The 56,112-nt window shown below is 54.6% G+C and carries 62 protein-coding genes (2 of these 62 cut by a window edge); 35 read left to right on the top strand and 27 right to left on the bottom strand.

Going from position 1 to position 56,112, the window contains the following annotated elements:
• Positions 1 to 726: the final stretch of a helicase HerA-like domain-containing protein gene (locus OS190_RS09440; protein ID WP_416237395.1), read on the top strand. The gene continues 852 nt to the left of window position 1, outside the view; the window shows 726 of its 1,578 coding nt (coding positions 853–1,578); its start codon lies off the left edge, out of view; its stop codon occupies positions 724 to 726.
• 103 nt (positions 727 to 829) lie between these two features.
• On the opposite strand, the gene OS190_RS09435 is transcribed toward OS190_RS09440, so the two are convergent.
• From OS190_RS09435 to OS190_RS09410, 6 genes are all read right to left on the bottom strand, one after another.
• Complete coding sequence (locus tag OS190_RS09435; protein ID WP_267158445.1) at positions 830 to 2,134, bottom strand: ABC transporter permease subunit; 1,305 nt, start codon at positions 2,132 to 2,134, stop codon at positions 830 to 832.
• Entirely contained in the window at positions 2,131 to 3,141 is a 1,011-nt protein-coding gene (locus OS190_RS09430; RefSeq protein WP_267158444.1) for a branched-chain amino acid ABC transporter permease, read from the bottom strand. The genes OS190_RS09435 and OS190_RS09430 overlap by 4 nt, the downstream gene beginning before the upstream one ends.
• A gap of 3 nt (positions 3,142 to 3,144) precedes the next feature.
• Positions 3,145 to 3,963, bottom strand: coding sequence for an ABC transporter ATP-binding protein (locus OS190_RS09425; protein ID WP_267158443.1), 819 nt, complete (start codon positions 3,961 to 3,963; stop codon positions 3,145 to 3,147).
• Positions 3,964 to 4,012: 49 nt separating this feature from the next.
• Positions 4,013 to 4,795, bottom strand: coding sequence for an ABC transporter ATP-binding protein (locus OS190_RS09420; protein WP_267158442.1), 783 nt, complete (start codon positions 4,793 to 4,795; stop codon positions 4,013 to 4,015).
• A gap of 128 nt (positions 4,796 to 4,923) precedes the next feature.
• A complete protein-coding gene (locus OS190_RS09415; RefSeq protein WP_267158441.1) occupies positions 4,924 to 6,114 on the bottom strand; it encodes an ABC transporter substrate-binding protein in 1,191 nt (396 codons plus the stop codon).
• A 511-nt stretch (positions 6,115 to 6,625) separates the two neighbouring features.
• Positions 6,626 to 7,630 carry a GlxA family transcriptional regulator gene (locus tag OS190_RS09410; RefSeq protein ID WP_267158440.1) on the bottom strand — a complete coding sequence of 335 codons (1,005 nt, stop codon included), beginning with the start codon at positions 7,628 to 7,630 and terminating at the stop codon, positions 6,626 to 6,628.
• Between the two features lie 196 nt (positions 7,631 to 7,826).
• Between OS190_RS09410 and OS190_RS09405 the strand changes: the two genes are divergently transcribed.
• On the top strand, positions 7,827 to 9,197 hold the full coding sequence (locus OS190_RS09405; protein WP_267158439.1) for a class II 3-deoxy-7-phosphoheptulonate synthase: 1,371 nt from the start codon (positions 7,827 to 7,829) through the stop codon (positions 9,195 to 9,197).
• Between the two features lie 121 nt (positions 9,198 to 9,318).
• Here the strand turns inward: OS190_RS09405 and OS190_RS09400 are convergent, their stop codons facing one another.
• Positions 9,319 to 10,032 (bottom strand): PAS domain-containing protein, encoded by a 714-nt coding sequence (locus tag OS190_RS09400; RefSeq protein WP_267158438.1) that lies wholly within the window; start codon positions 10,030 to 10,032, stop codon positions 9,319 to 9,321.
• A gap of 290 nt (positions 10,033 to 10,322) precedes the next feature.
• Here OS190_RS09400 and OS190_RS09395 point away from each other — a divergent pair, with 290 nt between their 5' ends.
• The 8 genes from OS190_RS09395 (at position 10,323) to OS190_RS09360 (ending at position 16,157) form a co-directional block, all read left to right on the top strand.
• A complete protein-coding gene (locus OS190_RS09395; RefSeq protein WP_267158804.1) occupies positions 10,323 to 11,201 on the top strand; it encodes a YicC/YloC family endoribonuclease in 879 nt (292 codons plus the stop codon).
• Positions 11,202 to 11,204: 3 nt separating this feature from the next.
• The gene (gene gmk, locus OS190_RS09390; RefSeq protein ID WP_267158437.1) at positions 11,205 to 11,858 is read left to right on the top strand and encodes a guanylate kinase; all 654 of its coding nucleotides are present in this window, start codon (positions 11,205 to 11,207) and stop codon (positions 11,856 to 11,858) included.
• Entirely contained in the window at positions 11,855 to 12,376 is a 522-nt protein-coding gene (locus tag OS190_RS09385) for a gamma carbonic anhydrase family protein (protein ID WP_267158436.1), read from the top strand. The genes gmk and OS190_RS09385 overlap by 4 nt, the downstream gene beginning before the upstream one ends.
• Before the next feature lie 3 nt (positions 12,377 to 12,379).
• Positions 12,380 to 13,468, top strand: a complete 1,089-nt coding sequence (locus OS190_RS09380; protein WP_267158435.1) for an ATP-binding protein — start codon at positions 12,380 to 12,382, stop codon at positions 13,466 to 13,468.
• 258 nt (positions 13,469 to 13,726) lie between these two features.
• A complete protein-coding gene (gene phoU, locus OS190_RS09375) occupies positions 13,727 to 14,434 on the top strand; it encodes a phosphate signaling complex protein PhoU (RefSeq protein ID WP_267158434.1) in 708 nt (235 codons plus the stop codon).
• A gap of 4 nt (positions 14,435 to 14,438) precedes the next feature.
• The gene (phoB, locus tag OS190_RS09370) at positions 14,439 to 15,128 is read left to right on the top strand and encodes a phosphate regulon transcriptional regulator PhoB (RefSeq protein WP_267158433.1); all 690 of its coding nucleotides are present in this window, start codon (positions 14,439 to 14,441) and stop codon (positions 15,126 to 15,128) included.
• A gap of 262 nt (positions 15,129 to 15,390) precedes the next feature.
• The gene (locus tag OS190_RS09365) at positions 15,391 to 15,654 is read left to right on the top strand and encodes a hypothetical protein (RefSeq protein ID WP_267158432.1); all 264 of its coding nucleotides are present in this window, start codon (positions 15,391 to 15,393) and stop codon (positions 15,652 to 15,654) included.
• Positions 15,651 to 16,157 (top strand): chemotaxis protein CheD, encoded by a 507-nt coding sequence (locus OS190_RS09360; RefSeq protein WP_267158431.1) that lies wholly within the window; start codon positions 15,651 to 15,653, stop codon positions 16,155 to 16,157. The genes OS190_RS09365 and OS190_RS09360 overlap by 4 nt, the downstream gene beginning before the upstream one ends.
• A 227-nt stretch (positions 16,158 to 16,384) precedes the next feature.
• Here the strand turns inward: OS190_RS09360 and OS190_RS09355 are convergent, their stop codons facing one another.
• From OS190_RS09355 to OS190_RS09315, 9 genes are all read right to left on the bottom strand, one after another.
• Positions 16,385 to 16,750, bottom strand: coding sequence for a DUF8776 family protein (locus tag OS190_RS09355; RefSeq protein ID WP_502212094.1), 366 nt, complete (start codon positions 16,748 to 16,750; stop codon positions 16,385 to 16,387).
• A gap of 116 nt (positions 16,751 to 16,866) precedes the next feature.
• Positions 16,867 to 17,718 (bottom strand): CheR family methyltransferase, encoded by an 852-nt coding sequence (locus OS190_RS09350; protein WP_267158429.1) that lies wholly within the window; start codon positions 17,716 to 17,718, stop codon positions 16,867 to 16,869.
• Positions 17,715 to 18,173, bottom strand: a complete 459-nt coding sequence (locus OS190_RS09345; protein WP_267158428.1) for a chemotaxis protein CheW — start codon at positions 18,171 to 18,173, stop codon at positions 17,715 to 17,717. Before OS190_RS09345 ends, OS190_RS09350 begins: the two co-directional genes overlap by 4 nt.
• Positions 18,170 to 20,392 (bottom strand): chemotaxis protein CheA, encoded by a 2,223-nt coding sequence (locus tag OS190_RS09340; protein WP_267158427.1) that lies wholly within the window; start codon positions 20,390 to 20,392, stop codon positions 18,170 to 18,172. The genes OS190_RS09345 and OS190_RS09340 overlap by 4 nt, the downstream gene beginning before the upstream one ends.
• An 11-nt stretch (positions 20,393 to 20,403) precedes the next feature.
• A complete protein-coding gene (locus OS190_RS09335) occupies positions 20,404 to 20,769 on the bottom strand; it encodes a response regulator (protein WP_267158426.1) in 366 nt (121 codons plus the stop codon).
• Positions 20,766 to 21,041: an STAS domain-containing protein gene (locus OS190_RS09330; protein WP_267158425.1), complete on the bottom strand. Its 276-nt coding sequence runs from the start codon at positions 21,039 to 21,041 to the stop codon at positions 20,766 to 20,768. The genes OS190_RS09335 and OS190_RS09330 overlap by 4 nt, the downstream gene beginning before the upstream one ends.
• 213 nt (positions 21,042 to 21,254) lie before the next feature.
• The gene (locus OS190_RS09325; protein WP_267158424.1) at positions 21,255 to 22,334 is read right to left on the bottom strand and encodes a methyltetrahydrofolate cobalamin methyltransferase; all 1,080 of its coding nucleotides are present in this window, start codon (positions 22,332 to 22,334) and stop codon (positions 21,255 to 21,257) included.
• A gap of 10 nt (positions 22,335 to 22,344) precedes the next feature.
• Positions 22,345 to 23,274 (bottom strand): methylenetetrahydrofolate reductase, encoded by a 930-nt coding sequence (locus OS190_RS09320; protein WP_267158423.1) that lies wholly within the window; start codon positions 23,272 to 23,274, stop codon positions 22,345 to 22,347.
• A 31-nt stretch (positions 23,275 to 23,305) separates the two neighbouring features.
• A complete protein-coding gene (locus tag OS190_RS09315) occupies positions 23,306 to 23,626 on the bottom strand; it encodes a virulence factor (RefSeq protein WP_267158422.1) in 321 nt (106 codons plus the stop codon).
• A gap of 230 nt (positions 23,627 to 23,856) precedes the next feature.
• Between OS190_RS09315 and OS190_RS09310 the strand changes: the two genes are divergently transcribed.
• From OS190_RS09310 to OS190_RS09295, 4 genes are all read left to right on the top strand, one after another.
• Positions 23,857 to 24,621, top strand: coding sequence for a Stf0 family sulfotransferase (locus OS190_RS09310; protein WP_267158421.1), 765 nt, complete (start codon positions 23,857 to 23,859; stop codon positions 24,619 to 24,621).
• An 89-nt stretch (positions 24,622 to 24,710) separates the two neighbouring features.
• Positions 24,711 to 25,832 carry a Ppx/GppA phosphatase family protein gene (locus OS190_RS09305; protein ID WP_267158420.1) on the top strand — a complete coding sequence of 374 codons (1,122 nt, stop codon included), beginning with the start codon at positions 24,711 to 24,713 and terminating at the stop codon, positions 25,830 to 25,832.
• A gap of 1 nt (position 25,833) precedes the next feature.
• Positions 25,834 to 26,574: an RlmE family RNA methyltransferase gene (locus OS190_RS09300; RefSeq protein ID WP_267158419.1), complete on the top strand. Its 741-nt coding sequence runs from the start codon at positions 25,834 to 25,836 to the stop codon at positions 26,572 to 26,574.
• Between the two features lie 252 nt (positions 26,575 to 26,826).
• Positions 26,827 to 27,396 carry a hypothetical protein gene (locus OS190_RS09295; RefSeq protein ID WP_267158418.1) on the top strand — a complete coding sequence of 190 codons (570 nt, stop codon included), beginning with the start codon at positions 26,827 to 26,829 and terminating at the stop codon, positions 27,394 to 27,396.
• Between the two features lie 24 nt (positions 27,397 to 27,420).
• On the opposite strand, the gene OS190_RS09290 is transcribed toward OS190_RS09295, so the two are convergent.
• The 6 genes from OS190_RS09290 to OS190_RS09265 all read right to left on the bottom strand — a co-directional run bounded on the left by OS190_RS09290 (position 27,421) and on the right by OS190_RS09265 (position 33,978).
• Entirely contained in the window at positions 27,421 to 27,642 is a 222-nt protein-coding gene (locus OS190_RS09290) for a hypothetical protein (protein ID WP_267158417.1), read from the bottom strand.
• Between the two features lie 83 nt (positions 27,643 to 27,725).
• Entirely contained in the window at positions 27,726 to 28,139 is a 414-nt protein-coding gene (locus tag OS190_RS09285; protein WP_267158416.1) for a DUF6691 family protein, read from the bottom strand.
• Positions 28,140 to 28,150: 11 nt separating this feature from the next.
• Positions 28,151 to 28,603 carry a YeeE/YedE family protein gene (locus OS190_RS09280; RefSeq protein WP_267158415.1) on the bottom strand — a complete coding sequence of 151 codons (453 nt, stop codon included), beginning with the start codon at positions 28,601 to 28,603 and terminating at the stop codon, positions 28,151 to 28,153.
• 92 nt (positions 28,604 to 28,695) lie between these two features.
• Positions 28,696 to 29,637, bottom strand: coding sequence for an MYG1 family protein (locus OS190_RS09275; protein WP_267158414.1), 942 nt, complete (start codon positions 29,635 to 29,637; stop codon positions 28,696 to 28,698).
• Positions 29,638 to 29,867: 230 nt separating this feature from the next.
• Entirely contained in the window at positions 29,868 to 30,434 is a 567-nt protein-coding gene (locus tag OS190_RS09270) for a hypothetical protein (RefSeq protein WP_267158413.1), read from the bottom strand.
• A gap of 25 nt (positions 30,435 to 30,459) precedes the next feature.
• Positions 30,460 to 33,978 carry a YbbN family protein gene (locus OS190_RS09265; protein WP_267158412.1) on the bottom strand — a complete coding sequence of 1,173 codons (3,519 nt, stop codon included), beginning with the start codon at positions 33,976 to 33,978 and terminating at the stop codon, positions 30,460 to 30,462.
• A gap of 166 nt (positions 33,979 to 34,144) precedes the next feature.
• Here OS190_RS09265 and OS190_RS09260 point away from each other — a divergent pair, with 166 nt between their 5' ends.
• From OS190_RS09260 to OS190_RS09210, 11 genes are all read left to right on the top strand, one after another.
• Positions 34,145 to 34,363 carry a hypothetical protein gene (locus OS190_RS09260; RefSeq protein WP_267158411.1) on the top strand — a complete coding sequence of 73 codons (219 nt, stop codon included), beginning with the start codon at positions 34,145 to 34,147 and terminating at the stop codon, positions 34,361 to 34,363.
• 123 nt (positions 34,364 to 34,486) lie between these two features.
• On the top strand, positions 34,487 to 35,332 hold the full coding sequence (locus tag OS190_RS09255; RefSeq protein ID WP_267158410.1) for a DUF2059 domain-containing protein: 846 nt from the start codon (positions 34,487 to 34,489) through the stop codon (positions 35,330 to 35,332).
• On the top strand, positions 35,332 to 36,147 hold the full coding sequence (locus OS190_RS09250) for a DUF2059 domain-containing protein (protein ID WP_267158409.1): 816 nt from the start codon (positions 35,332 to 35,334) through the stop codon (positions 36,145 to 36,147). Before OS190_RS09255 ends, OS190_RS09250 begins: the two co-directional genes overlap by 1 nt.
• 455 nt (positions 36,148 to 36,602) lie before the next feature.
• Positions 36,603 to 37,337: a 50S ribosomal protein L21 gene (locus OS190_RS09245; RefSeq protein WP_267158408.1), complete on the top strand. Its 735-nt coding sequence runs from the start codon at positions 36,603 to 36,605 to the stop codon at positions 37,335 to 37,337.
• Positions 37,338 to 37,348: 11 nt separating this feature from the next.
• Positions 37,349 to 37,618, top strand: coding sequence for a 50S ribosomal protein L27 (gene rpmA, locus OS190_RS09240; RefSeq protein WP_267158407.1), 270 nt, complete (start codon positions 37,349 to 37,351; stop codon positions 37,616 to 37,618).
• A 106-nt stretch (positions 37,619 to 37,724) separates the two neighbouring features.
• Positions 37,725 to 38,255 carry a GNAT family N-acetyltransferase gene (locus OS190_RS09235; RefSeq protein ID WP_267158406.1) on the top strand — a complete coding sequence of 177 codons (531 nt, stop codon included), beginning with the start codon at positions 37,725 to 37,727 and terminating at the stop codon, positions 38,253 to 38,255.
• Positions 38,252 to 38,851 (top strand): LysE family translocator, encoded by a 600-nt coding sequence (locus OS190_RS09230; RefSeq protein ID WP_267158405.1) that lies wholly within the window; start codon positions 38,252 to 38,254, stop codon positions 38,849 to 38,851. Before OS190_RS09235 ends, OS190_RS09230 begins: the two co-directional genes overlap by 4 nt.
• A 3-nt stretch (positions 38,852 to 38,854) precedes the next feature.
• Complete coding sequence (locus OS190_RS09225; protein ID WP_267158404.1) at positions 38,855 to 39,391, top strand: GNAT family N-acetyltransferase; 537 nt, start codon at positions 38,855 to 38,857, stop codon at positions 39,389 to 39,391.
• 22 nt (positions 39,392 to 39,413) lie between these two features.
• On the top strand, positions 39,414 to 40,448 hold the full coding sequence (obgE, locus tag OS190_RS09220; protein ID WP_267158403.1) for a GTPase ObgE: 1,035 nt from the start codon (positions 39,414 to 39,416) through the stop codon (positions 40,446 to 40,448).
• On the top strand, positions 40,436 to 41,542 hold the full coding sequence (gene proB, locus OS190_RS09215; RefSeq protein ID WP_267158402.1) for a glutamate 5-kinase: 1,107 nt from the start codon (positions 40,436 to 40,438) through the stop codon (positions 41,540 to 41,542). Before obgE ends, proB begins: the two co-directional genes overlap by 13 nt.
• A 31-nt stretch (positions 41,543 to 41,573) precedes the next feature.
• Positions 41,574 to 42,836 (top strand): glutamate-5-semialdehyde dehydrogenase, encoded by a 1,263-nt coding sequence (locus tag OS190_RS09210; RefSeq protein WP_267158401.1) that lies wholly within the window; start codon positions 41,574 to 41,576, stop codon positions 42,834 to 42,836.
• A 13-nt stretch (positions 42,837 to 42,849) separates the two neighbouring features.
• Here the strand turns inward: OS190_RS09210 and OS190_RS09205 are convergent, their stop codons facing one another.
• Positions 42,850 to 43,446 (bottom strand): histidine phosphotransferase family protein, encoded by a 597-nt coding sequence (locus OS190_RS09205; RefSeq protein ID WP_267158400.1) that lies wholly within the window; start codon positions 43,444 to 43,446, stop codon positions 42,850 to 42,852.
• Positions 43,447 to 43,476: 30 nt separating this feature from the next.
• On the opposite strand from OS190_RS09205, the gene OS190_RS09200 reads away from it, so the two are divergent.
• The 3 genes from OS190_RS09200 (at position 43,477) to olsA (ending at position 45,443) form a co-directional block, all read left to right on the top strand.
• Positions 43,477 to 43,659, top strand: a complete 183-nt coding sequence (locus tag OS190_RS09200; protein WP_267158399.1) for a DUF3553 domain-containing protein — start codon at positions 43,477 to 43,479, stop codon at positions 43,657 to 43,659.
• A 177-nt stretch (positions 43,660 to 43,836) separates the two neighbouring features.
• Positions 43,837 to 44,619, top strand: a complete 783-nt coding sequence (gene olsB, locus OS190_RS09195) for an L-ornithine N(alpha)-acyltransferase (protein WP_267158398.1) — start codon at positions 43,837 to 43,839, stop codon at positions 44,617 to 44,619.
• Positions 44,616 to 45,443: a lyso-ornithine lipid O-acyltransferase gene (gene olsA / locus OS190_RS09190; RefSeq protein ID WP_267158397.1), complete on the top strand. Its 828-nt coding sequence runs from the start codon at positions 44,616 to 44,618 to the stop codon at positions 45,441 to 45,443. Before olsB ends, olsA begins: the two co-directional genes overlap by 4 nt.
• Here the strand turns inward: olsA and OS190_RS09185 are convergent.
• On the bottom strand, positions 45,440 to 46,009 hold the full coding sequence (locus OS190_RS09185; protein ID WP_267158396.1) for a hypothetical protein: 570 nt from the start codon (positions 46,007 to 46,009) through the stop codon (positions 45,440 to 45,442). The two genes, olsA and OS190_RS09185, sit on opposite strands and share 4 nt — an antisense overlap.
• A gap of 262 nt (positions 46,010 to 46,271) precedes the next feature.
• On the opposite strand from OS190_RS09185, the gene rpsB reads away from it, so the two are divergent.
• The 3 genes from rpsB to OS190_RS09170 all read left to right on the top strand — a co-directional run bounded on the left by rpsB (position 46,272) and on the right by OS190_RS09170 (position 49,109).
• Entirely contained in the window at positions 46,272 to 47,138 is an 867-nt protein-coding gene (gene rpsB / locus OS190_RS09180; protein ID WP_267158395.1) for a 30S ribosomal protein S2, read from the top strand.
• A gap of 73 nt (positions 47,139 to 47,211) precedes the next feature.
• Complete coding sequence (tsf, locus tag OS190_RS09175; RefSeq protein ID WP_267158394.1) at positions 47,212 to 48,087, top strand: translation elongation factor Ts; 876 nt, start codon at positions 47,212 to 47,214, stop codon at positions 48,085 to 48,087.
• Between the two features lie 110 nt (positions 48,088 to 48,197).
• Positions 48,198 to 49,109 (top strand): sulfotransferase domain-containing protein, encoded by a 912-nt coding sequence (locus OS190_RS09170; protein WP_267158393.1) that lies wholly within the window; start codon positions 48,198 to 48,200, stop codon positions 49,107 to 49,109.
• A gap of 183 nt (positions 49,110 to 49,292) precedes the next feature.
• Here the strand turns inward: OS190_RS09170 and OS190_RS09165 are convergent, their stop codons facing one another.
• From OS190_RS09165 to OS190_RS09155, 3 genes are all read right to left on the bottom strand, one after another.
• A complete protein-coding gene (locus tag OS190_RS09165) occupies positions 49,293 to 50,048 on the bottom strand; it encodes a LuxR family transcriptional regulator (RefSeq protein ID WP_267158392.1) in 756 nt (251 codons plus the stop codon).
• The gene (gene aroQ / locus OS190_RS09160) at positions 50,045 to 50,485 is read right to left on the bottom strand and encodes a type II 3-dehydroquinate dehydratase (protein ID WP_267158391.1); all 441 of its coding nucleotides are present in this window, start codon (positions 50,483 to 50,485) and stop codon (positions 50,045 to 50,047) included. The genes OS190_RS09165 and aroQ overlap by 4 nt, the downstream gene beginning before the upstream one ends.
• A gap of 181 nt (positions 50,486 to 50,666) precedes the next feature.
• Positions 50,667 to 51,425, bottom strand: a complete 759-nt coding sequence (locus tag OS190_RS09155) for a copper chaperone PCu(A)C domain-containing protein (RefSeq protein ID WP_267158390.1) — start codon at positions 51,423 to 51,425, stop codon at positions 50,667 to 50,669.
• Positions 51,426 to 51,466: 41 nt separating this feature from the next.
• Between OS190_RS09155 and OS190_RS09150 the strand changes: the two genes are divergently transcribed.
• The 4 genes from OS190_RS09150 to OS190_RS09135 all read left to right on the top strand — a co-directional run.
• Positions 51,467 to 52,879 (top strand): hypothetical protein, encoded by a 1,413-nt coding sequence (locus OS190_RS09150; protein WP_267158389.1) that lies wholly within the window; start codon positions 51,467 to 51,469, stop codon positions 52,877 to 52,879.
• A gap of 93 nt (positions 52,880 to 52,972) precedes the next feature.
• Complete coding sequence (locus OS190_RS09145; protein ID WP_267158388.1) at positions 52,973 to 54,259, top strand: ABC transporter substrate-binding protein; 1,287 nt, start codon at positions 52,973 to 52,975, stop codon at positions 54,257 to 54,259.
• A gap of 15 nt (positions 54,260 to 54,274) precedes the next feature.
• Positions 54,275 to 55,201, top strand: coding sequence for a branched-chain amino acid ABC transporter permease (locus OS190_RS09140; RefSeq protein ID WP_267158387.1), 927 nt, complete (start codon positions 54,275 to 54,277; stop codon positions 55,199 to 55,201).
• Positions 55,198 to 56,112: the 5' portion of a branched-chain amino acid ABC transporter permease gene (locus tag OS190_RS09135; protein WP_267158386.1), read on the top strand. It continues 30 nt past the right edge of the window; 915 of the gene's 945 nt are visible here — the first part of the coding sequence; its start codon is at positions 55,198 to 55,200; the stop codon falls past the right edge of the window. Before OS190_RS09140 ends, OS190_RS09135 begins: the two co-directional genes overlap by 4 nt.

Below are 56,112 nucleotides of genomic sequence, written 5' to 3'. Positions count from 1 at the left end.
CATTTGCTGTTTGATGATGCGCCGAAGGCGCTAGTTGACAAAGTTGAACAGGTCGCACGTCTGATCCGTTCCAAAGGTGTCGGAGTCTATTTTATCACCCAGAACCCGGCGGACGTACCTGAAGACATCCTCGGTCAGCTGGGCAACCGTGTCCAACATGCCTTGCGGGCCTTCACAGCAAGAGACCGCCGGGAGTTGCGCATGGCTGCCGAAACCTACCGCGAAAATCCGCGTTTTGACACCGAGGAGGCCATCCGCGAAGTTGGCGTCGGCGAAGCGGTCACTTCGTTTCTGCAAAAAAAGGGGGTCCCCGGTATCGTCGAACGAACATTGATCCGTCCTCCCTCTTCGCAACTTGGCCCGATCAGCGCGGGCGAACGCGCCGCACTGATGGCGCAATCCGCGATGGCGGGGAAATATGACCAGCGCCTTGACCGGAATTCTGCCTTTGAAATTCTGCGCGCGCGTGCGGAGAAAGCCGCAATCGAAGCTGCCAAGGCCGAAGAAGAAGCCGAGCAGACCTCAACCCCGGCCCTGCGCGAGTTCAGCAATGCGCGACGCTATGCAGGCAAGGGCGTCAGCCGATCCACCTCTCGCGCGCCGCGCCGCAAGGCCCAGGAAGGGTTCGGTGCCGCCGTTGCCAATGTTGTGATCAAGGAGCTGAAAGGCACCACAGGGCGGCGGATTGTACGTGGTATCCTTGGAGGGCTGTTCAAAGGCCGCTGACACGTCGAAATCGAAAAAGGGGGCGGCCTCTCGGCGCTCCCCCTTCATTTCATTTGTCCAGTTCCGCATTCCCCGGCGGGCGGCTGACCTTCTGAGGCTGCGCTTACCTCTCGGGTATCAATCCGCGCGGACTGAAGCGCAGAACAGCCAGCAACACGATGCCCATCGTCAACAGCCGCATATGGGCGGCTGATTCAATCAAATGTACCTTCAAGGCCGAGCCGTCTTCCATCCCGGAGGTGACAACATTCATCAACCACAGGCCCATTGGCTCCACCTGAACCCAAAGGAACCAGATCAGGAAACCGCCCAGCACCGCACCAAGGTTATTTCCAGATCCACCTACGATGACCATGACCCAGACAAGAAAGGTAAAGCGCAGCGGCTGGTAGGTGCCCGGCGTCAATTGTCCATCAAGTGTCGTCATCATCGCCCCCGCGATACCACAGACCGCGGAGCCGAGAATGAAAACCTGTAGATGCCGCGCGGTAACATCCTTACCCATGGCTTCGGCGGCAACCTCGTTGTCACGGATTGCCCGCAACATTCGGCCCCAAGGGCTGTGCAATGCACGTTGCGACATCCACATCAACAACAACAGCACCGCAGCGAAGAGAAGAATATACAGAACCTTTACATACAAGGTCGACCCTTCAACCGGGTCCATGCCAAAAGCCGCTGCACGTTCCACAAAAGCGGGATCGTTCTGCAGATCAATCTCGAATGGTACCGGACGAGGAACGCCAATCACATTCTTGACACCCCGTGTCAGCCAGTCTTCGTTTTTCAAGATCGCGATAATGATTTCGGCAATTCCGAGCGTCGCAATGGCAAGGTAATCCGAACGCAACCCGAGTGCGGTCTTGCCAATGAGCCATGCCGCAGCCGCCGCAAAAAGCCCACCAACAGGCCAGGCAATAAGCACAGGCAGGCCAAGCCCGCCAAGATACCCTGTCTCTGCCGAATTGATTTCTTCGATCCGCGCAACGGCAGGGTCAAGCAATGCACGAAACAGAAAGAAGCCAGCAACCAGGACGGCGATAACGATCAGATTTCGCAAAGGACCTGCCGCCATCCGGCGCATGACCTGGATGGCCGCGACAATCGTGCCCGCCCCCAATAGAAGTGCGCCGATAATCCCTAGACCACCTGCGGCAAAGCCGCCTTCTGTGGGCGGCATACCGATCAAAACCGCCGCCAGACCACCGAGTGCAACAAACCCCATGATACCGACATTGAACAATCCGGCAAACCCCCATTGCAGGTTCACACCCAGGGCCATGATGCTTGAAATCAGTCCCATCGCAATGATCAACAGGGCGGAGTTCCAGCTTTGCTGAAACCCGACAAAGGCGATTACCAGTGCGATTGCACCAAACAATAACGTATTCTTAAGTGTCTCGGTCATACCGACTGCCCCTTGAATAGACCCGTGGGTTTGAACAACAACACGATTAACAAGATTACAAAGCTGACTGCGAACTTATAGTCCGTACTGAGAAGCTGGACGAGGCCGCTCGGCTCCAAACTTTCGGGCATCAGATAGACCAGGATTTTTTTCCAGGCATAGGTGATCGTCACCTCGGAAAACGCAATCACAAAGCCTCCTGCAATGGCCCCGATGGGATTTCCCAGGCCACCGACGATCGCACTGGCGAAGATTGGCAGCAGCAATTGGAAATAAGTGAAGGGTTTGAAAGATTTATCAAGCCCGTACAGTACCCCGGCGATGGTCGTCAAAAAGGCGACGATGATCCAGGTAATCATGACCACACGTTCCGGATTAATGCCCGAAAGCAAGGCCAGATCCTCGTTATCGGAATAAGCGCGCATCGACTTGCCCGCCCGTGTCTTGTTCAGGAACCAGAACAGGGCAACAACCACGATAACGGCTGTCACGATCGTAATGCCCTGGGTGGTCTTGAACGACAATCCTTCTGCCAACCCGGTCGCTTTCTTGAACTCCCGCGCCGAAATGATAAAGCGCTCCCCGTCAAAAAAGTTCTGATCATCCGGGCCGATAATAAACCGCGTCACGCCGTTGTAGATAAAGGTAATTCCCAGACTGACAATCACAAGGATCACCGGCTTGGCCTTTTTAACACGATAGAACTTATAGACGGCACGGTCGGTAAACAGCAGTAGTCCGATGGTAAACAGGATACCAAAGGGCAGGGCGAGCAGGGCAGTCGGCAACGGCCCCAGCGAAATGCCCCAGCTTTGGAAAAGCCAAGTCATCAAAACCGTCGCCATCGACCCAAGCGCCATGGTGTCACCATGGGCAAAGTTGGAAAACCGCAAGATGCCATAGACCAGCGTGACACCAAGCGCGCCAAGCGCCAGTTGTGAGCCATACGCCACGCCGGGGATAAAGACGTAGTTCAGAAAGGCGATAATTGCATTGAGAAAATCCATCGATCAGCCCCCCAAAAACGATTTGCGCACTTCGGGATCGGCCAGCAGTTCCTTGCCCGTCCCCGAATAGGCATTCGCTCCTTGCACCAGTACATAGCCCTTGTCGGCAATCTCCAGCGCCTGCCGCGCATTCTGTTCCACCATCAGGATCGGGATGCCCGTGCGGGCGACCTCGATGATACGATCAAACAACTCATCCATCACAATCGGAGATACGCCTGCCGTGGGTTCGTCCAGCATCAGCACCTTGGGTTGCGTCATCAACGCACGCCCCACCGCGACTTGTTGGCGCTGGCCGCCTGAAAGTTCACCCGCCGCCTGCAGGCGTTTGTCCTTGAGGATCGGAAACAGGTCATAAACCTGCGCCATGGTGTCTGAGAAATCGTCCGTGCGGATGAAGGCACCCATTTCCAGATTTTCTTCCACAGTCATCGAGGTAAATATGTTTGATGTTTGCGGCACAAATCCCATACCCTTGGCCACTCTGTCTTGTGGTGACAAATCGGTAATGTCCTCGCCGTCCAGCCGCACATGACCCTTACGCATATCGAGCATGCCGAACACGGCCTTCATACCCGTTGATTTGCCCGCACCGTTTGGACCGACGATCACGGCAATTTCGCCCTTGTCCACGGCAATCGTACAATCATGCAGGATGTCCGGCCCGTTTCCATAGCCTGCCGTCATCGAGTCCCCGATCAGAAAAGGCCCTCCCGGTGCGGAAAAACTGGCACCGCTGCGTTGCGGAATTTCAGAGCCCATGCCCTTGGGATTGCCGATTGACAGATCTTTGTTGCCGCGGTCACCATACGGATCGCTCATGCTACGCGTCTCTTTTCTTGAGTGTCGTTAGAATAATGCAGAAGATGGGTCATGCCCCCACCTTGGTTTTGTTTTTCAGGCCTGTGCCGAGATAGGCCTCGATCACCTGTTCATTCGCCTTGATCTCGGCCAGGGTACCTTCGGCCAAGACATGTCCTTCGGCCATACAGATCACCGGATCACAGAGGCGGCCGATGAAATCCATGTCGTGTTCGATCACCACAAAGGTATAGCCGCGCTCCTGATTCAAACGGATGATCGCGTCACCAATCGTGTTGAGCAGGGTGCGGTTCACACCTGCGCCGACTTCGTCGAGAAACACGATCTTGGCATCCACCATCATGGTACGCCCCAGTTCAAGCAGCTTTTTCTGCCCCCCGGAAATCTGGCCGGCCTTCTGCTCTGCCAGATGTTCAACGGTGAGAAATTCCAACACCTCATCGGCCTTGGCGCGCAGGGCGCGTTCTTCATCCGCGATGCGCTTGCGCCCGAACCAGGTGTTCCACAGGGTTTCCCCCGATTGCCCCCCCGGCACCATCATCAGATTCTCGCGGCAAGTCATCGAATGAAACTCATGAGCGATCTGAAAGGTCCGCAGCAATCCCTTGTGAAACAAATCATGCGGCGGCACGCCTGTTATGTCTTCGCCATCCATATAGACGCGGCCTGAGGTCGGTTGAAGAACTCCTGCGATAACATTGAAAAGAGTGGTTTTTCCAGCTCCGTTTGGCCCGATCAATCCGGTTATGGAACCACGGTCAATCGTCAGGCTTGCGCCGTCGACTGCATGAAACCCACCGAAATGCTTGTGAAGATCGTCGACGACGATCATGTGCTCTTGCCGTTGCACCATATAACTATCCCCGTTGCCACACTTTGGCGGCTATGATCATTTTGATCTTATATATGTGAAAGCAGCCCACAGAAATGTGAGGGCTGCTTTCAGCTTTATGCGTCAGCTTATTTGAAACCGATGGTTTCGTTTTTACCGTCTTTGACTTCGATCATACGATAGGTACCCGCTGATTCGCCCGGTCCGATCAGTTCAACAGCAGATGCGCCGACATAGTCCACGTCTTTGCCAGCCTTGATAAGTTCAAGTGCCTTGCCCAGTTCACCAGGATAGATTTTCTCGCCCGGCGCGTTGGCAACCTCAAGGATCTTGTCTTTATAGTCCGCTGGATCGGTAGAGTTTGCGGCCTGCATCGCCATCATGAACAACGCTGCTGCGTCATAGGATTCAGGTGTGTAAGGGGAGGTGGCGTCAAACGCGTCACCGGCCATTTCGACAAGTTTGTCGATGCCGTTGCCCTGCGAACCCGCAATCTGACCATAAGAACCGTCAAGGTCAGGACCAATGGTCTTGGGCAGGTTTTCACCGATCATACCACCTGGCAGACCAAAGGTTTCCCAAGCCCCTGCATCCAGCGCGGATTTGATGATGCCAGCACCCCCCTGATCAAGGTAGCCCGCAACGACCAGAAGGTCACCGCCGGCAGAGGCCAAGGCACCAACTTCGGCAGAATAGTCAGCCTTGCCGTCTTCATGCGCCGCAACGATCGTCACTTCGCCACCAATCGCCTTGAACGAGGATTCGATCGCGTCAGCCAGACCCTTGCCATAGTCGTTATTGGTATAGGTCAGGGCAATGGATTTCACGCCACGTTCCTGCAGAATTTCTGCCATCACTTCACCTTCGCGCGCATCGGAAGGAGAAGTGCGGAAAAACAGCCCGTTGTCTTCCATGGTTGTCAGGCCCGGTGATGTCGCAGAAGGCGAGATCATGACCATGCCGTTTGGAATGGCGACGTTCTGCAAAACAGCGCCTGTCACACCGGAACAATCCGATCCAACCAGACCGTTGATGCCTTCAGCAAGCAAACGTTCGGCACCGGCAGTTGCCATACCATTGTCAATGCACCCGCCATCCGCGCGAATAGAGGTAACCTTTGCACCGTCCAGCAGCATGCCGCTGTCGGTAACTTCTTTCATGGCCATCTCTGCACCTGCAGACATTGGACCCGTCAGTGATTCAATCGGACCGGTAAAACCGAACAGAATCCCGAGCTTCACTTCTTTGGCGTGGCCATCGGCAAATGCGCTTGTTGCAACCAGAGCCGCAGCCGTTGTGGCCATAAGCATCTTTTTCATGTGGATCTCCCTTGTTGGAACATGATGTTCGCGCCAGAGCCTATGCGGGCAAATATCAAAAGAAAAGGCATTTTTCCCGTTCCGTCATTGGTCCTTGCGCCCCCATCAAGGATGCAATCTTGCCATTTTCACAGCAAAAGTACGATTGCGCGATGAACAGTGGAATTTCGGGAAGAAAGACATGCGTTTTCCTCATTAGTTACCGAATTTCCTGCGTTTCACCGATTTGTCTATGTATCCAACTGGCCTGACATGGGTGTAAAAATCCTGCTCTCTACGGTCCTGACCAGCGGGGGGTGACTGCTTTTACTATCGTGGGGTGCCATCATAACGCCTTGAACGACGTGGGTTGATCAACAGGCCAGGGAACCACCACCGCCAACCCAGCAAGGAATAGAGCAAAGGCGCAAAAGCGAATGGATCATGCAAACACCCGGACGCAGCCGGTGTAAACGAGCACAGCAGGGTACCCGATCTTGTCCAATGAAACCAGATGGTCACTTTTGGAAGGCTAGATCGACAAGCGCGCCGCATGTGACCCGCGTTCGCGGTAGGGTGTCGTTTCGTAGTGAGCACGATAGCATTTGGAAAAATGCGAGGGCGATGCAAAGCCGCAGGCCAACGCCACGTTGATCACGCTCATGTCGGTCTGCATCAACAGGTTGCGTGCCTTCTGCAGACGCAATTCCATGTAGTACCGCTTGGGTGAACGGTTGAGGTAACGTCGGAAAAGCCGTTCTAGCTGACGCGTCGACATGCCGACTTCTTTGGCCAAAAGTGATGGGCTTATCGGCTCTTCGATGTTGTTCTCCATCATCTGGATAACTTGAGACAATTTCGGGTGCCGGACCCCGATCCGGGTTGGCACGGATAGACGTTGGGTGTCCTGATCGGTGCGGATAGAGGAATAGATCAATTGATCCGCCACCGCATTGGCAAGCTCTTCACCGTGATCATCGGCAATGAGTTTCAGCATCAGATCAATCGATGAAGTGCCACCAGCGGTCGTCAACCTGTTGCCATCCACGACAAAAACCGACTTGGTCAGATCAACTTCCTCGAATTCTTCGGCGAAACTATCCTGATTTTCCCAATGGATGGTCGCCCTTTTTCCATCAAGCAATCCAGCCTTGGCCAAGGTATAGGCGGCAGTGCATAGCCCGCCGACAACCAATCCCTTGCGGGCTTCGCGGCGCAACCAGCCCAGCACCTTCTTAGTCGTGGCATCCTGCACATCCATGCCACCGCAAACCATGATCACATCATCCCGGGTCAAATCGGTCAGGTCATGATCCAGCTTGAAGGTGGATCCGGCAGAACATTGAACAATGTCGCCACCTTCACCCATGGTTGTCCAGACATAGAGAGCCTTGCCCCCCATCCGGTTCGCGATACGCAGGCTGTCGATCGCTGTGGCAAAACACATCAAACTGAACTGATCGAGCAATACAAAGACAAAGCGCTTGGGTTTGTCTGTATCTAGAGGAATACGGATTGCTGAGCGTGATACGGACATAGCAGCGTCCTTTGGTTGGTGTTTCGCGCAAGGCTCATAGAGCGGTGCCCGCCATCAAACCTGACCGAAACCTTGCTCATGCGCCACGCCCGGCGTCAAGTGGTCGCAAATGGGTTCTGGTCACTGGGGGCGGCATTTTGTATAGAAAGAACCATGATAGCGCTGACAAACGGTGTTTCGCAACGGAGAAGAGACCATGACCACGTGGAGTAAATCAAGCTGGCGCGCAAAACCGCGCATCCAGATGCCTGACTACCCTGATCAAGCGGCATTAGAGGCCGTTGAGGCACAGCTTGCACGATATCCGGTCTTGGTTTTCGGAGGAGAGGCGATGCGGTTGAAGAACCGTCTTGCCGCAGCCGGTCGCGGTGAGGCCTTCCTGCTTCAGGGTGGGGATTGTGCCGAGAGTTTTGAACAATTCAGTTCAAACGCGATTCGCGATACCTTCAAGGTCATGTTGCAGATGGCCATCGTGTTGACCCACGGGGCCAAGGTACCTGTCATCAAACTGGGGCGTATGGCCGGTCAATTTGCCAAACCGCGTTCAGCCAATATGGAAACGGTGGATGGCGTGGAACTGCCCAGTTACCGTGGCGACATCATCAACGATCTAGAATTCACTGCGGATGCCCGTATTCCGAACCCTGAAAAGATGCTGCGCGCCTACACACAGGCGGCGGCAACGCTGAACCTGTTGCGGGCTTTTTCAACGGGCGGCTATGCCGATGTGCATCAGGTGCACGGCTGGACGCTGGGCTTTACCGATCAGGAACGGGCGGCCAAGTATCGCGAAGTAGCCAACCGGATTTCTGATACACTTGATTTCATGTCTGCGGCAGGTGTGACTTCGGACACGGCGCATACGCTTCAATCCGTCGAATTCTACACCAGTCATGAATCCCTCTTGCTCGAATACGAAGAAGCCCTGTGCCGTCAGGACAGTTTGACGGGCAAATGGCTTGCCGGGTCGGGGCATATGGTTTGGATCGGCGATCGCACGCGCCAGCCTGACGGGGCACATGTGGAATTCGCCTCTGGCATCATGAATCCCATCGGTCTCAAATGCGGGCCCAGCATGACGGCAGAAGATCTCAAACTGCTGATGGCCAAACTGAATCCGGACAATGAAGAAGGGCGGCTGACCCTGATCGCACGTTTTGGTGCGGGTTCCGTGGGTGAACACCTGCCAAAGTTGATCAAGACGGTGCAGGAAGAGGGCGCGAATGTTGTCTGGACCTGCGATGCAATGCACGGCAATACGATCAAATCGTCTTCGGGCTACAAAACGCGACCGTTTGAATCCGTCCTGCGTGAGGTGCGCGAATTCTTTGCTGTACATGCGGCCGAGGGCACAGTTCCCGGTGGCGTTCACTTCGAGATGACGGGCCAGGACGTGACAGAATGTACCGGCGGCGTGCGGGCTGTCTCGGACGAAGATCTGTCAGACCGCTACCACACTGCCTGTGATCCGCGCCTGAACGCCAGCCAGTCACTGGAGCTGGCGTTTCTTGTGGCCGAGGAACTCAGCACGCGGCGCAACCAGCAACGCGCCCGCGCGGCAAGCTAGGCCGCAACGAAAGCAGATCGGTAAAGCCGTCGAAGGCAACTTTGACGGCTTACCCCTAAAAGGGTGTGCGCGACCCTGCGCTTTTGCCTCATCACCCATCCGAGCATTTGGCCAGCCCAGACTAATCTTCAGACTTGACCAGTCTCAAATATGGCGGGCGGCGCTTTTTCGAGGTGCCATCAAAAGGCTTGGAATCCTCGGCCATCCCGGTCGGCAGGTCTTGTCGTCTTGAGATCGAAAGCAGAGCAGGATTGCGCAATGGATCCGAAGGGCGTGCAGGGGGCTGACCTGCTGTTATGTGCAACACTGTCTTGGTCACAATATCAAACCTGCGCGGGGACAAACCCATGTCGCCCTTGCTCACGAAACACCCCAGCGCACGGCTGACGTCACCCAGATCGCTTTTCAGCGGCAGAAGGATCATCCGTGCATCCAGCTTCGGGCGGCCACCAGCCGCCGGCGATGTCAGCTTCAGCGTACTCATCGCGGGCATTTGAAACACATCCTCCAACATATCGGAAATTGCAGGGCGGTCTGCCGCCGCGAAAAACGACGTTAACGGCATACCGCGTACTTCCATGCCCATCAGATCATTCAGATGGTTGCCAGCAATACGAAGCCGGGCAATACCCGGCGCAATGCGTTCAAGAATGAAAGCATATTCAAGTGCCTGTTCAATTCCACGAGGATCAATATCAGAACGTTTGGGCAGCAAACGGGTGCCACGGACGGCTTCCCAATAGGCTTCGACCTGCGCAATTGCGCTGTATCCTGTCTCTGACTGAAATCGTGTCATGGCAAAGACATTCTGCCCAATGCGATGTGAATTGTCCATCTGCCTTACTCACCCTTTTGAAACGTGGCAGTGCATGAAAGCCAATTGGGGTCACCCTGCCAATCTTGCAATTTGAACTGCCTTGGGCAGCAAACTTATCAAAACCCTAATACGTCGGTTTAACGGCAATTTGCGCGTTTTCTTAAGGCATGGTTAACGTCCGACCAGTGCAGGGGCTTGCCCCAATGTGGTGTTTCGACCTATTGCGGTTGGGAAATTGGGCCAAAGGAACGGCAGGCATGACTATCACCGCAGACACCCCACCCAAAGGCGGATCCCAAATCAAGTCGATGACCGGCTTTGCCGCTGCAACCGGTGCGGATGCGCCGTTCAGTTGGGCGTGGGAAGTGCGTGCAGTAAACGGGCGCGGGTTGGATCTGCGCCTGCGTGTGCCCGATTGGATTGATGGACTGGAGATCGCCCTGCGCAAACGGCTTGGCGCGACCATGGCGCGTGGCAACGTCACCTGCAACCTGCGTTTGAACCGCGATGAATCCGTTGGTCAACTGGCCGTGAACGAAGGCCAGCTCGAAAATGTCCTGAACGCATTACACTTGATCGAAACCCGCGCGATGGATGCGGGGGTCTCCCTTGCCCCGTCCAAAGCGACCGACATCGTCACCATGCGCGGCGTATTGGAACAGACCGGTTTCGAAGATGATGCAGCCGCCCTTTGCAAGGTGCTTCTGGATGATTTCGAAATCATACTCCGGGATTTTGATGCCATGCGTCAGCAGGAAGGGGCCGCTCTGCATGCCATATTGTCTGCACAACTGGAAGAGGTCGAAACCTTGACCGCGCAGGCAACAGGACTTCTTGCGGCCCGCAAGGCCGAAATGTCCGCTGCGCTGCGTAAAAACCTCGCCCGTGTTCTGGAAAACGCGGATGGCGCGGATGCGGATCGTATTGCACAGGAACTCGCGATCATCGCCGTCAAGACAGACATCACCGAAGAGGTTGATCGCCTGGGCGCGCATGTTGAGGCGGCAAGGCTTCTCTTGTCGTCGGGCGAAGCTGTGGGGCGCAAGCTGGATTTTCTCATGCAGGAATTCAACCGTGAAGCCAACACCCTGTGCTCCAAGGCGCAGATGAAGGAATTGACACAGATCGGTCTGGCACTGAAAGCGGTGATCGACCAAATGCGTGAACAAGTGCAAAATGTGGAGTAGGATATGACCGCCAACAACCCCGAAAGACGTGGATTACTGATCATCCTGTCATCGCCCTCGGGAGCGGGAAAATCCACGCTGGCGCGCCGGCTGATGCGATGGGACGAAAGCCTGCAGTTCTCGGTTTCTGCCACCACCCGCCCGCCGCGCCCTGGAGAGATTGACGGAAAGGACTATTTTTTCGTTTCGGAAGAAAAGTTTCGTAAATGGATCATGGATTCAGAAATGTTGGAACATGCCCATGTTTTTGGCAACAACTACGGTTCGCCGCGCGCGCCGGTGGAAAAAGCGATCAATGCAGGTCGTGATGTATTGTTTGACATCGACTGGCAAGGGGCCCAGCAGATACAGCAATCCATACTTGGCTCGCATACTCTTTCGATCTTTATTCTGCCGCCTTCGATCCCCGAACTCAAGCGGCGCCTGATTAGTCGCAACCAGGACAAGGCGGAAACCATCGCCAAGCGCATGCGCAAAAGCTGGGATGAAATCAGCCATTGGGACGGTTATGATTACGTATTGATCAACGACGAACTTACGGAAACCGAAGAGAAACTGAAAACCATTATTCGCGCAGAACGGATGCGCGTGGCACAACAGCCGCGGCTGCTGGACCATGTGCGCAAGTTACAATCAGAATTTGAGGAAACCACATGACCCTTTACGCATTGGACGACATCCAGCCCACCGTCAACGAAAGCGCCTGGATCGCCCCCGACGCCAATGTGATCGGCAATGTTGTGCTCGAAGCGGGAACTTCCGTCTGGTTCGGTTCCACCCTGCGCGGGGACAACGAAGCTATCTTTGTCGGGCAGGGCAGTAATGTTCAGGAAAACTGCGTGTTTCACACCGACATCGGGTTCCCGCTGAGTATCGGCAAGAATTGTACCATCGGCCACAAGGTGATGCTGCATGGCTGTACCATTGATGACAATTCTCTCATCGGGATGGGCGCAACGGTGCTGAACGGTGCCAAAATCGGCAAGAACTGCCTGATCGGTGCAGGTGCCTTGATCACGGAAAACAAGGTTATACCCGACGGATCGCTGGTCATGGGTGCACCGGGCAAGGTCGTGCGCACATTGGACGAAAAGGCGATTCAGGCTCTTACGGCTTCCGCGCTTCACTATAGTGAAAACGCGGCACGATTCCGGCGGGATCTGAAACCGGTCTGAACAATGCCAGACGTCGCTGTCCTGCTTGATCTTATTTCGGCTTTGCCTTTGCCAACGCTGGCGATTGACAAGGATGAAAGGATTGTTGCCGCCAATCCGGCTGCAAGCGACCTGATCGGCAAGGGCGCCACGGGGCGTCATTTCATGACCATCCTGCGTCAACCCAAACTGGCGACGGCGGTCGAGCAGATTCTGGAAGACGGAAGTCCCCGCAACGCGGTATTTCTTGCCACCGACATTGGCACCGAGAAAAGCTATGAGGTGACGCTGAAGAGGGCTGGGGCCTTTGATGTTGTCATCGTCAGCTTTCAGGACAGTTCAAGCGAAGCGCAGGCCGGTGAAATGCGCCGCGATTTTGTTGCCAATGTCAGCCATGAACTGCGCACACCTCTGACCTCACTGATCGGGTTCATTGAAACCCTGAGCGGACCGGCACGCGATGACAGCAACGCCCGCGAACGGTTCCTGAACATCATGGCAGATGAAGCCGGGCGCATGAATCGTCTGGTGGGAGATTTATTATCTCTCAGCCGGGTCGAAGCAGAAGAACGCGTCAAACCCGAAAGCTCTGTCGACCTGGTAGCAATTTTGCAATCCTCGTTACGCGCTCTTAAACCGCTGGCTGACGATAAGGGCGTGACCCTGTTCCCCGTGATTGGTGCTGCGCCCATACCGCTGTTGGGAGATGCAGACCAATTGGCGCAGGTTTTTACAAACCTGATTGAAAACGCAATAAAATATGGCAGCAGCGGCAAACGTGTCGACATAACAACAGAAGAATTGGACCGCGACGCCATGCTGCGTGGCCCTGCAATTCTTGTCACTGTGCGCGACCATGGCCCCGGTATTGATCCCATGCATCTGCCGCGGCTGACGGAACGTTTTTACCGTGCTGACAACCACCGCAGCCGTAGCTTGGGCGGCACCGGATTGGGCCTGGCCATTGTGAAACATATCCTGAACCGACATCGAGGCCGCCTCAAGATCACATCGGAACTGGGGCAGGGTGCCTGCTTTTCCGTGATCCTGCCCAGACAAGTCGAAACGAAATCACCGGCCGGATCAATTTCAGGAAAACCTGAACTGTCATAAAACTGTAATCTTGCTGTTACACACCTGCAGCATCATCCGTCTAAAGCTGCATCAGGATCTTCAAAATGCACCGCAACGAAACTGTACTCCAGGAAAGACTTCAAATCTGTGACTGACCTGACAAAAACAACATCGGCAATCCCTGCGAGAAAGTGCCAATCGGTTGAACCGGATCTGGCCAACAGATCTGGCGGGATCTGGACAAGTTACCGGCAAACCGGTGTGCATCACAGTTTCATAGTAACACACGGTTAAATTATGTCGGATCAACACATCCTGTCCGGTTTTGACCGCGACCTTGAGGCGGTTCAGGCCCAGATCATGAAAATGGGCGGCCTTGTCGAAGAATCCATCCGCCTATCCGCCAGATCTCTGGAGACCCGCGACGAAGAGTTGGCCGAACAGGTGCGCAGTGATGACAAGGCCATCGATGCGCTGGAAAGCGAGATCAACGAAAATGCGGCCCGTGTCATCGCACTTCGTGCGCCCACGGCAATTGACCTGCGCCTGATCCTGAGTGTGATCAAGATCAGCGCAAATCTGGAACGCATCGGGGATTATGCGAAAAACATGGCCAAACGCACTGGTGTTCTGGCGACCATGCCAGCGGTCAATGATGGCACAAGTGCGATCCGCAGGATGGCCGGCGCGGTAGAAGCCATGCTCAAGGATGCGCTGGACGCCTACATCCAACGCGATGCGGATCTCGCCTTGGACGTGATCCAACGCGATTCGGATGTCGACCAGATGTACAACGCCCTGTTCCGTGAATTCCTGACTTTCATGATGGAAGACCCGCGTAATATCACAGCCTGCATGCATCTGCATTTCATCGCCAAGAATACCGAACGCATGGGGGATCACGTCACCTCGATTGCCGAACAGGTGATCTATCTGGTGACCGGTGATCACCCGGAAGAGGAACGTCCCAAAGCCGACCGTACATCGGTCGGACCAAAAGGATAGGCTCATGTCTGTCACACAACCTCACGTCCTTCTTGTGGAAGACGAGCCCGCCCAACGCGAGGTTCTTGCTTATAACCTTGAGGCCGAAGGATACACCGTCAGCCGTGCGGACAATGGCGAAGAAGCCATGCTGCAAATCAGGGAAATAACGCCTGATCTTGTGATACTCGACTGGATGATGCCGCTGATGAGCGGGATCGAAGTCTGCCGTCAACTCAAGACCAAGGAAGAGACCCGCAACATTCCCGTCATCATGCTGTCGGCACGCTCTGAAGAAGTTGACACCGTGCGTGGACTGGAAACCGGCGCGGACGACTATGTCATCAAACCCTATTCCCTACGCGAATTGATGGCGCGCGTACGTACGCAATTGCGCCGCTCAAGACCGCTTGCAAGCGGCGAAACACTGCGTTTTCTTGATATTACTCTCGACCCCGAACGCCACCGTGTCACCCGGTCGGGGGTGGAACTCAAACTTGGTCCGACAGAATATCGTCTGTTGGCGACCTTTCTTGAAAAACCGGGCCGTGTACTTAGCCGCGACCAGCTTCTGGATCTGGTTTGGGGTAGTGATATATATGTCGATACCCGCACTGTGGATGTACATATCGCGCGATTGCGCAAGGCGCTGGCCCTTGGCGGGGGTGATGATCCCATTCGCACGGTGCGCGGCGCGGGCTATGCCCTTGGCTGACATGCTGCGCCGGATCGGGATCGGGACCAAAGGTAAATCGGTTCGGAGTGGATACCTATCCAACTTTAAATACTTAGTTGTCCCAACTTGGATTCCTTTGTTCATCATTCATCTTTTTACCACATCAAGACGGGGTCGCGCAGTGGCTGGTTGCATCAGGGCAGACCAGCCAAAGCAGGGACAAACACTGTAGAATACCAGATTCGCAAACGGTCTCTGCCAATCCGTCGCAACGTTGCGTGAATAGAAAAAGGGTTTCATCGTGGACGATTCCCGCACCATTCCAGGCTGGTCGCCTCAGGTACCGGAACAGGATCACCGTCCTGGCCTGGACGGTAAGACGGCATCTGACCTTGTTGCCCGACAGGTCGTCAAAGACAACAATCTTAATGTAACTACTCTGGATATTGAAATGTCGGGCATGAATAGATTGGGTTTCCTTGAAAAACTCATACATCTCGACAAAAACGGCAACCCCGTCAAACGAATGCTGTGGCACCATACTCTCAATACCACGCGCCAATGAAACAGTTCGTCATCACGCAGGGTGAGTTTTTTGTCTCAAGTGAGGTTGGTACCACGATTTCGACCTTGCTGGGATCCTGTGTTGCCTGCTGCCTCTGGGATCCCCTCGTGGCCGTTGGCGGTATGAACCATATCCTCTTCGCTTCGTTGCAACGCAACCGGGTCAAATGTGACAGGGCGGGGATCAACGCGATGGAATTGTTGATCAATGAAATGCTCAAACGCGGGGCGCATCGCGCACGGCTCAAGGCAAAACTGTTCGGGGGGGCTCAAATGATTGATGGTCTGTCAGAAATTGGCCCGGCGAACAGTACCTTCGCAACCCAATTTCTGGCAGTCGAGGGGATCGAGTGTATTTCCAGTTCCTTAGGCGGTTCCTCTGCCCGCCATCTGGTTTTTACCCCGACCACAGGCGCGGCCAGAGTCAAAATTCCCAACTTCATTCCAAAGGAAACCCTCCCTTCCGCGAAACCAGAAAACGGAAATGATCTGGAGTTGTTTTAAGGCCGGGTGAATGGCAGGAAATGGCAAGGTGATCAGATTGGTTCCCCCCCCCCCAGAACGAATTGCGAGAATGCACCGCTGTCATCCGTAAGATGAGGTAACGCCAGGATTCAATTGGGTGATGATTGTTTCGATGGTTTTACCTTTTCTGCCTCATGCCTTTGCCCGGCGAACTGCGCCAGTTTCAAATTTCGCTCTTTGCCCGTTCAATCCCAACAGAAACACCATCAAAACAATTCGACGTCGCCATTTGGTTTTTGAAACCTGTCCAGAGTCGTTGAAAATTGTGCGCCCGTGACCAGTGTTCTGGTCACATCCAGCCGCAAATTATCCTTCAGATTTTCTGTCAGAGCAACATCATGCTTTTGCGACAGGTTTTTTGACAACAACGCTAAATCTGCAAGAGATTGCCGCAAAAAATCCAGACTTTGCAAGCGTTTAATACTTCCTGAAGTCTGCAAACCGATCGTGCCCACCTCATCCCCGATGGCAAGCTCGATTGCCTTTACTTCTTCAGACAGTTCATCAAGATGGGCCGAAATACGCCCCAACAGATCACGCAAGAACTTGTTCTCTGACGCTGCAGTTTTCACATCCGGCCCTCCATTGTAGTGACGCGGTTTCGCCAAACCTTCGTATATGGCGGCGTTTTCAAATTGTGTTTCAAACGCTCTTTTCTGGTGTTCATGATCCCTGGGTGGCGGGCCGATCAGCCCGTCAAAGCGCGGTAAGACGTCGGACCTGTGTAGCTGAATTTATGTCTGCGAGGATCGTTGATCCGCTCTGAATGTCCCAGAAACAAAGCCCCCTGAGGGGTCAAGGCCTGGTGAAATTTTGACCAAAGTTTCTCTTGCGTCTCAAAATCGAAATATATCACAACATTTCTACAGAAAATTACTTCAAATTTTTTGGTCATTGGCCAGGTTGAAAGTAGATTCAATTCGTTGAAATAGATCAGGTTCATGAGCTTTGTGCCGACGGCAAAGACCGTCTGCCCGGAAGAGTTGCGCGTTTCTACAAAGTATTTTGAGAGCAAAAAGGGGGGGACACCGGCCATAAACCTCTCAGGGTAAATACCGCGACGGGCAAAGCGCACAACCTGCGGATCAATATCTGTTGCCAATATGCGCAGGTTCAGCTTTGCGATATCCGGCAGATGTTCAGCCAGGGTAATCGCAACCGACAGGGCCTCCTGGCCATTGGCACAGCCAGCAGACCAGATGCGCATCTCTTTGCCTGCACGCAAACGGGGCAGGTATCGGTCCACTTCGTGTTTGAGCGCCTCGAAATGGTGACCCTCCCTGAAAAATTGCGAGACATTTGTGGTCAAGGCAGAGATCAGATGTTGTCGTTCGGCTTGCCCGGCATCTGAATGCACCAAAGCACAATAGGAGGCAAAATCGATCAAACCCAAGTCCCTCAACCTGTGGCGCAAGCGAGACTGTATCATCGAGATTTTCTGCTCGACCAGCGTCAGCCCGCTTTCACGATAGGCCAATGCCGCAATGGCGCGAAAACTATCCGGGTCAAGAGTGCCAGTTTCGCGCGTGCGGATCTTCACGCCGCGACACTTCCAGAGGTATTCAAGATCGCGGGCAGGTTCAGCAAACGTATCATCCGCCCTTCAACCAGCGTCAGGGCGCTGATGACACCCTCAGCCAGGGTCGCACCCGTGTGGGGGGGCGCTTGCAGGTTTTCTACACCAACGGTCACAATGTCAGAAACCGCATCAACCAGAAGCCCGGTCTTCACATCTTTGGTTTTTACTACAATTATCACATTCCGATCATTCTGCACCCGCGCTGGCAAGCCCAGCCTGCAGCAAAGATCAATCACCGGCAGAACGGTTCCGCGAAGGTTGATCACACCTTTCGTATAGGGCGGTGCATGCGGTAGGGGCGTCGCGTGGGTCCAGCCACGGATCTCACGCACAGACATGATATCAAACGCATATTCCTGATCGGCAAGCTGAAAAGTCAAAAGTTCGATACAGGCGGTGTTTGCGGTCCCGGTCATGCAGAAAGCCTCACCCCGTGAACAGGATAGGCACCTGTGCCCGACGTCGCGGCAGAAGCAATAAGGTCGCCCGGATCAAGGATAAGAGCAATTTGCCCATTTCCCAGAATCGTTGCTGCCGCAACGCCGGGCCCGCGATGGAAACTCTCATCAAGCCCTTTGATCACCACCTGTCGCTGATCAATGATCCTGTCGACGAGCAGGGCGCAGCAATTGTCCTCCTCCTGCGCGATAAACAGGGCAAGAGCCCCCTCGGAGTTATCACGCATTGAACGGTAGCCAAGGGCCTCTCCCAGATCAATCATCGGGACAAATCTGCGGCGCAATTCAATCACCCTGTGTTCCGGACCGACCGTTTGCACATCTTTCGCAGCCAATGTCAGCGTTTCCACCACCAGATTGAGCGGCAGAACCAAGGTTTCACCCGCAACTTCAATCACCATGCCATCCAGCACAGCAAGCGTCAGAGGCAACGAAATCGAAAATGTTGTGCCCTGGCCCGGATTCGAGGTGATCGTGATCCGACCGCCGAATTCATGAATAGCCGTGCGCACGACATCCATGCCAACACCGCGCCCGGATAGCTCTGACACCGATGGCGCAGTGGAAAACCCAGGCAAAAACAAAAGATTGTCGATTTCAGCATCACTCAATTCGGCATCTAGCGGGATTAATCCCTTGCTGCGGGCAATATCCATGACCTTTTTGCGATCAATGCCGGCACCATCATCTGAAACCTCGATCACCACGCGTCCCGACCGATGTGCCGCGGAAAGGGTGACGCGGCCTTGTGGGGATTTACCAGCCGCACGACGTTGCACAGGCAGCTCGATCCCGTGATCGATTGCATTGCGGATCATATGGGTAAGTGGATCGACCAGATGTTCAATAACAGTTTTGTCGACTTCAGTTGTTTCGCCAATGCTCAAAAACCGCACGTCCTTGTCCAGGGTTGCGGATGCTTCCCGCACAATTCGAGACATGCGTTGAAAGAGCGATTTCACGGGCTGCGCTCGGATCATCATGACACTGTCTTGAATGTTGCGTGTCAGCCGCTGAAATTCCTCCAGACCGTTCATCGCTTCGGAATGCGGGGACAGGCCTGTTTTTTCAAGGCTTTGGCTAAGCATTGCCTGATTGATCACCAGTTCGCCAATCAGATTTACCAGCTTGTCGATCTTGTCCAGATCGACACGCACCATGGATGTTGCGGCTGTGGGGAGAGTGTCAGGACACTTTTCTGTTCTGGAGGTCTTGCAATCCTGCGCCTCGCTATCCTTTGACAAATGCTCCGTCGTTATGCCTTCCGGCAGATCACCAGGATGATCAACTGCCGGCGATGAGGCCAGCTTGTCGCATCCCCCTTCGACTATCGGTTTTGACAGCGCTGCCGCTCCCGGCTGATAGGACACCTCAACGGCGCATAGATCTTCGACAAATTCGAAAATCGATTTGATTTCAGCCTCATCAACATCACTGAAAAGGGTCACGATCCAGCTAAGATGTGGTGTTTCTGGTGACAACCTGGACAATTCCGGCAATCTCGACGCATCGCAGGCCACGCTGATTTCACCTAATTGCGCCAGATCCTGCAGCAACAAAGACGGTTCGTTGCCAGTTTCAAAAAATGCTGACCGTGGCGTGAAAACAATGATGTAAGTCCCCGTGATCCGAGAGGCTGGAACATCGGGATCAAGATGCCGCTGCAGGTTTTCGCGATTGGGCGCAGCATCTGCGGCTGTCCTGGTCGGTGCCTCAGGCGCAGGGCGACTGGAAGGGGCTTTCACGCAGGAAACGGGTTGTTCGCAGGTAGAATCGCGCCGGTCATCCGACAACCTGTCGAAACGCGCCAATAAATTTGCAGTTTCCCTGTCCGGTAGATCATCCCCACTACGACTGGCCCAAACCAGATCTGACAGGTGGTCAGCCGCTTGGAAAAGCACCTTGAGCACATTTGATCCGACCTTTAGGTGGCCTGCGCGCATGTCATCCAGAACCGTTTCGAAACGATGGGCAAACTGCACCAGCCGATCCAAGCCAAAGGCACCGGCACCCCCCTTGATCGAATGGACGGCGCGAAACATCACATTGATCGTTTCAGCATGCTCCGACCCGTCTGCCATGGTTTCAAGCCCGTCTTGCAAGGCCTCAAGCAGGTCTTCACATTCGACAAAAAATGTAGAACGAATGTCTGCCATCTGATCAGGGTGGTTGCTCATACGACACCTTTCTAACCGGCAACCATTTGAAGGGCTTTGATTAATTTTACCGGATCAAAAGGTTTCACAATCCAACCCGTTGCACCGGCAGCGCGTGCGCGGGCTTTCAGTTCGGGCGCGGCCTCTGTCGTCAGCACGAGAATGGGGGTCACGCGGTAATTTTCCTGTTTGCGCACTGCGTCGATAAAATCGAACCCGTCCATGCGGGGCATGTTGATGTCGGTGATTATTGCATCCGGTGCGATGCCATCCAGCACTTCGATCCCGTGCAGGCCGTCATCTGCCGTATGCACCCTGAACCCCGCGGGGAGAAGAGCGAGTTTTATCATCTCACGCATGGTACGACTGTCATCTACCGCAAGTATTTCAAGGGTCATGTTTTACCCTCCGCGAGTGTTTCGGGTGTCAGCCCCATGCTGGCGAGTTGAACAAGAACAGGATCAGTGACGTTGATGACAGAAAAGCCAGCGTGCGAAGATCGCGCAGTGCGAGCAGCCGCCAAAAATAGTTGGCAGCAAAGCGCACCGATTTGCGTCACTTTGTGAAGATCAATGACGATGTCCTGCCCGACATGTGCCAAAAGTGCGGCATGGAACCCCACGGCAGCACTCGTGTCCAGTTTGCCCTCTGGAATAAACGTTTCAGCCATCACTCGTTCCGCAAAAAAGGGATTGGAAAGGACTCATCGCAGCGCGCCTCCTTGGTTGGATAAGGCGTTTCTAGCGGACGTTTTGTTAATTCGGCGTTACCACCCGATCAGCGAGCAGGACATCAACCTTCGTGACACAGCATGAAACGCATAAGGCCGCGCCTTTGCCGCGCGGCCTTTGCCAATTTTCAGGACGGTCAGGACGTGGCCTATTCAACCGCGACGTCGACCGCCGACTCGGCCGGCACGGCCACGCCCTTCCTGACCTGCTTTCGGTGCAACCTTGTTGAACCTGATCCATTCGCCACCATGCGGATCGCGATCAAACAGGAAATTCGCCGCCCGGATCGCTTCCATCTCCTTGCCTGGGCGCGGCTTGGTCGACCCCATCCCGAAAAGCTGAACGAATACTTCGTCGTCCATGCCTTCGGGCAGGACCACACCCAGCGCCTCAAGCTCTGCCTTCTTGGCTTCGATCTTGGTCGCGTTTACCGGCAGGGCAACAGGGTTCATGATAGCGGAAGTCATACCCGCTCCCATCGCCATCGGCAGGAAAGCATTGTTGATCCCATGACGGTTTGGCAAACCGAACGAGATATTCGAAGCACCGCAGGTCGTGTTCACGCCCAGTTCCTCACGCAGACGGCGCACAAGGGTAAAGACCTGATGGCCCGCGGTCGCCATCGCGCCAATTGGCATGACAAGCGGATCAACCACAATGTCATGTGCGGGTATGCCAAAATCCGAGGCCCGTTCCACGATCAGTTTTGCCACGGCAAAACGCACATCAGGGTCTTCTGAAATACCAGTGTCGTCGTTCGAGATTGCTACAACCGGTACATTGTATTTCTTGACCAGCGGCAGAACCAGTTCCAACCTTTCTTCCTCACCGGTAACAGAGTTTAACAGCGGACGTCCCTCGCAAGCTTGCAGGCCCGCTTCCAAAGCGCCGGGAACCGAACTGTCGATGCAGAGGGGGGTGTCAGTCACGGCCTGCACGCGTTTGATCATTTCCGGCATCAGCATCGGTTCGACAAAATTGTTGTCCGCATAGCGTGGATCTTCGGCCATTCGATTGGAGAAAACTGCGCCGGAGTTGACGTCCAGCACTGTGGCGCCCGCATTGGCTTGCGCGACCGCATCAAACTCCACCCGACTGAAATCATCACGTTCCAATTCTTCGGCAAGGATCTTGCGACCTGTCGGATTGATCCGCTCTCCGATAACGCAGAAAGGTTCGTCAAAACCGATGACGGCGGTTTTGGTTTTGGATTCGATGATGGTGCGGGTCATTTAGGTGTCCTTAGACGGCAGGTTTTGCAGGAACGGCAGAAGAACCGCCGTTTTGAATTGCCCAGTTGGCATTGGTCTTGATGCCACCAAGCGGAAAGAAATGCACGTTGGTGATGTTGCAATCGGGATTGGCGGCCTTGTGGCATGCCAGTTCGGTAACAACCTCTGTCGGCTCATAGGGTAGCAACAGCTTGGTCACATCCATTGCGCGTTTCTGCAACACCTTGAGGGATGGACCGACGCCGCAGGCGATGGCGAACTTGATCAATGTCTGCAGCTTGGCTGGTCCAGCAATGCCGATATGAACGGGCAGGGTGATTCCAGCCTCGGCCAGACTGTCGGCCCAGGCGATGATCGGCTTGGCCTCAAAGGCGAATTGTGTGGCAATGGCCATTTTCGCATCCGTACGGGTCTGAAAATCGTTCTTCCATCTCAGTGCCGCATCGACGCCCGCCGTACCGGTGGCATCAATGTCCCGGTTGCCTTCGGGATGGCCAGCGACGTGAAGTCGGGTGAAACCCGCCGCATCAAACAATCCCGTTTCCATCAACTGCATTGAATCGCTGTAGTCTCCCTGAGGAGTGGCAAGCCCCCCCGCCAGCAACAAAGCCTGTTTTACATCCGCCTCACCCTGATAACGGGCGATCCAGTCAGCCAGGGTCGCCTTGTCCTTGATGATCCGTGCCGGGAAATGTGGCATGACATTGTAACCGGCCGCGTTCAACCCTTTGGCCGTTGCGACCATTTCTTCAATTGGCGTGCCTTCGATATGGGCGATATATACACGGGTGCCTGCAGGAAGCAGGGCGGTAAAATCCTCAACCTTCTCAGCCGTGCGCGGCATCACTTCGATCGAATAATCTTGCAGAAAGGCTTCAACCTCGCTCCCGTGAATACTGGGTGCAGAGACTTCTTTACGGCGAAAATTCAATAAAGCCATGAGTGTATCCTTTATCATGGGAGGTGCGGACTTAGCCTTGGGAAGCCTGTGCGTTTGCTGCACGACCTTCATTATCAATCAGCGTTTTCAGGCGCGCTTTATCGTATTCGGTATCAATTCGAAGAACCTCTGCATCTGCGATTGCATCCGCGTCCCCTTCGACCGTATAGGCGTCCGCCTTGCGCCAATCGGCCATATAGGCGTCGCTATCAGCGGCACCAATACGCATCGCCACGCGGTCAATCGCCTGTTCGAACCGTTCTGGCAGCGGGCGTTTTGAGCCGCGACGGCCCTTGCCCACAATCACCTGTGCCGGGATGTCGCGCCAATAAACAATTGTCACATCAGGCATGTTTCACCTCTGTCATGGTCTGATTCCCCGTTCATTTCTTCGACTTCTACTGGTTTGCACAGCTTAGGCAGCGCCGTTTTTCGACACCGCAGGCGCCATCCGCGACCCTCTTGGTTCTAGTGCATAGGGCCGCAGGTCACGAGGGGCAGGGACCGTCATAATTCTCACATTCTTAGTGAGGCGTTTTGATTTGATGTATGCGGCTTCGTTCAGGCTTGTTATGCGGGAGCATGACCCGACGAACCTCCAATTTCATCTTGTGCAGCAATCCGCGCAGCGGAACGACCTTGCTTTGTACATTACTTGAACAGACCGGCGCGGCAGGGCGACCCAATTCGTTTCTGCGCGAACCTTCCCTACAGGAATGGTCGGAACATTGGGGCATCGACTGTCGCGTTGACGTAACCGATGCCGCGTTCAACAAGCGGTATCTTGATGCATTGCGTCAGGAAGGTTTCGGCGGAACAAGCGTCTTTGGCATGCGGCTGATGGGCCAGGATCTGGGTTTTGCCATGTCATGGCTCGACCGATGCTACCCCGATCTCCCTGATGACCTTGCCAGGCTTGAAGCGGCATTCGGACCACTCAGATTCATTCACCTGTCCCGTCAGGACAAACTGGCAGAGGCTGTGTCACTTTTGCGTGCAGAACAAACAGGGCTATGGCATCAAAACAGCGACGGCTCTGACATGGAAAGGTTGAGACCGAGCAGCGAGGAAGGCTTTGACCCCGATGCGATAACAGAGCGGATGACGGAATTGCGCAATCTGGACAGGCATTGGCGGGTTTGGTTCGATCTGCAGGGCATTACCCCGCTGCATCTTACCTATGAGGCATTGGCCGAGGATCCCATTGGTGTCTTGGCCCAGGTGCTTACCCACATCGGTTGTGAAGGTCGGCTTGCTCAGGGTACCAATCCAACGCTGCGCAAACTTGCCGATCAAACCAACGCTGACTGGATCGCCCAATACCGTGCCCTGCATCCGCTCGCCTGAAAATACCACGGCATCAGTCTCCTTCCTGCTTGCGCGAAAGACCTTGCGGCACTACCTTATCCACAACTCGTTATGAAAGGCGCAACACCATGGCGCCACAGCGTCCCAAAGGTGCGGGCGCGCTCGATAAGGACACACCGTCGGCTCTGAGCCCCGCGCCAGTTCCGCCCAGATCGTCCGAGCTATATGCAGCCCTTGATCTGGGCACAAATAGCTGCCGTATGTTAATCGCCCAGCCCAGGGGCAGCGGTTTTCATGTGGTAGACAGTTTCTCGAAGTCCGTCCAATTGGGGGCTGGGCTTGAGAAGACCGGGCGCTTGTCGCGCGGATCGATGGCGCGCACTATTCAGGCATTGCGCATCTGTCAACAAAAATTGCGCCGTAACAAAGTCAAACGCATGCGACTGGTCGCAACCGAAGCCTGCCGCCGGGCATTAAATGGAACAGAGTTCATGCGCCGGATCCAGCGCGAGACTGGGCTGAAGCTTGAAATCATCAAGACGGAGGAAGAAGCACAGCTTGCGGTGATCTCCTGTGCGCCACTGGTCAATCACAAAACCGAGAATCTGCTGGTGGTGGATATTGGCGGCGGATCAACAGAACTGGTCTGGATCGACATTTCAAAAGTGCCCAAACGCGATCGGGCACAGAGCATCATGCGGCTGCATTCCGGCTTTGATCAAGGGATCACCGACATTCCCAGCGCCAAGGTCGTCGACTGGATTTCGGTGCCATTGGGTGTGGCCACCCTGCGAGACCAGTTCGCTGATGTTGAAGACGATGCCGCCCGCTTTGCTTTGATGTCATGGTTTTTCGAGGAAAACCTGCAAGATTTCACCCCCTATCAATCTGCGCAACCACAGGAACGGTTTCAGGTCGTCGGCACCTCTGGTACCGTAACAACCGTTGCAGCAAGCCATCTGAACCTGCGCCGTTACGACCGGACCAAAATCGACGGCTTGAGCATGACATCAGCGCAGATCGACAAGGTGATCCATTCTTATCTCGCGATGGGGCCTGCAGGACGGCGCGCAGATCCACGTATCGGACTGGACAGGGCAGCCCTGATCATGTCAGGGGCAGCCATCCTGCAGGCATTGATGCGCTGTTGGCCGACAGACCGGTTAAGTGTCGCAGACCGCGGCCTGCGCGAAGGCCTGCTCTATGCGCAAATGTCGGCAGACGGCGTGCTCGAAGAAGGAAAGTACTGAGATGGCCAAGACACCAACAGGCAAGACCCCCACCGGCAAGAACACTTCCGGGCGTGGTCAGCGCGAATTGAAAGTAAAGGTCAAATCTGCACGCGGACGCACCACCAGTTCAACCCGTTGGCTGCAACGCCAATTGAACGACCCCTATGTTCAGCGCGCCAAGAAGGAAGGCTATCGTGGCCGGGCCGCCTACAAGATCATGGAGCTGGACGACAAGTTCAGGTTCCTCGTTCCGGGCGCACGGATCGTTGATTTGGGTGCGGCACCTGGAGGCTGGTGTCAGGTCGCGGTAAAACGTTCCAACGTATTAGGCGAACGCGGAGGCAAGGCCGTGGGTACGATCCTTGGCATTGACCTACAGGAAATGGAACCGATCGCAGGCTGCGAACTGCATGTCATCGACTTTATGGAAGGTGATGCAGATCAGCGGGTCAAGGAATTGTTGGGCGGCAAGGCGGATGTAGTGATGTCGGACATGGCGGCCTCTTCGTCAGGACATAAGAAGACCGACCACCTCAAGATCATGGCACTATGCGAGGCAGCAGCCTATTTCGCATTTGACGTGTTGGACGAGGGCGGCACCTTTGTTGCCAAGGTGCTTGCAGGTGGTGCAGAAGGGGACCTGCAAAAGCTGCTCAAACAGCGCTTTACCAAGGTTCACAACATCAAACCTCCATCCAGCCGCTCGGACAGTTCCGAAAAATTTGTCGTGGCCCTGGGGTTCAAGGGAGAAACCCGGTGATTGTCGGATGCTTCCGCTTTGGCCCATTTGGGTCGAAAACCCCGGCATTATGACCAAATGCGATGGATGTCACTGTCAATCAATCGTCCTCCCGCGGAAAACTTAACTAAATTTATTTATTTCAAATGTTTACGTGAAGAATAAAACAAGAATTCTGGATCAGCCTTTTACCTGCTTTTAAAACAGGCCCCCTTAATCTGGTTGCGCAAGCGACCTTGATCCGCCTGCATGGCCCAGACCAAAGGAACCCCAATGTTCAGATATACGTTACATACGCTTGCGGTAATTGCGGCACCGCTGGCCCAGGCGGCGGAAATACCCCCTGCAATGTCGCAATACATTTACGACGACCTCATGAAATGGATCAACAACATCCAAATCGTGCATGCAATCAACGCCCAGAACCGACAAACCCGCGATCTGTCAGAAACCGAAATCATCACACGCGACGCGGCCTGGCGCGCCGAGATTGGTCAGGCTGCTTCACCATTTGTAGACCGCGTGCTGAATACACCGCTTTCCATGTTTCTGCGTGAACGTCTGGAACACTCTAACGGTCGCATCACGGAAGTGATCGTGATGGATCACAAGGGGTTGAATGTTGCTGTCAGCAACGTCACCTCGGACTACTGGCAAGGCGATGAGACCAAATTTCAGGAAACATTTTCCAAAGGCTCAGGCGCGGTCTTTATTGACGACATCCGACTGGACGAAAGCACACAACGCTATCAGGGGCAGGTGTCCTTTTCGGTCACTGACCCGGACACAGGAAGGGTCGTGGGTGCCATAACTGTTGGGCTGGATGCCAGCGCGTTTTTCTAATCGGTGCAGGATCAGGTATTGCGGTTACTTCCTCGGCTGTTTGTTTTCTGCATCCTTGCGCCCCTCTACCCATGGCCGCAGCGACGACAACCCGCGCAGGAGAAACTGATGCGCCGTATCCTCGTCCAGATAGCGTTGCGCAGTGGCGATGGCACGTTTGCGTCTTTCCTCACAAAGATCTTCCTGGCGCAACAGCGCAAACATCTTGTCATGTTTGCCTGACCTTTTGTTTTCCATGTCTTCCATAATCAGTCGCCTCTTGAATCAATCTCGCTTTTGCAACGGGAATAAGGCTTGGCTGCGGCAAGGTCGCGACGATCAGGCGTCACTCACAAGCGCGCCGCGAGTTTTGGGCCAAGCCATAGACCCAACAACATCATCGGAATGAAAACCAACGTTCCCGGCGCGAGCAAGAGCAGGGCGGTCCACGCCGGTCCGGGACAGAAGCCGCCAATCCCCCAGCCCAATCCAAACAATACCGCGCCGAGAACCAGACGCCTGTCGATCTGCCTTGTCCTGGGTAGATGGAATGACCTGTCCAACCTTGGGGCCGGTAGGCGCAGCACCAGACGGTATCCCAGAAATGCCGTGATCGAAGCTCCGCCCATGACAAATGCGAGCGACGGGTCCCATGTGCCGGCAATATCCAGAAAATTCAAAACCTTGGCCGGGTCGGACATGCCTGACACAACCAACCCCGCGCCAAAAACCAAACCCGCAATCAACCCCATCAGAATGCGCATGATGATCTCCTTCAAACCACGTGCCGAAGCACAAAAACAGTCAGCATCGCGCTGGCCATAAAGATCAGCACTGCCACAAGGGACCGCAGGGACAGACGCGCCAATCCACAGACGCCATGCCCCGAGGTGCATCCCGATCCAATTGATGTGCCGATGCCGACGATGCCGCCGGCCACGGCCATCCCGATCAACGATCCTGGCACCGTCTGGGAGACCCCGATGCCGGTGGTCGCGGCATAACCAAGCGGGGCAGCAATCAAACCGGCAATAAAGGCCACACGCCACCCAAGGTCGGTTTTTCCCCGATCTGGGGTTCCTACCGCATTCAAAACAGTGCCGGTGATGCCCGAAACGCCGGCAATGCGCCCAAAAACAGCCATCACGATGATGGCGCTCAACCCGATCAAAATGCCGCCGATCAGGGATGCAATCGGTGTGAAGGGGGTAATTGTGTCAAGTTCCATGGGCAATCCTGTCAGCTATGGTGCTTGATTGTAGGCGTGCTGGTACCGAACGCAAACCCGCGTTTACATTGCTCCAGACGGTGGCGGTGGGTCTACAGTTTATCGCCGCCAACAGACTGCAGCACTTCACTCACTGCCAGGTCAGCCATTTTCAAGATTGCATCACGGGAGTCAGCAACCGCAAGAAAACGGGCGTTGTGACAAAACTTGGCCCCCTTGACCCCACATGCAGCCTCAAGGTCGCTGTCGGTCAGGCCGGCCCAGTTGGCAGGCAGATCGGCTCGTTGATCAAAAGTGTCATTCGACAGTTTGATGCCATTCAACGTCCAGTCTGCACCGCGTGGATTGACGACAAACAGAATATGATCGGCCCCCGATCTTTCAAGTACCGACAGGTAGGGCATGCCCATAGGCAACTCCAGGATCGCTGAATCGCCGGCGTTTTCCACCGCTGCCGCCACAACACTCCGGGCACGAGCCTTGGCGGCAAGGTTTCTGACACAGGCTTCGACAAAGTGGCGCGCGATTGACAAGGCTATCCTGAACGCTTCGTCTTCCGCTGTGGGCGAAGGATCATCAAATACGGGTTTCAAACTGCCGATCAACGTGGGCAAGGTCAGCGACGACAGCGGTCCGGCAACAGATGGTTCCAGGGCACCGTTGTCCAGCAGATCAATCGGCAGAACAAATTTTGTGTCAAAGGCCTGATGAATTTCTTCTATGTCCGCCGCGGGCACCTCCATAGCCGCCAAATACCCGCGGCCGTAGTGCTGCCAGATCAAACCAAAAGAACTGAGCGGGCGACCATCCTCGCGCAGTGGACAGGGGCGTTGATGATGGTCAAAGATCTTGGCTTGCGCATCAAAATCACCACCGACATCATAGATGATCCTGTCTGATGCAGGGGTCAGCCAGTCAAGCTCGCGGGTGCGCTTCAGCTCTGCATCAGGAAACAGGCGGGAGAGCACCACAGTAGATAGCACCTCATCCGCATGAAAGCCGCCGGAATGGGTAACAAGATAAGCAATGCTCAATTGATTGGCTCCGAATGAAAAAACCGGCCTGCATAGCCGTTCGCGTTGAATTAAGGCCTTCCTCACAGCGAAACCCAGCTAAATCAACAGCTTTGTATAAGCAAACCAAAATCAATCAACTTTCCTTTACCGCAACAGGCAAAACCTGGCTGTCCAGCGGCAGGCGACGCCCGCTGCAAAAAATGCAAGCGTCGCCATGTAAACTGGCACTGACAGAGCAGTGCTAGCCGCTAGTCATCACCGGCAATCCCGGACTCCATCATCTTTGACAAATCGTCTTCTTCAGGATTCACAGGAGTCGGCATTTGCTGTTCGTCGCCAAACTCGAGCGGTTCGAGATCCAACGCCTTGTATTGGTCATCGGTGACAGACATGTTGGAAGACCCCAGATCAACTTCGATCCTGTAGGGCAGGCCAAGCATGTCGTCGACGGCAAAATATGTAAGGACCGTCCCTGTGATGCCGGGGGCCTTGATCGTGGTGAAATCGGGAACGCCATAGTCGGACAGGCGGATAACACCTTCAGCCCAGGGGGCATTGGGATCTTCCGAGGCGAGTGTCTTGCGGTATTGGGCCTCAAAAGCAGCCGGATCTTCGATCACCCGAAATGCGGCACCCTGACTCAGGTAGTTGATGGCGCGGGCGGCTTCTGCTGCCGCCTCGGGTTTGCGCAATTCGGGGGCCAATTTCATCAGGGTCGCCAGCGTCGTCGCTTCGGCCTCCTCCGCGCCAACCATCACAACGTATTCGCTGTCCTCGCCAAGGCCCAGGATGATTTGTGGAATGTCATCTGTCATGATGGAAACCTTTCATAAGTCTTGGTCATTTGATCGCAGCCCATTTCGCATCTGTCCAGTCACGATCCGAGGGGCGTAGCGAACCGGGTGGAATTGTCTTTTCAAACATTGCCATTTCCCCGCTGATCGGGTCCGGAGCAACAACAAAAAACGTGTGGCTGGTAGAACTGCCCCAATTGCTGTCGGCGATCACGAATTCGGGCGCTCCTTCGTCCTGAATGATTGCAGTCTGAGTTTTGCCAGTTGCATTCGCCTTGAGAATTCTCTCCCAAACATCGGCCTTGGTCGGCGGGAAATGCGGTTTGGCATCGGTAATTGCGGCGAGAATACCAGTGTTTATTTCGGCGGGGGTTTGACCAACTGTCGGGCGTCGGGCGACCAGGGCCGCACGAAGTTTTCGCCGGATTGTCCGATCACCGATTTCGGCCGCTGTTTGGGCTGCGATCTTGTCATAAAGATAGCCGGTCTTGTCGACATCGTAGGTTTTGTCATGCATGGCTTCGGCACGATCAATCAATTCCCGTTTGATGTTTTCTGCCAGTTTGGATTTCCCGCCGCGCTGCAACGGCTCAAGTGAGGGATCGTTGGGCAGAGCGTTGAACCCGTGAATACCGACGGTCTTGATCGTGATCATTTCTGCGTCGGAACCATCAAAACTGCCCAGAAGGTCCGTCAATATTTGTTCTGTGCGATCGGCAGTGTCGTCCGTAGTTGCGCCCCTGGCTGTAATGACCTTGTCCTTAAGGCCCTTGCCAAACAGCGTCTGGGTTGCAGCGGTGGTCTGCCCGCCCGAAGACATGGCCCAAGGTGCGGTATCGCCAGATTTCATCGAATCGAGGAAGGCCGGTTCCTTGCACAGGTCACGTAAATCGCTCGCTTCCTGTGATGTGGGGTCAATACCATAAGCTTCGATAGCCTGATCAGCGATATAATCGCCAAATGCGTCCGGCGTTGTGATGTCGTTGCCATTGTCCTTGCGGCGCAGCACATAGCGACCGGTCGAAGATTTGCCGTCTGACGCGGCCACAATCGTCGAATTGGGATCGTAGACAAGATCGACTTCTTCGCTGACCTTTTTCTTCAACTCCTTGAGACGACCTTTGGCTTGCAGCTTTTCAAGGTTGCCCTTGGCAAAACCCTTGATCCCACCAGCGCTTTTGGCACGACGAACGAGGAAATCATTGATGCCACCGCCAAGGCTGTTCATTGCTCCATTTGTCAAACCTTTGACACGGTCGCGCTCGTTCGAGCCTGCTGCACGCGCCGTTGAGGTCGCCATGGAATATTCCCAACTGCGCATGATCGGGTCTTCGTTGGCGGGAATACGCGTGACGATAGGCACTTCAGGCCCGTTGGCAGGTTTGTATTTGCCGGTTCCGGCGATTGATGCATAGGCTTCCATCGCAGAAATCGGATCGGTTTCACGCATGCGTCGACAGGGCGCTGTTGAAAAGCACGATCCAACCGGACCCTGATCCAGTGGCTTCAGCATCGAGGCAAGTACGGCCTTTTGTACATCGGCTTTGCCAACCGTATCTGTCGCCCCCTTGCGCAATGCACGGCGCACCAGTGTTTTTGAGTTCGCAGGCGTTTCATCGGGAATATCGCTCAGAACAGCATTCGCTTTTGCACCGGTGGTCGGATCGTTAAAGGTGTTGAGCGTCTTGATCACATGCTCGTTCATCGCAGGTGTTGGGTTTTTCAATGAGCGCGGGTTAAACAGTAAATCACCAATCGCATCCTTTGCCGCTTGCGAAGTTGTATCAATCTCGCCTGAACTGTTCAGCAAGGCCGCGCCAACCGCGACAGATCGGATTTGCGCCCGTGCGGCGGGATCGGTGATACCGTTTTCCTGCAGGGGATCGGCATTGAACTGGCGGCCGGAATTGACATAATCGGGCATACGCTCAAAGAAAGCTGGCCCTGTATTGGCACCCATCTCCAACAGTTGCTTGGCATAATGATCGCTGAATTTTGGGTTGGTGAAGTGACGCCCTGTATCCGAGGCAAAGTTGGTTTCTTTAGCGTCGATCACTGCGGCAAGGTTCAGCGCCACAGCATCCGGATATGCACCGGTTGATGCCGCATCGAGAGCGGCCTTGGCAAGGGATGGGTCGCGGGTAAACCCGGTGATCAAGGCCGCTGCAGCCTCATCCGACAGGCTTTGACCGGAATTTGCAGAGAGTGGGCCAAAGGCCAGTGCCTCGACCAATGCCTTCTTTGAAATTGCGGCCTTCTCAAAGGATTTGGTTGCCGCCAACCTTTCTTCGGCAGCGCTGACATCCCCCTGTTCTTGTGCGATGGCTTTGATCTTGGCCTCACCGTCCGGCAACGCCTGTGCCTTTGCCAGGCGCTCTTTGGCGGCATCCAATACCTTTTGTGCGGCGTCGATATCAACCTTGGCCTGGGCAATCAGATCGTCGGTGACAGGCTGATCTCCCAGAATCGCGGCAAAGCCGTCCATCGCAGTACGGGCGGCATTCGCTCCCTTGGGGTATTTGTTCATGATACCAGCGGATTGTTCATATCGTTCGGCTGGGGCAGGGCCGGTCGCCACCGCGACGGCTTCTTTTGCCAATGCCGCCTGGGAAAGAGCCGGCAAGTTCGCCTGGTTGCCCTCAACGAACTTTTTCAAGGCGGACACCAGAGTTGCCGCTTTCTTCATGTCGGTTCCGGTGATTTCTTGCCGGAATGCCGCCGCCAATTGGCTTGCCTTGCCAGACTTGGAAGGGGCTGCGCGTTTGAGAAACTGCTCAAGGTCACCTGCCAGTTGATCATAGGCCTGCTGCAGCTTTCTACGTACCGCTTCGATGTCTGTGGGCGGCGGAGCGGGCACTGTCTCGGCGGAGGCTTGCGGCATCGGTGGGGCTTTGGGCGGAGGCGTTACCTTCAGAAGTTTCTCAAGATTGCCGATCAATTGCTCGGCCTTGTCCAGTATGTTCTTTGACAGCAACTTCTGAGCGTCCTGCATACCCTTGACCACGCGTGGCCCGCCAACCGGATTGATGGCGGCGAATTTCTTCACTTCGGGTACCAAACGCTTGAGTCGGTCCGTCAACCAGCCCTTGAGGCCGTCATCAACCACTTCATCCTCAGCCGGGGCATTATCAAGCTGCGGCGGCGGTGGTGGCGGAACGGGTGCACCGGTTTGCCCCGCAACAGGGTCCTCCCGTGGTGGACCATCATCTTCCTGTTCTTCAAGGTCAGATTCCAGAACCGTGCCATCAATGTCCATCACGATAACGTTGAAAGTGATTTTATAGACCTTGAGGTGCTTCTTGAACTTCTTGGCAAGGTTGGGGATCAACGTCTCGCAGGTCAGTTTCACATCGCGCCCGTCCAAAGTGACGGTTCCCGAGGCGACCTTGCCGCCCATTTCCGCTTTAGCTTCCTTCAAGATGGCTGTGCTGGCTTTGATCCTGTCCATGCCCAGATAGTCATCAGCAGGGGTTTTGCCTGGCGCATATGCAAAATTGACCGGCTTTTGTTTGGATTTGGTCAGTAGTTTCTTGAGGTCTTGGCCGGCGACAGCGTACTTGGACATGTTACAGGTCTCCAAAAGAAGAAGCGCGCAAAGGCGGCGCAAAATGAATTATCAGCTCTGATTTCGATGCACAGAATATGGTGCACGACGTGGATCAGTTTTTTCAAAATCGTGAAACGGCGAAAAAACCGTAAAACAAAAGACGAAATACCAGACCGAACATCCAATGGCAGTTCCGTTTGGTCAAGTAATTTATGTGAAATACGGGGGAACAAACATCACCCGGCACGGTCGATGCACCGAGGTGGCAAATCAAATTGGCAGTATAAATGCAGCCACCGGGCTGGTCCGCACCGCCCGCTATTTCACGCTGTTTGGCCTTTTAGGTCATGCCAACGGCGATCTGATCTGGTTAAAGCAACAGGACGAAGGGCAGTGTTCATAGCTGAAAAACGATATAGGATGGCCGCAATAACAAACCCGTCTACCTATCTGGAATTTGATCGCGCCGCGACTTGGATCACCCACAATTGCAGACTACATTGCCTTCAGTAAAAAGGATTATTCAATGCTTGCCTTGTTCCGCAGACCTCTGCTGGCCCTTTCGCTGTTATGTCTGTCTGCCCTTGTATTACAAACCCATACCGTTCGTGCCGCAGAAACCGAACGGTTGGAGGCTTTCCTGGAAGTAACCGGATTTGATGTCGCTCTGGAAAGCATCCGGCTCTCTGCGGATTCCGCGCCGCAGATGCTGGGGCTGAGCGCCGATGATTTCGGATCCGAATGGTCGCGCCTGGTCAGCGAAGTCTTCAAAACGGATCTCATGCACGACATGGCGCTTGAGATCCTCTCAGAAACACTCAGCGATGATCTGTTGGCCCATGCGGCCGATTTCTATGCTTCTGATCTCGGACAGCGATTGGTGGTGGCTGAAAACGCCTCGCATATGTTTGAGGATGACAGCCTGAAATCCGAAAGTGGCACGTCGATCATTGACGGTTTGGTACGCATCGGTTCACCGCGTGTCGCCTTACTTTCGGCGTTGAACGAGGCAAGCGATGTCGCGGACAGTTCCATCCGCGCAATCCAGGAGGTGCAAATCAGGTTCTTGTTGGCCGCTGCGGCTGCCGGGGTGATTGAACTCCAGATGGATGAACCCGACCTGCGCGAAGCGATGCGCAGTCAGGAAAGCGAAATGCGCACTGCCATCAAGACCAGCGCCCTGGCCAATGCCGCCTATACCTATCAATCGTTTTCTGATGCAGAGATCGCGGCCTACGCCGAGGCATTGGCAGAACCCGAGATGCAAAAGGTCTATGCCCTGATGAATGCCGTTCAATTCGAAATCCAGGCAAACCGTTTTGAAGTTGTCGCCCAGCGGCTCTCTTCGATGCAACCAAGTCAGGACTTGTGATGCGCAAGTTCCTTTTGCTGTGGCCGGTTTTCTGGGCGTTGAGCACCTTGAGTGCCCTGGCCGACGCGCGGATGAATGTCCTGGTCGATGTCCTGAAACTGCACGAGGCCGCCGAGATCCTCAGCGAAGAGGGCATCGCACAGACGCAAGACCTGAACGACGAAATGTTGAACGGGCAGGGCGGTGCGGGTTGGGCCCTACAGGTCAGCCGCATTTATGAACCCGCACTCATGGTAGAACTTGTGCGTGCAGAGCTGGAACAGGAATTGAAAGGCGCGGAACTGGAAGAAGTGATTTCATTCTATGCCAGTGAAAAGGGAACGCAGATTGTCGAGCTTGAAAACGCCGCACGCCGCGCAATCCAGGACAAAGATGTCGAAGCAGCGGCCCGTGGCCGTTTCATCTCGTCTGAGGGACAAGATGACCCGCGTCTGATGTTGATCGAGGAATATGTCAAAAGCGGTGATATGATCACGCGCAATGTTACCAGCGCCTTGAATTCGAACTATCAGTTCCTGCGCGGGATGGTGGATGGCAACGCCATAGAAATGACCGAAGAAGAAATGCTGAAAGATGCGGCAGGTGACATCGAGGAAAGCAGTCGCGACACCAGCGAATGGCTGCATGGCTTTCTGTTGCTGGCCTATCATCCGCTTACCGATGATGATCTGCGCACCTATATTGCATTTGCCAAGACCCCCGCAGGACAGGCGCTGAACAGGGCATTGTTCAACGGGTTCGGTAAAGCCTACGAGGACATTTCCTATGCTTTGGGGCGCACGGTAGCCTTGAACATGACGGCAAAGGAACTTTAGGCGCAGGGTGCGACGGCGTCGCATAAGTTGTTTCCCAGGAAACCCAAATGCAACGCCTGCCGCTCTGATCACTTTCCGTCACCGACGTAAACCGGTTCGGGAAAGTGCATGGACATCGTCTTACTCGTTACGAACTTGATCTGATCACACTCTTTGCGAAATGCGACGGGTATCGGGCGTTTTGGGGGTCAAAATGTGCGCTGCCGCAAGGTCATGCAGCAAACACAAGACCCCTGGCTTTGGTGGAGGCCTGAAACGTCACATTAGCATGGCAAAGCTGCTTGACTTACACGGTCTTTACCCCCAATAAGCGCCAATCCTGACAGGACTCCCTGTTTCGGGACTTTTTTCAATGACGCCCCAAGGGCGCGCTGTTCGAGGTGAACACAGCGAGGATGCTGGTTCAAAACACCCTGACGGGGACCACAGAACGCGGATAGACAAAGGAAGACGCGATGTTCGCAGTCATCAAGACTGGCGGTAAGCAATACAAGGTAGCCTCGGGCGATATGCTTCGGGTGGAACGTATTGCAGCAAATGCCGGTGAAACCGTACAATTCAATGAAGTGCTGATGCTCGGTGGCGACAAGGTTCAGGTCGGTGCCCCGTTGATCGAAGACGCCGCTGTTCAGGCCGAAGTTGTCGACCAGATCAAAGGCGAGAAGGTTATCAACTTCGTCAAGCGCCGTCGTAAGCACTCTTCCAAGCGCACCAAGGGTCACCGTCAGAAACTGACGCTGGTCAAGATCGGTGACATTCTGGCGACAGGTGCCGGCAAATCCAAAGTGATGGCCGCCGTTGGTACAGGTTCCGTTTCCGCCGCTGCCGTTGCCGCGATCACGGGCAAATCCGCTGACGAGGCTGCCAAGCCTGCGAAAGCCAAGAAAGCTGCCGCACCCAAAGCCGCCAAGAAAGCTGCGCCAAAAGCTGACGCAGAACCAAAGGCAGAGAAAAAAGCAGCGCCAAAGAAAGCCGCTGCAAAGAAATCTGACGGCGACGATCTGTCCGAAATCTCGGGCATTGGTCCGGTCATTGTTGGTAAATTGAACGCCGAAGGCATTACAACCTTTGCTCAGATTGCTGCATGGACAGACGCGGATGTAGACGCTATCGAAGAGAAACTGTCATTCAAAGGTCGTGTCGGTCGTGAAGACTGGATCGCACAGGCCAAAGAACTGGCTAAAGGTTAAGGAGAGACCAAATGGCACATAAAAAAGCAGGCGGCTCATCCCGTAACGGACGCGACTCAGCTGGTCGTCGTCTTGGTGTGAAAAAATATGGCGGCGAAGCTGTCATTCCCGGCAACATCATCGTGCGTCAGCGCGGCACCAAGTTTTGGCCTGCCGACGGCGTTGGCATGGGCAAGGATCACACGATCTTTGCAACTGTTGACGGTGCCGTGACCTTTCACAAAGGTCTGAAAAACCGCACATTCATTTCTGTTCTCCCGATGGCGGAAGCCGCAGAATAAGCCGTACCCAAAAGGTTTGAAGAAATTCAAGGGATCGGTGGAAACGCCGGTCCCTTTTGCTTTTGTGTGATCTCCCAAAGCCCACCAGTCAGAAAGGAGGGGTGCAATGACGCAAAACAATCTGTCTGCGTTGGAAAACGGGGCCTTGCACCTGTCGCGCATTACGCTGCGCCGTTTTCCGCCGGGGGACGCAGCTGATGTTGTCCGCATGCTTGGTCATCCGGACGTATCAAAATGGCTGAGCCGTGTACCGCGCCCCTATACCTGTACAGATGCGATTGAATTCTTTGACAGGCACAGCACACAAAACGATCTCGTTTTTGCGATTACTCATGGGCATGACCTGATTGGCGGCATCTCTTTGGTGGATGAGCTTGGCTATTGGCTGGGCGCGGATCACTGGGGAAATGGATTTGCCAGCGAAGCCGCAGGCGGGCTGGTTGCGCATTACTTTTCACGTTCCGATCAGCCGGTGTCATCGGGTTATATACTGGGCAACACGGCGTCACGCGGCGTACTCAACAAACTCGGGTTTACCAACCTGAAGATCGAGGGAACCCCAAGCCTTGCATTAAAACAGGATGTGCAGGTCCAGAAAATGTGTCTGACAAAATCCACTTGGCAGGCCCGACAATGAGCATTGCCTTGGGTCCACTTGTCATCTTTGCCGCCTCTCAGATCGGGACCCCAGGTCCCGCCAATATGGCATTGATGGCCACTGGTGCGCGCTATGGTTTTCGTGCCGCTTTGCCATTTGTTGCAGGTGTTGCCCTTGGCAAGCAGTTGATCATCTGGCCTGTCGGTTTCGGTCTTATGCAATTGGCTGATAGCATGCCTGTGCTGTTTCAATCGCTGAAATACATCTCGGCGGCCTATATCATCTGGCTGGCATGGAAGGTGGCAAATTTGCGACTGGGGCAGGGTAGCGGATCAAACCAGCCGCCCGGCTTTGCTGCAGGCCTGATCGTACATCCGCTGAACCCCAAGGCATGGGCCATGATTGTTGGCGGGTTCACCGCATTTGTCGGTGTTGGCACGCCCACATTGACGGCCACTGCAACTATCGCCGCAGTTCTGCTGTTGTGTCAGATCATCCTGCACCCTATCTGGACATTAGCAGGTGACCGGATAGCCAAAACAGTTGGCGGCACATCGGCAGAACCTTACTTGATGTGGACATTGGCTGGCCTCACCGTCGCCTCGGTCTTGTTCGTACTGTTCGCAGGAGGATAACGCATGACGACGCAAACGACAGTTAATCAGCCCGAAATCGAAACCGAAAGGTTCAACCTGCGTCCTATACGCCGGTCGGATCTCGGTCTGGTTGAAATGTATGCGGGAGATGTGCGCGTCGCCCAGAACACTACGTCAATCCCGCATCCGCTGCCCCCCGGCACCATCGATGCCTTTATCACCCGCGCAACCAGTGACACGCGTGATTTTGATTGCTGGACCATGGATGGCAGCAAAACAGGCGGTGCCGACATCATGGGGCTGATCACACTGACCCATCTGGACCGCAACCAGTCCGAAGTCGGCTTCTGGGTTGCCCCGGCCTATTGGAACACCCATGTCGCCTCGGATGCCTTGCTCGCTCTTGTCGAGGCAAATCCACAACGCAACGATGCGATGTTCGGCACCGTATTTCAGGACAATCCTGCCTCGGCCAAGGTCATGACCAACGCCGGTTTTGTCTATCTTGGCGACGCGGAAACCTATTGTCTGGCACGTGATGCTGCCGTACCCACATGGACCTATAGCCGCAAGCTGTAGCCGCGCTCGAAAGGCCACTGAAATGAAATTCCTCGACCTGTGCAAAGTCTACATCCGTTCCGGCGCGGGCGGCGGGGGCTGTATCTCTTTTCGCCGCGAAAAATATATCGAATATGGTGGTCCTGATGGTGGCGATGGTGGCACGGGTGGCTCGGTCTGGGCCGAAGCGGTCGACGGGCTGAACACACTGATTGATTTTCGCTATCAGCAACATTTCTTTGCCAAGAATGGCCAGCCCGGCATGGGCAAGCAACGCACTGGCAAGGATGGCGAGGACATTGTGCTGCGGGTGCCGGTGGGTACCGAAATTCTGGACGAGGATCAGGAAACGGTGATCGTTGACATCACCGAATTGGGACAGCGCGTCGAACTTGCGCGTGGGGGCAATGGCGGTTGGGGCAACCTGCATTTCAAATCTGCGACAAATCAGGCACCGCGCCGCTCAAACCCCGGTCAGGACGGGGTGGAACGGACGCTGTGGCTGCGTTTGAAACTGATTGCGGATGTCGGCTTGTTGGGACTGCCGAATGCCGGCAAGTCGACCTTTCTGGCAGCAACATCCAACGCACGCCCCAAAATCGCCGACTATCCCTTTACTACCCTGCACCCAAATTTGGGTGTGGTCGGCGTGGACAATACCGAATTTGTCGTCGCGGACATTCCCGGCCTGATCGAAGGTGCCTCCGAGGGTCGTGGCCTGGGCGATTTGTTTTTAGGGCATGTTGAACGTTGTGCCGTCCTGCTACATCTGGTTGACGGAACCTCAGAAACTCTGGTTGAGGACTATCAAACGATCATTACTGAAGTCGAAGCCTACGGCGGCGATCTGGCCGCAAAACCGCGAATTACCGTGCTGAATAAAATTGACGCATTGGATGAAGAAGATCGCACAGCCAAAAGAAAAGAGTTAGAAAAAGCCTCAAACGGGCCTGTGATGTTGATGTCGGGTGTTGCCCGTGAGGGTGTCGTCGATGTCCTCCGCAGCCTGCGCGCTGAAATCAACGATGATCGTCTGCGCAAAAGGCCTGCCGAGGATGTTGTTCAATGGCAACCCTGACGAATGCAAAGCGGGTAGTCGTCAAAATCGGCTCCGCGCTTTTGGTGAACCGCACGACGGGTAACCTAAGGGCCGATTGGCTGCATGCCTTGGCCGAAGATGTGCACTGGCTAAAGGCATCCGGGCTTGATGTGGTGCTGGTTTCTTCTGGTTCGATCGCTTTGGGACGTGGTGTTTTGGGTCTGCCTGCAACGCCTTTGGCGCTGGAACAATCCCAAGCCGCCGCCGCTGTCGGGCAGATCAGGCTGGCACGTGCCTATGAGGACGCCCTGGCACCTCATGGCATCGTGACCGCACAGGTTCTGGTCACCCTTGAAGACTCCGCTGATCGGCGCCGTTATCTCAACAGCCGCGCCACACTTGAACAATTGCTTGGCCTCGGGGTCGTGCCAATCGTAAATGAAAACGACACCGTCGCCACAGATGAGATCCGTTTTGGTGACAATGATCGGCTTGCCGCCCAGATCGCGGTGACCGTGGGGGCCGATCAACTGATCCTCCTGTCAGACGTGGACGGTTTTTATACCGCGAACCCCGCCGAAGACCCGACCGCTCATCGTTATGAGGTCATCGACTCCATCACTGCCGAGATCGAAGGCATGGCCGGGGATGCCGGCTCGGGGCTCAGCAAGGGCGGTATGAAAACCAAACTGATGGCGGCCAAGACCGCAACAGCTGCGGGCTGTGCCATGGCCATCACCGCCGGTTTCGCACTACGTCCCTTACAAGCCCTGCAAAACGGGGCAAATGCCACGTGGTTCACGGCACAAAGCGACCCGCAGGCCGCGCGAAAACGCTGGATCGCGGCCATGAAACCACGCGGTTCCGTAACGTTGGACGCAGGCGCGGTTGCGGCGCTGAACAAAGGGAAATCGTTGCTGCCCGCCGGGGTAACAACTGTTGCCGGGCCGTTCGAGCGGGGCGACAGCATCGCTATCCTGGACCCCGACAACCGGATCATCGGCAGAGGATTATGCCGCTACAACTCGGACGAGGCGGCCCGCATTCAGGGGCGTAAAAGCGCGCAAATCGAAACGATCCTGGGCTACCCGGGTCGTGCGGCGTTGATCCACCGCGACGACATGGCACTGTGAAATTACCCTTCAGGAATATTGGCCGAAGCATATGACAAATATAAACATACCTGAGTTGATGGCCGAAATCGGTGCCCGTGCCAAAGCCGCGGCTGCACAACTGGCCAGCGCGACAGCAGAACGCAAACACGCCGCATTGATCAGTTCCGCTGAAAACGTCTGGAAAACGCGTGAGGATATTCTTGCTGCCAATGCTCGCGATCTCGAATACGGACGCGAAAAGGGACTGTCAGAAGCAATGATGGACCGCTTGATGCTGAACGATGAGCGCATCCAGAGCATGATCGATGGACTGCGCAGCGTTGCCGAACAGGCCGATCCCGTTGGTGAAGTATTGGACGATTGGGAGCAGCCGTCTGGATTGAACATCAAGCGGGTGCGCACCCCCCTGGGTGTGATTGGTGTGATCTACGAAAGTCGCCCCAACGTGACGGCAGATGCCGGTGCCCTATGCCTCAAGGCTGGCAATGCCGTCATCCTGCGCGGTGGTTCCGAGGGCTATAATTCCTCGCGTGCCATCCACGCCTGCCTGCAACAGGGGCTGCGAGATGCAAATCTTCCCGAAGACGCAGTACAACTGGTGCCAACCCGTGATCGCGCCGCGGTGACTGAAATGCTGACCATGACCGACACGATTGACGTTATTGTGCCACGTGGCGGCAAAGGCTTGGTCGGGTTGGTCCAGCGCGAGGCGCGTGTACCCGTCTTTGCCCATCTCGAAGGCATCGTTCATATCTACATTGATAAATTCGCCGACCCGGAAAAAGCGTTGAAGATCGTCTTGAACGCCAAGACGCGGCGCCCGGGAATTTGCGGCGCCGTCGAATGTCTGTTGATTCACGAGGACATCATCAAAACCATCGGTCAGGGCATTCTGCGCGCCTTGATCCACGCCGGTGTCGAAGTGCGCGGCAGCGCATCCTTGCTGCAGATCGACGGCGTTATCCCAGCCACAGAGGAAGACTGGGGCCGCGAATATCTGGACATGATCATTTCCGCAAGAACGGTCAATTGCGTAGAAGAGGCCATCGCCTATATCCGCGAATACGGGTCCAACCACACCGATTGCGTAATCACCGAAGATGCGGCAACCGTTCAGACCTTCATGAACCAACTGGATTCCGCGATCCTCATGCACAACGCGTCAACACAATTCGCCGATGGCGGAGAGTTCGGCATGGGCGCGGAAATCGGTATTGCGACCGGAAAAATGCATGCCCGTGGCCCGGTGGGTGCGAAACAACTGACCAGTTTCAAATATCTGGTCACAGGTGACGGCACAATCCGCGCCTGAAAACCGGAACTGACTAAAAGTTGATTGTGATCATGCCTTCGTCTGACTGACAGGTGATCAGACGTCCGGCATCCCTTGCGGCAGCGGGCAGCAAGGCAAATTGTACATGCGAAGGCATAAGTTTGCAGGTCAAGGAATGATCTGAAAGCAAAGCCCAAAGGGGCGGATCCACATTTATGCGATCCGCAACTGCTGTCAGTGACCACTTGCCGCCTTGGGCCTTGATTTCAATGTGCCCGCCATAAGGTAACGCCGATTCAATGCAGAGGATCGCAAGAAAGACAAGCCGCACCTCCGCCCGCGGCACCGCCTTCGCAACCAGCCATTCTGGCGACAGGCGACTTGACGCGTATAGGTCACCAAGGGTGGCGCGGACCTCGTCGGCACCAACCATCTGATCACCTGCTGCACCAAAGGCGACGCGAAAAAAGCGGATACGCGCACTGGCATTGTCAACGCTTTCTCCGATCAGTCCAATTTCAGGGCCAGAAGGATTGCCCGACATCTGGAGCAGTTCCAGACCATTGTTGATGGCTCCGATCGGCGATACTAAGTCGTGACAGATGCGGCTACCGACGAGAGCGGCAAGGGTCGAATTCATATCACTCATGCCAGTGATCCGCAGTAGAAAGGACGACAGATGGATGATCTTAACGCGATTTTCACACCCGGCATGTTGGTACGACACCCGGATTTACCGGAGTGGGGTGTCGGCCAGGTCCAGAGTAATGTTTCAGGAAAAGTCACTGTGAATTTTCGCGACGAAGGTAAAATTGTCATCGACAGCTTTCGCGTAGGTTTGTTGCCTGTTTTTGATGGCTGAACTTGGTTGCCAAATCGTTAATGGTACCGCGGGGGCGGCTGTTGCAACCGAGATATGCATAATTAACGAGAGAATCTCAAGCCGACTCAACCCAGGAATGTATATCTGTGTTGCTTGATCCACCACTGCTGGATCAGCCCTGCTTCACCCTCCCAGCCATAGGAACTTAACCGCCTCATGATTCAGAAAGATCACTCAGAATTTGATGTCAGATTGGCCGAAACGCCTGATGACATGCGGGCAGCGCAACGGTTGCGCTATCAAGTCTTTATCAAGGAACTGGGCGGAACTGGACCTTCGGTCGATCATTCTGCAGAACTTGAACAGGATGACCTGGATGCTTTTTGCGATCATTTGCTGTTGAGCGACCGTCAGAATGGCACAGTGGTTGGTGTGTATCGGTTGATGGGAATGGAACAGGCCGCCCGTGCGGGTCGCTTTTACTCCGCATCCGAATTCGATCTTGACCCGCTGCTGAAGTTGGACCGCCGATGTCTCGAACTCGGACGGTCCTGTCTGCATCCGGCCTATCGCGGCGGCACAGCGATGCATCATCTATGGTCCGCACTGGCGCAATATGTCGCTGAACGAAGAATTGATCTGATGTTTGGCGTAGCCAGTTTTCCCGGTACGGATGTTGATAGGCTGGCAGCGCCCTTGTCATTGCTGCATCACCGACACCTCGCACCACCGGAACTATGCGTCCGGTCCAAAGGAAAACCATTTCAAAACATGGACTTGGTTGACAAAGCTGATCTAGACAGAAAGGCAGCTATGCTGCAAATTCCCAGCCTCATCAAAGCCTACCTGCGCCTGGGCGGCCATGTTGGTAACGGAGCGTTCATCGATCATGCCTTTAACACTACCGACGTCTTCCTGGTCATGGACACGCATAGATTGTCCCAACGACAGGCGCGGATCTATGGGCAGGCCGCGCCCTCCAAAGGCATACCAACATGACACAGAGATGGGACAGTGACATAGCGCCTGTTCACCCGCCGGTTTCAATCGCCGGATGGCTGCGCATTTTCCTGCGCATCTCTGCTTTGTTTGTCTTGGTCTTCGGTGGCTTGCTGATCAAACTTCTGGTCCGGCTGGTCGAACGACCATTCTGCGGTGTGAGGCGTCCTGTGACACCCTATTTAACGCAATTTGTATGCCGCAATGCGTTGCGCCTGTTAGGATTGCGGTTGCATGTGCAGGGAACGCCGATGCGGGGGCAGGGCGCGATCGTTGCCAACCACACCTCCTGGTTAGATATTTTTGTTCTGAACGCCAGCAAACGGATCTATTTTGTTTCGAAATCAGAAGTAGCAAGCTGGCCCGGCATCGGCTGGCTTGCACGCGCTACGGGTACAGTTTTTATCGTGCGCGCACCAAGCCGCGCACGCGAACAAACCGAAGTGTTTCAAAACAGGTTGCTGGCCGGGCACAAATTGTTGTTTTTTCCCGAAGGCACCAGCACAGATGGATTGCAGGTTTTGCCTTTTAAAACAACGTTATTTCAATCATTCTTTGCGCAAAACATTAAGAATCAAATGGCGATTCAGCCAGTAAGTGTTATCTACCATGCCCCGGAGGGGCTGGACCGGCGGTTTTATGGTTGGTGGGGGGATACCTCGTTCGGGGCACATCTGTTGGCTACACTGGCCCCAGCCCGCCAAGGCTGGGTTGATGTCATCTATCATCCGCCACTGCGCGTCGCCGATTACCCCAACCGCAAAGCTCTTGCGCTGGCCTGTGAAGCCGACGTGCGCAAGGGACATCTTGCATCGCTAACCTAATTGGTATGGGCAAAAGCCGTATCGGGGACCGGCCCCATTCGGCCACCGACATCCCAATCCATCAACAGACAGGCAGTGCCTTTGCGCTGGAAATAGGTCGCTTCAAGCGCATACCATCCGGCCTCTGGCACGACGATTTCCTGAATGCCCGCCGGTTCGCAGCCGTGGACACCATCATAAAGCGCAACCTGCTGACCACCAATGCTGGCTAGGATGCCGTCATTGCTGACAAACTCGACCTTGAAAGTGCCGGCCTTTTCAAACTGGATAAAGCCGCTGATCGCGGCGGCCACCTTTGTGGGCTCGGTAGAAGTCAGCGTGTTATCGCCCTCTTCATTGTCGTCATAGGATAATCCACGCAGGGCAGGGCCGGCTTTGGCGCGGCGCAGCACAGACTCCGCATCCTCCAGTGACCGCATATCGCCGCCAAAGCCATATGATACGGCCAATCCAGGCGTCAGATCGCCGTCGTCGGGCTGTGGATCGGCCAGTGTCAATGTCACGCTTTGGGCAAAGCCGGGTGTCGCAAGCGCAAAACAGAAAAGCAATGCAGCACGGTTGATCATTTTCAATACTCCCAAGATCAGATTTTCCTGCAGTTTGGGCGAGGTTTACAAGGCTGTCCATGGATTTTGAACAACCTCTCAAGGCAATGAGCCATTCAGGGTAATTCAGCCTTGCACCTGTCGCCTGCCTGGCCTAGAAGGCGCTCACTTAAACCCGCAGTCGGGGTTGGGCCATTACGGGGAGAAATCCCGTCAAGGTCCGCCGGTTGGCAGAATTTTCTGTCATACCCCCGATGAGGCTAAACCGGAAAGGTATAACGACATGGCTCTTCCTGAGTTCTCCATGCGTCAGCTGCTTGAAGCAGGCGTACACTTTGGCCACCAGACGCAGCGCTGGAACCCTCGCATGGGTCCATACATCTACGGCGCACGTAACGGCATTCACATCATGGACCTGACACAGACTGTTCCAATGCTGGACGAAGCATTGAAACTGATCCGTGACACCGTTGCAAAAGGCGGCAGCATCCTGTTCGTCGGCACCAAGCGTCAGGCCGCCACGCCGATCGCGGAAGCTGCCGAGAAATGTGCACAATACTACATGAACCACCGCTGGCTGGGCGGCACGCTGACCAACTGGCAGACCGTATCCAAGTCGATCCAGCGCTTGAAAAGCATCGACGAACAATCCGAGCGCGGCTTTGAAGGCCTGACCAAAAAAGAGCGTCTGGGCATGGAACGTGACCAGGGCAAGCTTCAGGCGTCTTTGGGCGGCATCCGTGAAATGGGCGGCCGTCCCGACCTGATCTTCGTGATCGACGTGAAAAAAGAAGCGCTGGCAATTGCCGAAGCCAACAAACTGGGCATTCCGGTTGTGGCTGTGGTTGACACCAACTGCTCTCCTGATGGCATCGACTATCTGATTCCGGGCAATGATGACGCGGCGCGTGCCATCAGCCTGTACTGTGATCTGGCAGCACGTGCAGCACTTGACGGCATGTCTGCTCAATTGGGTGCAGCAGGCGTTGATCTGGGTGCGATGGAAGAAGCACCTGCCGAAGAAGCGCTTTCTTCCGGCACGGAAGTTGGCAATGCCTCAGAGGAAACCGTGTCAAACGATGCGATTGCCAAAGAAGGCGTGCTCGACATCGAGTCCACAAAAGAGACCGTCGCCAAAGCTGATAGCTAAAGCGCGTCGAAGACGAATAACGGGGGCAGGGCGAACCTGCCTCCACCGATCTGATAAATAGGAGAACCAAGAGATGGCGATTACTGCATCTATGGTCAAAGAGCTGCGCGACAGCACCGGCGCAGGCATGATGGACGCCAAAAAGGCGTTGACCGAAAATGACGGCGATATGGAAGCGGCGGTTGATTGGCTGCGCACCAAGGGTCTGGCCAAGGCCGCGAAGAAATCCGGCCGCACCGCAGCCGAAGGTCTGGTTGCGGTACAGGTTGAGGGCAGCCATGGTGTTGCAGTCGAAGTGAACTCTGAAACCGACTTTGTCAGCAAGAACGCAGATTTCCAGAAAATGGTTGCGCGTATTGCCAAGGTTGCATTGGGTGCTTCCGACATCGACGGGCTGAAAGCCGCTGACATGAACGGAAAATCTGTTGAACAGACTGTAACAGATGCTGTTGCAGTGATCGGCGAAAACATGTCCGTCCGCCGTATGTCTGCCATCGACGGTGACATTGTGGTTTCCTACGTGCACAACGCTGCAGCACCCGGCATGGGCAACATCGGTGTTCTGGTCGCGATGACTGGTGGCGATGAAGCATTTGGCAAACAGGTTGCCATGCACATCGCCGCAACCAACCCAGCCTCCCTGTCCGAAGATGATCTGGACGCGGCCGTGGTCGAGAAGGAAAAGCAGGTCCAGATGGACATTGCACGGGAATCCGGCAAGCCGGAAGCCGTGATCGAAAAGATGATTGTCGGCCGCATGAAAAAGTACATGTCAGAAGTGACATTGCTAAACCAACAGTTTGTGATCAACCCAGACGTAACCGTGGCGGCCGCAGCATCCGAAGCAGGTGCAACCATCACAGGTTTCGTGCGTCTTGAAGTGGGCGAAGGCATCGAGGTTGTCAAAGAAGACTTCGCAGCTGAAGTTGCCAAAGTCGGTCAGGCCTAAGCCAAATCGATCTCAAGGTTTTGAAAAGGGGCGCGCATCTGCTGCGCCCCTTTTTTGTTGCATGATTGAAGGCTATACCTTTTTGCGACAATGAGTAGGGGCAGCATCACATGGCACACCCAAAACGATATATTGGCGGGCTCACCGACAGTCGACGATGGGATATGGTACGGATCAGACCTGATGATGTCATTGTCGTCACACCACCAAAGAGCGGCACCACATGGATGCAAACGATCATCGCGCTGCTGATGTCTGGCGACCCAGATGTCGAAACCGATGTGTCGATAAAGATGCCCTGGGTTGACATCCGAATGCGTGAAATCGAAGACGTCGCGGCGCGGATCGAAGGCATGCAGCATCGGCGCTGCCTAAAAAGCCATACTCCCTTGGATGGTTTGCCGCTAGATCAACATGCCCAGTACATCTGTGTTTTTCGTCACCCGCTGGATGCGCATTTTTCATTTCGTAACCATATTCGCAATATTCCCTTGAACCTGTATGACATGTTCTACCCGGAAGGCGATGATGACAGGACCTTCAAGCGTTTTCTGGATGGTGCGGCCGAAGGGTTTGACATGGACGCGATGCCGCTGGCACATATCATCCAGCATTATCAGGCAGCCCTTGCACTGGCGGACCAGCCCAATGTCTCCCTGTTTCACTATGCAGATATGAGCCGCAATTTGACAGGAACATTTACGCGAGTGGCAGAGTTGTTGGGAGTAACTTATCCGGCTGACCTAATGGCCGATCTGATGCAATCCGCAAGATTTGAGCATATGAAATCCAATGCTGCGCGATATGCTCCGGGGGGCGGTACGGGCTTTATGGAGTCGGACAGCGCATTTTTCCAAAGTGGCAGCAGCGGCAAATGGCACGGCCAGCTAAATACGGCGCAGATGGACAGCTATGATCAAATCATGGAGTCTTGTCTAAGCGCTGACACCCGTCGGTGGCTTGAATATGGTGATGCGGGCAAAAAGGTCCGGCCAGCAGAGCTGAAGAATAAGCTCCGCTGAGTCCGGTGCCCATAAGAGCCTTGCAATCACAAGGAGTTATGAGCCGTTGTTCCCATGGGCAACCCATTTTCCGGCAACTCGCTCACCCTAGGTCAACTCACCAAAAAATGCGAGTAGGGGATTCCTTACCTTCTGCACAAAACAAGGGGAAAAAAGACAGAGAAGCAGCAGAATTGAAGGGGCTCAGACATCCATCACAAACATCTGGTTTGCAAACGCCGCCTTGAGCACAGCTTGGGCTGTTGTCTCAACCGCAAGCGCTTCGCGGGCAAGACGCAGGTGTTTTTCTACCGTGGCAGGTGTGAGACCCATCAATACCGCGATGTCCTGCGTGGTCTTGCCATCACCAACCCATTCCAAAGCTTCGCGCTGGCGGTTGGTCAAAGTCCGGTTCGGGGCCGTATAGGGCAGGGTCAGGATTTTTAGGTGAGCAATATCGTTCATTAACTTGATATCATTGCCATGTTCCGCCCAAACATTGTCTATTTCAGCCTGGCTCATTTCCGCCCGTGCAGTCAGTGCAATGGCACCCTTGGACCGGGCAGAAATTGATTTGAAACTGACGGTATATCCAGCAAACACATTCATTCGCCGGTTAAAATCAAGCACACGTTGCTCTGAAGCGGTGATCACCTTTTCACGGACCATGTCATGCAGCACCGTCCAACTACAGGCACCATCGTTGGCCAGGGCCCAATGCACCATGGGCGAATGTGTATATAACCCCTGGCCGAGAAATTCGTCGGTAAAGTCGCGGCTATGGTTTGTCAGTATTACGAAATCTTCGGGATCACCCAGCGATTTGGAAGTGCGATAACGGGTAAAACCATAAATCAGACGATCAAAACCATAGCTGTTCATCTTCTCAGTATGGGCATCCCACAATTCTTCGATCGTGGGGCAGCGGGCGATACAATGAAGATAATCCCTTAAACTCATGATGTTGTCAGGTGTTTTGCAAGTGCCTGTAACGCCAGGACATAACCAAATGCGCCAAAGCCACAGATCTGTCCGAGAGCAACCTGAGCAAGAAAGGACTTATGCCGGAAGGTTTCGCGGCGATGGATATTGCTTAGATGGACCTCGATCATCGGCAATTCCACAGAAGCAATCGCATCCATCAAGGCAATTGACGTATGCGTATAGGCACCGGCGTTCAACACAATACCAGCATGTGAACTCTTCGCCGCATGTATCTGATCTATAAGTATTCCTTCATGATTGCTTTGCGCACATTCTACAGTCATGCCAAGAGTTTTCGCAGCGTCGTGGCACATTCTTTCAACATCTTCGAGGGTCGCGGCCCCGTAAACCTCCGGTTGGCGCGTGCCAAGCAGGTTCAGGTTTGGGCCATTGAGAATCAAGATAGAGGTCATGGGGTGCTCACAATTGTTTGTTAATAGTTAATGCTGTGTCGCTCTATCTGTCCAGCATGGCAAATTCGGCATTGGTTCCAAGGCAATAAGGGGGGCAATATTTCCAGCACACAAAATACTTGTAATCATCATTATGTAAAATATGAAATCAATATTTTATGGCTGATCCACGCTTTTCGACCTACCCGGTAACTTCAAGCATCATTTGCGCCGCCACCGGTCTCCCGTTTTCATCAAGATATGCTCTGTGGTCATTGGCGTTCAAAACCACCTCGAGAACATAATGGCCCGGTGGTAGCCCGCCGATTTGGAAATCCGGCGCATAAAGCCGCCCAAGTTTCAAACCGTTCAGATACAGATGTGCATGACCCTGACCTGACACATGGCGCGCATCCTCAGCGCCGCGATAGAATGTGAAATTCTCCACGGCAAGCCGCAGCGTTGTTCCTTCCGGTCCTGGCTGCCCTGACAGGCTAATGTCGACCTGAGGCAGCGGTGAGATCAGAATACCGTCCGACACCTTATGTGACATCTGTGCCAAGCCAGCATGCATGACACGGGTTGAAACCTGACCAGCGGTTTCAAATGTCAATGTCAGCGGGATAAACCCACCTTCTTTCAGCTCGCTTGCCCGTAACATAACATGCGCACCATCCATCGCCAGAATGCCCGTGCTATTTCCCGGAACGATCATCTTTGCGTCAGAGTGTTTTGGATTGACCAATGTGACCATCTGGGCCTTTGGTGATGTCACGCCCAATAGAACATCTGCCGCACCGCCATTCTTGATGGTCAGACCGACCATAAACATTGACGGCATTTCCGAGGCGGCAAATGCCAGCCCTCCGAGCAGCGATATTTCTGATGTCGATCGCGTAAAAAACCCGTAAATCACAGTAGCAATAACACCGGCCAAACAAATGGCCACCAGCCGTTTCATCAAGTGTTTTCCCTTTGAACAATCATCTGTAGGCTAACGAAATGCGGTGCGAATTAAAGTGTTTATCTTGGCTGGCTTTAACCTTTACTGTGCTGGCACCGTCGCTTGCATCGGCACATCCGGCCGAACAGGCCTTGATTTTGCTGCTGCCGACCGAACTCTACACCTTGGGCGGAACGATAGCCGTCGTCGCATCTATATTCTTGATCAGTTTTACATCACACGACAGTCTTCAGCGCATTTATCGCGGCTATATTTTCGCGACCTGGCCCGCAGCGCAAAAGGCACCCCTGATCACATCAATCCTGGCGACTTTTGCGTTTTTCCTGTTGATCATCGTGGGTATCAATGGCCCCAACGACCCACAAAGCAACCTGCTGCCCCAGGTGATCTGGACCGGCTGGTGGGTTGGTCTCTTTGTGATTCAGGGTCTGTTCGCCGACTTGTGGCGGTGGCTCAATCCCTGGTCCGGCCTTGCTGCGGTCTTGCTCGCTGACAGACCCGCGGTGCTGAGGTATCCCAACTGCTTGGGCGCTTGGCCTGCGCTTGGCTTGTTTGTTGTGTTTCAGATGTTTCTTCTCGCGGACATCGCACCCAGCGATCCTGACAGATTGGCCACGATTGCCTTGCTCTATTGGCTGTTCACCTTTGCAGGAATGGTCTTGTTCGGCCCCGTGATCTGGACCCGGAATGTCGAATGCTTCAGCGTACTCTTCGCGCTCATCGGGTCATTGCGCCCCGTCCAGACCAGCAAAGCAATGCGTCTGGGTCTACCGGGATGGAACAGCCTGTCAAAGGCCCCCCTGCCCACGGCACAGTCAATGATCTGTTTGACGGTTCTTGTTTCGGGCAGTTTTGACGGGCTGCACGAAACCTTTTGGTGGTTGGGTCAAATCGGCATTAACCCGTTGGCGTTTCCCGGCCGTTCCGCAGTGGTTTGGCCATCGATCATCGGATTGATCGCTGCAAATATTGCTGTCACTCTTGTCTTTGGCGCATGTATATGGGCGGGGATCAGCCTTGCGCGGCGCTTTGGCACTTTGGGGCGCGTATCGCTTGTTCAGGCCTTCAACACCTATGCCATTGCCATCCTTCCGATTGCTTTGGGCTATCACTTTGCTCATTACTTTGTTTCGTTTCTTGTGCAAATACAATATCTTGCATCTACTCTGGGTGATCCATTGGCGCGTGGCTGGAACCTGTTCGGCCTGGGAAATCTGCGCGTCACAACCGGGTTCTTAAACTCTACAACAACGGTGAAACCGATTTTGCTGATCAATGTCGGTGTTGTCGTTTGTTCGCATATCATTTCAATCGCGATGGCCCATTGGCTTAGCGGACGTTTTTCAGCCGCGCGGCGCGACCTGATCCTGATCCAGTTCTTTCTCAGTATCTTGATGGTTTGTTATACAATTTTCGGGCTTTGGCTGTTATCTACACCCCGCGGGGTGTGAGTTTTCTATAAAGTTCTGGACAAGTCATTTGTGTGCGAACAATATAAATTTAATGGCCAAGCAAAAGCGCCAAGACAAAATGGGAGTATTACTGTGTCCAACGGAACATCCAAAAAGACCGATTTCAGCCGTCGCTCTGCGCTCAAAGGTATCGCAGCAACCACATTGGCCGCAACCGCGCTGCCCCGTTTTGTTCAGGCGCAAAGTGCTTCTCCAATCAAGATCGGTTTTCAGAAACACGCGACGGGCATCGGCGCGGCCTATGGCCGTTGGTACGACGCCACCACGCAAGCCGCGGTAAAACGGATCAACGACGATGGTGGCATCAATGGCCGTCCCGTCGAAATCGTGATCGAAGATGACGGCACTGACCCGAAACGTGGTGCAGAAGTGCTGGAGAAATTTGCAAATCAGCACAAGGTCGACGTCGCATTCGGCACTTTGTTCAGCCATGTAGTTATCGGTTCCGCTCCGCGCGCAGGTGAGTTGAAACTGCCGTATTTCGTGGTTTCCGAAGGGCACCATGTCGCCAGTGGCATGCTCAACCGCTATACGCTGCAACCGGGGATCACCGATGTGAAAAGTCAGGTGCAGTCGATGGCACCCTTTGTGGCGGCAAATCTGGGCAAGAAAGTCACGATGATTTATCCTGATTTTGCCTTTGGACATGACCATCGCGATTTCTTTTCCAAAGCGATCGAGGCTCAGGGAGGCCAAGTGGTCGCGCAAATTGCCATTCCGCCAAGCGAAACGTCCTTTACCCGCTACTTTCCCAGCATACCGCGCGAAACAGATGTGGTTTATCATGTGATGGTTGGCCCTGCAGTCCTGACCTTTGTGAAAGAACTGGGCGAGTTCTTTGGCCCTAGCCGCCCCGAGATTTTCGGGTTTATCGACAGCCTCGAAGCTGTCGACATTACCAGTCCGGGATTGGAATTCCTTGAGGGCACATATTTTTGGGAAGGGATGCCGCGACACGCCCAGGCAGAAAATTCGGTGTTTGACACTGCCTACCGCGCCGCGGTTGGCGTGGACGAACGTGGGGCTTCCCTGTCTGATAGCAAAGATGTTTCAACCTATGCCCATATGTTTGGCTGTTGGGAGACCCTGAATGTGATCAAGGCGGGCATGGAAAGTGCAGATTACAAAGGGCCTGATGATCGGGCCAAGCTGATCGAAGCAGTAGAAGCCATGTCGGAGATGCCACATTCAATGGATCATCCACAGGGTCCAAAACTGTTCAACGGCAAGACTCATCAGGTCTTTGGCCAGCAGTATATTTCCAAGGTAGATGGGGGTACACTCAAGGTTGAGCACACCGCCTCCATCGAAGACGGCATGTACGAGGATGAAGTCGACTATACGGCGCAATCCTTCTGAACTTGGCATAAGCTCTTGGAATTCGGTCCACATCTGATGCTCGCCACCCTTGAAGGGGCGGTCATTGCATCGGTGCTCGTGCTCACCGCGATGGGTCTGAGCATCGTATTCGGCGTGATGCGGGTCGTGAACGTGGCACATGGCGAATTCTATATGCTCGGTGCGGTATTGGCCTGGTATGTCTCATCTGTTCTAGGCGTCAATGCGGTGGTAGGTTTTGTTGCGGCGCTGGTCCTCGCACCGCTTCTGGTGGGATTGATTGCCGCAGCCGCGGACCGCTTGATCCTAAAGCATCTGAAATACGATCCGGACCGCACGATTGTCGCCACCATCGGCCTTTTGTACATCATACAACAGACAACGCTAATGACCTTTGGTCCCGATGCGCGTCCTGTCGCCCCACCGTTCAACCAACGTCTTGCATTACCCTGGTTCGAATGGGGCGAAAACGGTCTGGAAATGTTCTGGCCCTGGGGATTGAGCATCACCAGTTACAAATTGTTTGTCATCGCAGCGGCCGCTGTCGTGCTGCTTTCGCTCTGGGTGCTGATCACCCGTACAAAACTGGGGCTGATCATGCGGGCGACCCAACAGGACAGCGAAACCGCCCTGGCATTCGGCATTCCCGTAGGGCGCGTCTATTCCGTGGTTTTCGGTCTGGGCGCAGGCCTTGCCGCATTGGGCGCGGTGCTGGTTGTCCCCATCCAACAGGCGCATTACCTTATGGGTGCCGATCCCCTGCTGCTGTCTTTCATCGTTGTGATCATCGGCGGATTGGGCAGCCTGCCCGGCACCGTTGTCGCCGCCTTGCTGATCGGTATGAGCGACGGCATCATTTCGGTCTTTTTCTCGCCGACTCTGGCCAAGATCATCGCGACATTCCTTGTTGCAATGGTATTGGTCTGGCGACCCCAAGGCCTGTTCGGCAGGGCAGTCACATGACCGTGGCGCGAAAATCGGGCCTGTTGCATCTGTCTGTGCTGGTTGCGCTCATCGGACTCTTTTTCATGCTTCCGCCTTATCATTCGGGAAATCTGGCGCGGATCATGGTCCTGGCAATCTACGCCATGGGGTTCAACATTCTGTTTGGCTATACTGGGTTACTGAGCCTCGGCCATGCCATGTTTTTCGCCGCTGGCATGTATGGTTTCGGCCTGGCAATCAATCTGGGCGGTTTTCCCCTGCTCCCCGCCTTTCTGATCGGCATGTTGAGCGCGGCAGGCCTTGCCGCCATCACCGGCTTCCTTGCCCTGCGCACAACCGGTGTGGCCTTTATGATCGTCACTTTGATGTTTGCGCAAACCGCCTACCTCGTGATCCTTTATTTCGGTGCTTATACACGCGGCGACGAAGGATTTGTGATCCAGACGGCCAAACGCAGTGTGATGGGCATTGACCTGACCACGGACAGCGCACGCTATGCAACGGCGCTGATCCTCTTCGGTCTCTGCTTTGTCGCCCTGGCCCGGCTTGTGCAGTCCCCTTTCGGGCGCACACTCGTTGCCATTCGCGAAAACGAAGAACGCGCCCGAATGCTTGGCTATGATACCGGTGCGCATAAACTCAAGGCGATGATCCTCTCTGGCCTGATTTCGGGCGTTGCAGGGGCGGCCTATGCCATGTTGTTTGGCTATGTCGGGGCGACCTTTGCCACCGTGCAATATTCGATCTTTCCCTTGCTCTGGGTTCTATTGGGCGGTGCAGGCACCACTATCGGTCCACTTCTGGGCGTGTTCTTCATGTTCTATCTCATTGATTTTTCCAGCTCCCTGACAACCGCCTATATGCTGATCGCCGGTATCGTGCTGGTCGTTCTGACCATGTTCGCGCCTCAAGGGTTGATGGGCGAAATG

This window comes from Sulfitobacter sp. F26204, from assembly GCF_026410305.1.
Lineage (GTDB): Bacteria > Pseudomonadota > Alphaproteobacteria > Rhodobacterales > Rhodobacteraceae > Sulfitobacter.
Note: the sequence above shows the minus strand (reverse complement) of the source record. Positions and strands in the feature narration are given on the sequence as shown.

Coding starts and splice junctions, on each gene's coding strand:
- OS190_RS09330 (WP_267158425.1), bottom strand. CDS start 21,041: ATGGCTGAAACGTTTATTCCAGAGGGCAAACTGGACACGAGTGCTGCC.
- OS190_RS09265 (WP_267158412.1), bottom strand. CDS start 33,978: ATGTCCAAGTACGCTGTCGCCGGCCAAGACCTCAAGAAACTACTGACC.
- tsf (WP_267158394.1), top strand. CDS start 47,212: ATGGCGATTACTGCATCTATGGTCAAAGAGCTGCGCGACAGCACCGGC.
- proB (WP_267158402.1), top strand. CDS start 40,436: ATGGCAACCCTGACGAATGCAAAGCGGGTAGTCGTCAAAATCGGCTCC.
- OS190_RS09200 (WP_267158399.1), top strand. CDS start 43,477: ATGGATGATCTTAACGCGATTTTCACACCCGGCATGTTGGTACGACAC.
- OS190_RS09290 (WP_267158417.1), bottom strand. CDS start 27,642: ATGGAAGACATGGAAAACAAAAGGTCAGGCAAACATGACAAGATGTTT.
- OS190_RS09395 (WP_267158804.1), top strand. CDS start 10,323: ATGACCGGCTTTGCCGCTGCAACCGGTGCGGATGCGCCGTTCAGTTGG.
- OS190_RS09205 (WP_267158400.1), bottom strand. CDS start 43,446: ATGAGTGATATGAATTCGACCCTTGCCGCTCTCGTCGGTAGCCGCATC.
- OS190_RS09410 (WP_267158440.1), bottom strand. CDS start 7,630: ATGTCCGTATCACGCTCAGCAATCCGTATTCCTCTAGATACAGACAAA.
- OS190_RS09315 (WP_267158422.1), bottom strand. CDS start 23,626: ATGCCTGATGTGACAATTGTTTATTGGCGCGACATCCCGGCACAGGTG.
- OS190_RS09165 (WP_267158392.1), bottom strand. CDS start 50,048: ATGAGTTTAAGGGATTATCTTCATTGTATCGCCCGCTGCCCCACGATC.
- OS190_RS09310 (WP_267158421.1), top strand. CDS start 23,857: ATGACCCGACGAACCTCCAATTTCATCTTGTGCAGCAATCCGCGCAGC.
- OS190_RS09230 (WP_267158405.1), top strand. CDS start 38,252: ATGAGCATTGCCTTGGGTCCACTTGTCATCTTTGCCGCCTCTCAGATC.
- obgE (WP_267158403.1), top strand. CDS start 39,414: ATGAAATTCCTCGACCTGTGCAAAGTCTACATCCGTTCCGGCGCGGGC.
- OS190_RS09360 (WP_267158431.1), top strand. CDS start 15,651: ATGAAACAGTTCGTCATCACGCAGGGTGAGTTTTTTGTCTCAAGTGAG.
- olsA (WP_267158397.1), top strand. CDS start 44,616: ATGACACAGAGATGGGACAGTGACATAGCGCCTGTTCACCCGCCGGTT.
- OS190_RS09185 (WP_267158396.1), bottom strand. CDS start 46,009: ATGATCAACCGTGCTGCATTGCTTTTCTGTTTTGCGCTTGCGACACCC.
- phoU (WP_267158434.1), top strand. CDS start 13,727: ATGTCGGATCAACACATCCTGTCCGGTTTTGACCGCGACCTTGAGGCG.
- OS190_RS09325 (WP_267158424.1), bottom strand. CDS start 22,334: ATGACCCGCACCATCATCGAATCCAAAACCAAAACCGCCGTCATCGGT.
- OS190_RS09425 (WP_267158443.1), bottom strand. CDS start 3,963: ATGAGCGATCCGTATGGTGACCGCGGCAACAAAGATCTGTCAATCGGC.
- OS190_RS09405 (WP_267158439.1), top strand. CDS start 7,827: ATGACCACGTGGAGTAAATCAAGCTGGCGCGCAAAACCGCGCATCCAG.
- gmk (WP_267158437.1), top strand. CDS start 11,205: ATGACCGCCAACAACCCCGAAAGACGTGGATTACTGATCATCCTGTCA.
- OS190_RS09300 (WP_267158419.1), top strand. CDS start 25,834: ATGGCCAAGACACCAACAGGCAAGACCCCCACCGGCAAGAACACTTCC.
- OS190_RS09345 (WP_267158428.1), bottom strand. CDS start 18,173: ATGACCGGGACCGCAAACACCGCCTGTATCGAACTTTTGACTTTTCAG.
- OS190_RS09170 (WP_267158393.1), top strand. CDS start 48,198: ATGGCACACCCAAAACGATATATTGGCGGGCTCACCGACAGTCGACGA.
- OS190_RS09210 (WP_267158401.1), top strand. CDS start 41,574: ATGACAAATATAAACATACCTGAGTTGATGGCCGAAATCGGTGCCCGT.
- rpmA (WP_267158407.1), top strand. CDS start 37,349: ATGGCACATAAAAAAGCAGGCGGCTCATCCCGTAACGGACGCGACTCA.
- OS190_RS09225 (WP_267158404.1), top strand. CDS start 38,855: ATGACGACGCAAACGACAGTTAATCAGCCCGAAATCGAAACCGAAAGG.
- OS190_RS09400 (WP_267158438.1), bottom strand. CDS start 10,032: ATGGACAATTCACATCGCATTGGGCAGAATGTCTTTGCCATGACACGA.
- OS190_RS09250 (WP_267158409.1), top strand. CDS start 35,332: ATGCGCAAGTTCCTTTTGCTGTGGCCGGTTTTCTGGGCGTTGAGCACC.
- olsB (WP_267158398.1), top strand. CDS start 43,837: ATGATTCAGAAAGATCACTCAGAATTTGATGTCAGATTGGCCGAAACG.
- phoB (WP_267158433.1), top strand. CDS start 14,439: ATGTCTGTCACACAACCTCACGTCCTTCTTGTGGAAGACGAGCCCGCC.
- OS190_RS09305 (WP_267158420.1), top strand. CDS start 24,711: ATGGCGCCACAGCGTCCCAAAGGTGCGGGCGCGCTCGATAAGGACACA.
- OS190_RS09235 (WP_267158406.1), top strand. CDS start 37,725: ATGACGCAAAACAATCTGTCTGCGTTGGAAAACGGGGCCTTGCACCTG.
- OS190_RS09155 (WP_267158390.1), bottom strand. CDS start 51,425: ATGAAACGGCTGGTGGCCATTTGTTTGGCCGGTGTTATTGCTACTGTG.
- OS190_RS09150 (WP_267158389.1), top strand. CDS start 51,467: ATGCGGTGCGAATTAAAGTGTTTATCTTGGCTGGCTTTAACCTTTACT.
- OS190_RS09255 (WP_267158410.1), top strand. CDS start 34,487: ATGCTTGCCTTGTTCCGCAGACCTCTGCTGGCCCTTTCGCTGTTATGT.
- OS190_RS09260 (WP_267158411.1), top strand. CDS start 34,145: ATGGCAGTTCCGTTTGGTCAAGTAATTTATGTGAAATACGGGGGAACA.
- OS190_RS09420 (WP_267158442.1), bottom strand. CDS start 4,795: ATGATCGTCGTCGACGATCTTCACAAGCATTTCGGTGGGTTTCATGCA.
- aroQ (WP_267158391.1), bottom strand. CDS start 50,485: ATGACCTCTATCTTGATTCTCAATGGCCCAAACCTGAACCTGCTTGGC.
- OS190_RS09340 (WP_267158427.1), bottom strand. CDS start 20,392: ATGAGCAACCACCCTGATCAGATGGCAGACATTCGTTCTACATTTTTT.
- OS190_RS09435 (WP_267158445.1), bottom strand. CDS start 2,134: ATGACCGAGACACTTAAGAATACGTTATTGTTTGGTGCAATCGCACTG.
- OS190_RS09270 (WP_267158413.1), bottom strand. CDS start 30,434: ATGACAGATGACATTCCACAAATCATCCTGGGCCTTGGCGAGGACAGC.
- OS190_RS09285 (WP_267158416.1), bottom strand. CDS start 28,139: ATGCGCATTCTGATGGGGTTGATTGCGGGTTTGGTTTTTGGCGCGGGG.
- OS190_RS09295 (WP_267158418.1), top strand. CDS start 26,827: ATGTTCAGATATACGTTACATACGCTTGCGGTAATTGCGGCACCGCTG.
- OS190_RS09335 (WP_267158426.1), bottom strand. CDS start 20,769: ATGACCCTTGAAATACTTGCGGTAGATGACAGTCGTACCATGCGTGAG.
- OS190_RS09320 (WP_267158423.1), bottom strand. CDS start 23,274: ATGGCTTTATTGAATTTTCGCCGTAAAGAAGTCTCTGCACCCAGTATT.
- OS190_RS09280 (WP_267158415.1), bottom strand. CDS start 28,603: ATGGAACTTGACACAATTACCCCCTTCACACCGATTGCATCCCTGATC.
- rpsB (WP_267158395.1), top strand. CDS start 46,272: ATGGCTCTTCCTGAGTTCTCCATGCGTCAGCTGCTTGAAGCAGGCGTA.
- OS190_RS09385 (WP_267158436.1), top strand. CDS start 11,855: ATGACCCTTTACGCATTGGACGACATCCAGCCCACCGTCAACGAAAGC.
- OS190_RS09380 (WP_267158435.1), top strand. CDS start 12,380: ATGCCAGACGTCGCTGTCCTGCTTGATCTTATTTCGGCTTTGCCTTTG.
- OS190_RS09415 (WP_267158441.1), bottom strand. CDS start 6,114: ATGAAAAAGATGCTTATGGCCACAACGGCTGCGGCTCTGGTTGCAACA.
- OS190_RS09430 (WP_267158444.1), bottom strand. CDS start 3,141: ATGGATTTTCTCAATGCAATTATCGCCTTTCTGAACTACGTCTTTATC.
- OS190_RS09245 (WP_267158408.1), top strand. CDS start 36,603: ATGTTCGCAGTCATCAAGACTGGCGGTAAGCAATACAAGGTAGCCTCG.